Origin of the sequence: Clostridium sp. C2-6-12, assembly GCF_009928485.1 — a bacterium.
Classification (GTDB): domain Bacteria; phylum Bacillota; class Clostridia; order Clostridiales; family Clostridiaceae; genus Clostridium.
Genome location: NZ_JAABNP010000015.1, coordinates 16316 through 73404 on the forward strand (window position 1 = coordinate 16316; position 57089 = coordinate 73404).

The window sequence follows — 57089 nt, forward strand, 5'->3', positions numbered from 1 at the left end:
GTTCCTCCTCCAGTTGTTCCTGTTCCAAAACCTCCGCTTGTTCCTCCGGTTCCTCCTCCAGTTGTTCCTGTTCCAAAACCTCCACTTGTTCCTCCGGTTCCTCCTCCAGTTGTTCCTGTTCCAAAACCTCCGCTTGTTCCTCCGGTTCCTCCCGCAGTTGTACCTGTTCCTCCTGATGTTGTTCCTGTAGTTGTACCTCCAGCTGGGGTAGTAATTCCGCCGCCTTGCAGTAACTTAGCTGTTCCGGTGTTTTGCCACTCTTGAACTTGATTAATAGCCTGCTGAGGAGTCCTTCCTAAACCAACCAAAACTCCCATTAAAATAACTTTTTGATAAGTTCTTTGTATGTTCATCCCCTCATTAGGTTCTCTTAGTGCATATACTACTAAGGGTACTGTATACCTAATCCAGTCATCAGGGGTAAATTTAGAAGTATCCTGTTGCCTTTTGATTCTGTTCATCATTCCAGAATTTGAATTATTATTCATATTATTAGTATAATTCATATAATCATTATCCATAAGAACTCCAACTTTAGGTGCATTAGTAAGAACATCAATAGCACCATGACAGCTTTCAAACTGCTCAGATAGATCCTGACCTGCAGTAAGTCCAAAATGCTTTCCTTTTTCCCATGCAGGTATTTTACTTACATCATAAACTACTCCTTCAATAGCTACATATGCTGGATTTCCATTCTCTCCATTGTATTTTTCTAATTCTTCTATAGTAAATTCATTTTCTACCCTATCGTAACTGTAATTACTATTTGTTAGTTCATTGATAGTCTTAAAATCAAAATAAATTCCCATAAATTCCTCTTAAACATTTTTATCTATAAAGTTTATGCCTATAGAGATTTAAAAATGCATCAATATAAATTATACCTACGACAAAAATGCCTATAACAATTATTAGAATTATTCTAAACATTTCCTGAAGTAAGCTTTAAAATTTGATTATTTTAATTGTGCAAGATCTATAATAAATGGTTCTCCGACTTGTTTATACTCTTCATCCATTTTACCACTTTCCTCTGGATACTTTGCTGCATAAGGTGTTAATGTTAATATCTTAGCATTTTCATTTAAATTCCCGTAAATATTTTCTATCTTAAATAATGCATTGTCTTTGCTACTATGAGAAGCATAAAATTCAACTTTATTCCCTAAATTATCTGTTCCCTTTAAACTAATATCATATGTTGGTTTCATTTTAAAATTAGATACTGATGCATAAATTTTTTGCCCTACAGCGTTACTTGTATATTTTTGAAGCGTATATTCTGTACCATTCTCCATTATGAATTTGTTGTTAAGAGATAATTCCTTGGTATCTATTTTTAACAAGTCTCCATTTGTCCTAAATTCAAATCCCCATTTATTACTCTTATTATTAATGTCTCTATTCACTTCCACTGGCGAACATGAAAGTTTTATATCTAAATCTCCACTTAAGTCTAACTCTCCTATATCATAAGTTAATACGGATTGAATTGTATATTCATCAATACTCCTAGAACCTCCACCGCCTCCAGTGTTTAGTTCTTTACCATTTATGGAAATGCCATTAAATCCATGCCACGCCTGATTATCTTCACTTTGGTTTTCTCCATAAATTTCGCTTAATTTCTTATCATAAATTACATTATATGAGACAGTTAATTCATCTCCATCTAATATAACCTCATTCAATTGAACTGTTACTCCATTATTACTTATAACTTTATTTATTACAGTCTTATAATCATCTAAATTCTTTTGTATACCTAAAAATCTACCAATGTCCTCTACGCCTGCTATTTGCAATGTTTTTGTTAATGCTTGTACTCCAACATTTGTCCCAAATAATGTTACCATTAATGCTACAGCTAGGCCTGCTGCTACAATATTTCTTTTACAAGATTTCTTTTTTGAAATTGATTTTCTAAAATTATTCATAATATTTTTCTTTTCAATATCATTAAAATCTTTTCTTTCATATTCTTCTAAATTTATATTTCCTTCATTTAACATGCTATATATATTATTGTTCATATTATAAACCTCTGCTTTCTGCTAAGTTAAATAATTTTTGTATTTTCTTCTTTCCTCTAGATAATCTATTGTATATAACATCTCTTTTAAGTCCAATTTCTTCGCTTACATCATTAATTTCCTTTTCCTCCACATATAACTTATAAAATAAAGCTCTATCCTTTTCATTTAAACAATTCAATATTTCATTTATCTCATCATTCAATTCGTTTTTAATAAGAACTTCATCAGTTGTATCTTTAACACTTATTTCTAAATTCTCTATGTTTTCATATTCTATACCTTTTAGGTATTTTCTTTTATAATCTATACACTTAAATTTAGCTATTCCTGCTAACCAGTTTTTGAATTCACTTTTATTTTCATCATAGCTATCAATGTTATTCCAAATTCCAAGAAATATATCATTAATACATTCATCTTGAACATTTTTCAAATTATAGAGATGTTTGTGTACAATTGATTTTACTACCCATCCATAATTATCTATAAGATATTCTAAAGCCTTTTCATTCCTTTTACTCAATTGAGTAATAAAATTTTCTTCTTTTATTTTCATTATTAACCTTCTTCCTAAAACAAGCTTGCATATAATTATTTATCTCCTACATTTAATACTTCGATTAATAACTTATCATATCTATCAATATTTTGAAATTTCACTAAAAATTCTTTGATACTAGTTTAATTTCTTTTTATTACATAAAATATAGCAAATATATAACTTACTAAGTTTATTAAAACTTGACTAAAATTTTCAATAATTATATATTTATATATATGCTGAAGATTTGATTACACTTATCATTAAATTGAATACACAATTTAAATTTTAATCATAGCATTTCGCTATATCATTTGAAGAATAGTATATACTGTTTTAAAATTTTCACGTATAAGTATTATAAAACATATTTAAGGGGGCTTTATAAATGAGTTTTTTAAACGTTAGAAAAATTCCATCTCCAGAGGAAATTAAAGCTATTACTCCTCTATCAGATAATCTAAAAAAGATTAAAGCTGAAAGAGATGAAGAAATCAAAGAAATCTTTGCAGGCAATAAGGATAAGTTTGTGGTTATTATAGGACCTTGCTCAGCTGATGATGAGACTTCAGTTTGTGACTATATAAGCAGACTTGCAAAAGTAAATGAAAAAGTTAAAGATAAGTTATTTATTGTTCCTAGAATCTATACAAATAAACCTAGAACTACAGGTGAGGGTTATAAAGGAATGTTCCATCAGCCAGATCCTGAAAAATCTCCTAATATCCATGAAGGCTTAATTTCAATTAGAAAAATGTTCATTCGTGCAATAGAAGAATCAGGACTTACACCTGCTGACGAAATGCTTTATCCTTCAAATTATATGTATTGTGATGACTTATTAAGTTACGTAGCTGTTGGGGCTAGAAGTGTTGAAAATCAACAACATAGACTTACTGCTAGTGGAATTGATGTTCCTGTGGGTATGAAAAATCCAACAAGTGGAGATATATCTGTCATGTTTAATTCTATTCAAGCAGCGCATGCAAAACATAACTTCTTATATAGACATAATGAAGTAAATACAACTGGTAATCCATATGCTCATGCAATTATGCGTGGTGCTGTAGATCAATTTGGAAATAACATTCCAAATTATCATTATGAAGATTTAATGAAGGTTGCTGAAACATATGGTGAGTATAACTTCCCATATCCAGCAGTAATTGTTGATACAAATCATGCTAATTCAATGAAGAAGTTTGCAGAGCAACCTCGTATAGTAAGAGAAATTTTACACAGTAGAGCTTATAATAACGATATTAAGAAATTAGTAAAAGGTGTTATGATAGAAAGCTATATAGACGAAGGCTGCCAAAAAGTTGGAGATAATGTTTATGGTAAATCAATCACTGACCCATGCCTTGGCTGGGAAGCTACTGAAAAATTACTGTATTATATCGCAGATCAAGCTTAAGGCTGTTAACATCTATCAGTTAACAATTTATAGTTATAGATGATGTTTTTACTTTTAAAAGGGGCGATATTATATATCGCCCCTTAAATTTATCATAATGATTTTCAGACTCTGATTTCTTTTATACAAAAATAAACTAAAAAATATTTTATTCGATTTTTAAATTATTATAACTAAGTTAAATCCATAGTAAATGGATCTCCTATTATTTTATATTCACCATTATCTTATATAGATGTTTTCTCACAATATATTTAATAATCCATTCGTAATTATCTATAACATAATCTAAAGCTTTTTCGTTCTTTTTTCTTAATTGCTGAATAAAATTTTCTTCATTTATTTTCATTTCTATCCTTCTCCCTAAAGTAAGCTTAAACCATCTACTTTGTTACTATACTTATCATTTCGTTTGTAAATTTGTATATCTATCAAAAATTATAATCTTTTCCATAATTTTTTCTAACTTGACTAGATTTAATAAGAACTATATAGTTATGTAGTCAATTTAATTTTAACATTTATGTATAAAATCGAATAAAATACTGGAGATGATAAATAATAATGAGATATTTAAGTGATTACCACCTACATTCTAAATATTCTTTTGATGGAAATCAAACTATTGAACAAATTATACTTAAAGCTATTTCCCTGGAAATAAGTGAAATATGTTTAACTGAACATATTAGCTTTGACCCTAAGGACAAAAGTTATAATTTCTTTGATTTTAAAGATTATAAAAATGAAATAAAAAAACTTTCAAAAAAATATACTGGGAAAATAAATATAAAAACTGGTTTAGAAATTGGAGAATATCCTCTTTATAAAGAAGAATTTGATAAGTATTTTAAAGAACATAATTTAGACTTTATAATAGGTTCAATACATAATCTTAATGGACTTGGTCTTAGAACCAATATTTTGGAAAATGGAGTAAAATATACTTATGAAACCTATTTTAAAGAAGTCTTAAGCTTTGTACAAATTGGAGATTTTGATGTACTTGGTCATCTTGATATTGTTCAAAGATATGCTTATGAGACTGGTAAAGTATATAACTTGGAAGATTATAAAGATTACATTTATAATATATTAAAAACAATAATTTCTCGCGGAAAAGGTATCGAAGTAAATACCTCAGGTTTATCAAATAATTTACTTTTTCCCAAAAGGGAAATTTTACAGATGTATAAGGATTTGAAAGGTGAAATAATAACCGTAGGTTCTGATGCCCACAGTCGCAATAGAGTTGGTGAAAACATAAGTTTAGTTTATGATTTATTAAAGCATATAGGATTTAAATATGTATCAACATATAATAGTAGAGAAATTAATGCAATAACATTGTAATAGAAGAAAGCTAGAATTGTAGGAATACAAATAAACCCACCAGTTTCGAGGAAAACTGGTGGGTTTATTTATTAATTATATTTATACCTTACATTCAATTATGGTTTTAAATCAATATGAAAAATATTATGAGAGGTATTCTTCATATCTATTATTATGAGTATCGTTTACTTATTAACAAGTTTTAAATTTCCAATATTAGCTGTACTTGACCAAGTTTGTCCTGTTGGATCGCACCAACTGTTTACACCTGTTCTCTTTCCATCAGTAGCATCATTTACTTGTGCATCAAATCCTATAATCTTATTAGCTTGAGCACTATTCTTTAATGGAATAGCTACTTCAATTAAGTATCCATTTTCAGTAGTTTTAGCAAATGATTTAAACTTTTTAAGGTCTATGTTACCTCCACCGCTTTGCTCATTTACATAATTCACTCTATATTGAGCATCATCACTATCATATGCTGCGCTTCTTCCATTATTCTCGTCAATAAATGCTTCTATTGAATCTTGTTCATGGGCAGCTTTGCTAGTCTTATCTAATTTACTATCTGTAACTTCAAAAAGTGCATAAAGATAATTTTCATCCCATAAAGTTCTTATTTTAGCTTTAGCTGCATTTGTTCCTTGAACTGCAACATCTGTATTTATAACATTAGCACTATTCCAAATCTCATCTATGTTTCCATCAATGCTTGGAGTTCCATATTTAGCCTCTGAAATTTTAGGTGCTTTGCTAAATTCTAAATATCCATAATTTGATACATCTTTAGCTTGAGTGTCGCTATAATCATTCCAAACTGAAGAAGAACTTATGCTTCCATTACCGTTATCATCATTAACTTTAACATCAAAGCCTATTTTATTTCCTTCTGCCGGAGTAATTCCATCAATTGGTAATTTAGCTTGTATTTGATATCCATCAGCTTTAGTTGTTACCTTAATTGTATCTATATTAGTATTTCTTTTTATTGTATATATATCTTTTAATTTACCATTTTTATTTATAAATATATCTACACTATCATTATTTCCAACTGTACTATCCTTTACATCAGCTAATACATATAAATTATTCTTGTCCCAGCAAGTTTTTACTTGAGCTGTTGCTCCATTTGAACCCTTTACAAATGTGTTAGCCTCAAAAGGTTTAACCATCATCCATTGCGAATCTTGGTTTTCTCCTATTACTGGTGTTAAATTAGGTGCTTTGACTGTTTGTCTAAACACACTAACTTTTGAAGGATCTACTATTGACCAATATGCAGGTTTAGCTTGTAAATTTCTATCAAAAAGCATTGGAGCATTTAATCTTCCTTTTGTTGGGAAATTATCTAACCATGTATCATCATCTGCTCCACCCCATAACATTACCATGCTCAAATTCTTTTTAACTGCTTCTTCTTTGAAAACATCGAAAATTTTCTTATATTGACTTGCTTGTTGAACTAAAACATCGTTAGTTACTTGTTTCATAGGTTCACTATCGCTATTATAAATAGATAAATCCATTTCTGTAACTTGAACAGTAAAGCTTGGCTTAATACTTTTTAAGCTTGCAAATTTTTCGATACATTCTTTAATTTGACTAGCTGATGGACCATACATAGAATTATGCATTTGTAAACCAACACCATCTATTGGAACTCCTTTTAAAAGAAGTCTCTTAACCAATTCATACATGTCATCTCTTTTTCTTGTGCTGCCTTCCATTCCATAATCATTTATTATTAATTTTGCATTTGGATCAGCCTCTTTTGCATATTTAAAAGCCAATTCAATGTAATCGCTATCAAAGCCATCTCCATCTACATCCCCTATTATAGATTTCCACTTTGATTTTTCACTATCTCCTCTAAGTCCGCTTTTATCAGAAATAACTTCGTTTACAACATCCCAAGAATCTATTTTTCCTGCATATCTGCCCGCTACATTTTTTATATGATTTTGCATTCTGCTTAGTAATAATTCTCGTGATGCTGGCTTAGTTTTGTCATTTTTATCTTGGAAAAACCAAGCAGGTACTTGACTATGCCATACCAAAGTATGTCCTCTTAATTTCATATCATTTGCTTGTGCAAATGCAATAAGTTTATCTGCATCATCAAATTTAAAATTATTTTCTGTTGGCTCAGTTGCATCAATTTTCAAAAAATTTCCTGGTACTAATACATTGTATTGGTACTTAAAAAATCCTGAATGTACATCATTGGCATCAAGCTGCCCCGGATTAACTTCAGTTCCTATTGGGAAATAATCCTTAAAAACATCTTTTAACTTTGGAATATCCTTTTGATAATCCTTAACTTGTGCGTTAGCAGCCTTTCCACTTGCAGAAGTATTTTCTACAGCCTTGCATTGGCTAGTTGTATAAATTCCTGAAGACATAAAAAAGACAATTGCTAGACCCATTAATTTAAAAAATTTTCTCCTAGTACACAATTTTTAATCTCCCCCTTATTAATACGTTTACATATGAAATTGTATACTCTTTTTATATTTCAGAAAACCTAACAAATTATTGAATTTATACTAATTTTTATAGATGTTTTGAAATATTTTCTTTTATTCTTTACATAATTATATAACTTTTATATTAATTATTTCAGCATCTGTATTAGATTCTACAAAAGAAATTATATGTTCCATTGTAGAATCTGCTTGCCCTGAACTTCCACATATTGCTGCAATTCCTATAACTATAGTCTTATGAATATCTTGTTCATCTATTTCAGCTACTGATATATTAAACTTATTTTTCAGTTTTATGATTTTTATATTTTATCGTTTACATTTTATTGATATCTCAATAAAAATATTTATTTTTATGATTTTTTTATCATTTTATCAATTTACTCGTTCCTTTCTTACTATATATTTAATCCTTCAAGGTTTAAAATCAACTTATTCAATTTTCACCCTATATTTTTAACAAACTTCAATATTTGGTAAGATGAAAAAATTTTTCTAATGTATTATATTATAAATATAGAAATTAATTAAATAAACGTTTATGAAATACGTTTATAATTTGGAGGGATTATTATGAACTATAGAGCTGTTAAAACACACAAATCTAATTTAATTCATTTTCAATTCAATAAAAATACTACTCATAATAAAGCTTCAATAATTTTCAAAAACATTATTAATGATGTTAAATCTTTTGTGAATTATTTGTTTACATCATCAAGTTATGCACATGATGAATATTATACTAATCAAAATTTTTATCATGAAACTGCTACTGATTTACGATTAAAAGCTTCTCAAAGAACTTTTTTATAATATATCACATTTCACTAGTTTTTTATTAAGCTTAATATAAGGTTATGAAGTAATATTCGCTTCATAACTTTTTTGTTTATTCCAAATTATAAGTATCTTATAATTTGGAATAAAATGAATAAAGCAGAAGTTACTGCACTATAACTTCTGCTTAAAATTTATATTATTTATTTAACAAACTCTGAATTATTCTAGTTGCATCCATATATTTAGCTATTGATCTGCCATGATTTAATCTGTTTATAATTCTAGATAAAAGTTCTGACAAGTCAACTCCCTTAAACCATTCATGACTTTGAAGATGTTCTGGAATATATGTTAAATTAGTTGAATATATTCTTGATAATAATCCTTCTTCATAAGCCTTTGCAAATTTTTCAGTTCCTTCTGTAAAGAATGCAAAAGTAGCTGCAACATAAACATTTCTTGCTTCTCTCTTCTTTAATTCTTTAGCTATATCTAAAACAGACTCACCGGATGCAATCATATCATCAACAATTAAAACATCTTTCCCTGAAACGTTTCTTCCAACATATTCATGTTGAACAATTGGATTCTTACCATTAACTATTGTTGAATGGTCTCTTCTCTTATAGAATAAACCAACATCAACGCCTAATACACTTGAATAATAAATTGCTCTATCCATTGCTCCCGTATCAGGACTTATTACAAGTAATTTTTCCTTATCTAATTCTAATGTTTTTTCATTAGAAATAATACCTTTTACAATATCATAAGTTGGATAAATATTTTCAAACGATAATAAAGGAATAGCATTTTGAATATTAGGATCGTGAACATCAAATGTGATAATTTCATCAACACCTAATCTTTCTAATTCTTGAAGTGCTAAAGCACAGTCTAAGGATTCTCTTCCTTTACGTCTGTGTTGTCTAGATTCATATAAAAGAGGCATAATTACAGTAATTCTTGCCGCCTTACCTCTTATTGCTGCAACAGTTCTTTTTATATCTTGAAAATGTTCATCAGGTCCTTTGTGATTTTCAAGTCCAAACATTTTGTAAGTACAGCTATAATTACCAACATCACATAAAATATAAATATCTCTTCCTCTAACTGATTCAGAAATTTTCACCTTTCCTTCACCATTAGAAAATCTTATTTCCTCTGTTGGTATTAAGAAGGATTCTGTGCATTTTCGGTTGTTTTGGATATACTTGTCAATAGCATTACCTAACTCAGCACAACTTTCTAATGCTATTATTCCTAGTTCATGATTTAATTCACTCATTTGTTTTCCCCTTTTTACAATTATTTAATCTATTATCTATAGTCCAACATGTTTTTTTAGTTAATAGTGTCAAAACTATAGATTTTAGATAAGATACCTTAGAAGGTATTTTATAATCCTTGAGATACAAGTTAAACTAAATTCAACTAGAGTATAAAACTCCAACTGAAAAGTTTCAAAAAAACTCAAACAATTAGATTATACATTAAAATTCGTGATTTATAAATATTTTCTTGCAAATTTATAGAAATTTTAATAATCTTCTTATACATATATATAATTTTTGTTCTAAATTACAATTTATTCAAAGCCCTTGTAGAGTGAGTTTCGTTTACACAAAAACTTTACATATTACACTTCTAAAATAAAATTAACATTAATTTCGACATATTTTACATAATAAATTTAAATCTATTGTTCGTAATTCTAAATACTTAATTTACTTTCCATTATATTAATATCCAAAAATTAAATAAATAATCATGTGGTGAAAATTGTACAAAAAATAAAGTAGAACGCAATAAATGAATTTTTATAATTATTCATTCATACTATGTTCTACTTTAATATTACTTTTTTTATAATACTTTATTAATAACTCTTATTATACTAGAGTCCCTATATTCTTAGAGATATTACTTTTATCTCCAATTATTTCTCCATCTTTCAATGTTATTATTCTTTGAGTTTCACTTGCAAGCTTCATTTCATGAGTTATTAATACAATTGTCCTTCCTTGGGTTTCATGAATTTTATGAAATATATTCATAATCAATCTTCCAGTTTCAGAATCCAGTGCACCTGTAGGTTCATCTGCCAGTATAATATCTGGATCATTTGCAAGTGCTCTAGCAATTGCAACTCTTTGCTTTTGTCCACCTGACAATTCATTAGGAAGATGATTCATTCTGTCCTCCATACCGACAAGCTCTAAAAGTTCTTTAGCCCTGCTTATTCTCGTCTTTCTATCTTTTCCATAATAAAGCATTGGCAATTCAACATTTTGCAATGAATTTGTTCTTGCTATCAAATTTGAACTTTGAAAAACAAAACCTATTTTTTTATTTCTAATTTCAGATAAATCATTATCATTAATCTTGCTAATATCAATTCCATCAAGAAAATACTCTCCTGAAGTCTGTCTATCTAAAGCTCCTATAATATTCATTAAAGTACTTTTCCCTGAACCCGAAGCACCAATAATAGCTACAAATTCACCATTCTTAACAGTTAGATTTATGTTCTTTAAGATATCTAACTGATTTGGTCTTCCTATAAAAAAGCTTTTAGTAATATTGGTCATTTTAATAATATTATTATCCATTAACTTCCCTCCTTACTTCTTTCATATAAAGTTGATTTTATATTTAGTAATAAGTACAATATAAAAAGTTTCTGAGCAACATATTTCGGTAATATTTTGAAATAATTGTGAAACAATATTTAGGTCGTTAATTTATAAGCCTTTTCTTTTAATACTAACATCTTCCATACAACAATTCAATGTAAACTTTTTTAACAACTGCAAAAGCAAATCTTATTTTGTTTTGATTTGCTTTTTATAAACATAACTAATTAATAGCCTTGCAAAATTATTAATTTTGTAATTCTTATTAAATTTTAAGAAGAATTTCATTTATTTCTTCACTTATTCTCATTCTTTCATCATAAACCCATTTCACGTCCATTTTTAAATTGAATATTTTTGAAAACGAGTAATACATATTTATCTTTTGATAGTATATTTCCAAGTCATCTAAATTGCCATTATAACATTGAGGAATAAATAATTCCTTTTGCTTATTAATAAATAATTCATCCACGTAATCTAAGAATGTATTCATTAATTCGTCTCTTGTAACATCAAATGGAACCTTTAGTAAATCCCACTGTATTTCTTCATTTAACTTATACTTTTTTATCCTATCTAAAATTAAAATGTATTCACTAACATCCATCTTTCTATAATAATCTAACTTTTCTGTGCGAGTACTCCAAAGAGCAAGTTTTTCATTTAAAGGTAGACTTCTAATATTTAATATTGCTTCTGATGGTCCAATAACTGCTTCTCGGATAACTTCATCCTCTTCTTCAATTTTAGATTTAATCAATTCAGCATTTCCGCCAACACTTGCAATATATCCAACGTCATAAATTCCAATTCTTCCTGCTCTTCCGCCAACCTGTTTAATCTCTTGTGAAGTTAATTCTCTAACTTCTTCTCCATCAAATTTTTTTACACTTACAAAAATAATTCTTCTAATAGGTAAATTAACCCCCATACCTATGGCATCTGTAGTAACTAATACTTTTGTTTCTTTATTTATAAATTGTTCATATTGCATTTTTCTAACTTCTGGAGGTAGATCTCCATATATTATACTTGTTTTAATTCCTCTGCCAGAATACTCCTGAGCTATTTCCAATACTCTTTTTTTTGAAAATACTACTATAGCATCGCCTTCCTGAACATCATTATAACTGAAATTTTTATACTCAATTTCTAGTGGAATGTTTCTTTTATATTCTTTTATTTCATATTCATCTTTGCAGTCATTTAAAATTGTTTCTAGTATATACCTAGCATTAGCTGCTCCGCATATATGTATTTCATCACATTGAAGCCCAAGTACTGATTTGCTCCAAGCCATTCCTCTAAAAGAATCACTGATCATTTGAATTTCATCAATAACAGCTATATCATACTGCTCTTTTAAATTAACTTTTTCTATTGTGCAAGAAGTATGTGTTGCGCCTACATTTATTATTTCCTCTTCACCTGTTAAAAGATCACAGATTACTCCTTCTTTATTAAGCTTTTCAAAATTTTCTAAAGCCAATATTCTAAGTGGAGACAAATATACTCCTTTTTTAGCAGTTTTAAGACGTTCTAACGCATTATAAGTTTTTCCTGTATTTGTATCTCCTAAATGTATATAAAATTTCCTTTTCATATGTCTTGCCCTTGGATATTCATCCTTAGGATTAGCCGGAAAGTTTTCTTCAAATTCTTTAGCAATTAATTTAGGTATATGCTCTTTAGTAAGAATAGTCATTATACCTTGATTTAAGAAGCTATTATAATTTCCACGAACTACTTCATAAAAATCAAAATCTGTATTGTTCCTTTTATTGTATGCTTCTAAAAGTCTAATTGAAACATTTTCTAATAATTCTTCATATCTTTCACATACTTGTTTAAAATCCTTTAATTGTTGATTCTCTAATTCATTAAGCTTTATGAGCTTCTTTCTTATTGAACTTTCATGTTCTATTAAAGCTCCAGGTTTTGAATGTTCTACTATTTCTTCTATTTGATTTATTTGACTTTTGTACTTTTTAAATTCTCTTTGCGCTGCATTACTCTTCATTTATTCCACTCCATATATTTCAACTTTTTTAATTATATATTTTTAATAATAACTCTATTATTTCATTCCTAGCTCTCTTTCATATTCACTATTACTTCTTACTTATTTAATAATTCCAATTTGATAAACAACACTTCTTAGATCATATTTATTATATCTTCTAATTTATTTTATATAATTATATGAAAATTATACCATAGACCTAGTATTACAGTATAAGAATACTTCTAATTATTATGTATATTTCAAAAATAATACGTATGTTATGAAATGTTATTAAAATAAAAATGGTATATCAACCAACTATCTTTTAATCCAGTTCATTGATATCCCATATAAATTTTTATTTATATATAATCCTTCAATCCATCTTTATCTAAAATCACAATATTCTTTACACCTATTATTTTAATTAATTTTTCATCTTCAAATTTCTTTAACTTTCTACTTATAGTTTCTCTTGTTACTCCAATATAATTAGCCATTTCTTCTCTTGATAAAGGCAGCTTTATTGATATATTTTTTTCTTCAGCTTGCCCATACTTCTCCATTAAATCTATTAATAAATAAGCCATTCTTGAATCAACGTCATTTGTTGCAAGGTTCTGAACAAGATTTTCTACCTTAGATAATCTTTCCCCTATTGTCTCCAATACTTTTATTCCAATCTCTGGATTCTTCATCATTATATTTCTCATTTCATCTTTAGAAAGAGTGCATATCTTAGAATTTACTATTGAACTAGCATTAAATCCATACTTGGAAGGTTTTATTAAATCTAATTCTCCAAAGAAATCACCTTCTGAAAGCACATGTAATATTTGTTCTTTTCCATCTTTAGTATACTTATATAATTTAATTTTTCCTTCATTTATAAAATAAAGTGTTTTTGCTTCGTTCCCCTCTGTAAAAATAATATCTCCCTTTGTATATTCTTTATGATTAATAGTATTTACTATTTCTAATAATTCCTCATTATTTAAATTTTCAAATATTGGTACCTTGCTTGCACAAAGCTCACCTCTGCAATTATTACAACAATTGCCACAATGCTTATTCATATATATCACGCTCCTTTATTTAATTTTAATCACTCACACACAAAATAAATCCTAGCTAATTAAATTATGTAGCTAGGATTCAATATTGTAAATAGGTTTTAAATTAATATTATGTATCCTAAATTATTCTTTAGGAGTAAAGCTGCAATAACCTATTTCATCGCACCTTTTTTTCATTTCGTTCCATATATCTTTTTCTTTTATTGATTCTATTGCTGTTGGATATAAAATATAATTTTCTTTAAATATATGATCTCTTAAATTAAATATTATATATTTAGCAGTTTCATCAACTTTTTGTTTAAATTCTTTAAAATCCGATTTAGAAACTTCTTGAGCTGCTTCTTTCAAAAACTTTTTCTTAGCTCTTAAATCATCGTGCTCCATTCTCATAATTCTTGTTGGCCCAGTAATTTTTCTATCTTCCATTTCAGAAAATAAAACATCTTCTTCTCTCTTATGATGACTTTCTGCATCTAATATATTATCAACAACCTTTTCCAACTTTTCAAATTCCTCTATACTACTATCATAACTTTCTAAACTTTGAATCTTGAAATTGATTTCTTCAAGTTCTGTTAAAAATCCAAGTATTCTATCATGTTCACTGATAAGTGTATGAATAACGTGCCCTGGTTCAATTTGGGTTTTTATTTTGTCCAATTCGCCTTTTAAAACTTCCATATGAATATCACATAGATGTCTTAAATCCTCTGGGTTCATTCCTTTTTCTATTAAGTTTTGTTCAGCTATTGAAAGTTCCACTGGATTTATATTGGATACAATATCTAGAGCTTCTTTTCTTAAATCTTTTGTGACTCCATTCTTATTTAATTTTTCTAAAACCTCAGTTAATTTATTTATTTTTATATTATCCATTCTTATTCCTCCCATATATTATCAACTCATTCATTATTTCTATATGTTAATTTTATTCAAATTTCATTTCTATTAATGTGATTTAAATCAAAATTTCAAAATTTTCTTCATTATTTAGTTTGCAATTAATTAAGAAAATAATGCGAAGTATTATTTTAATAAAATAAATAAAAGGATGTCTTAAAATTTCAAGACATCCTTTTACCTATTTTAGATTAATACATGCTCCATGACCAGTTGCTATAAAACTAGGATTAAATTGTAACAAATTATGTTTCAACTCTTCTAGCCTTCTAGGGTCAGGAACTTGCTCTAAACTAATATTATTTATTTCTATATTCCAATTTGATTCTTTTACTGTACCTATTTCTTTTCCTAATGCCAACATTAAATCACTACTAAAGAATATTTTACGTTTGTTTTCCATAATTAATAATCCATCCCAAAGATGCATTTCTGAAGGATAACTTATGAATTCCAATTCATAGCTGCCAGCACTTAAAATCTCTCCAGCTTTTTTAACAATAGTTTCTGTCTTAATCCCAAAACCATTTAATTGGCGTGCTGTAACTTCTGAGCAAATTGTTTTAGCCTCTGGATATTGTTCTAATATTACTCCCAATCCCCCACACTCATCAGCTTCAAAATGAGATATAAAAATATATTTTAATTCTTTGTCCTTAAGCACGTCTTTAAGCTGTGGCAACAAGGCTTCAGCTTGAATCCTATTGCCTGTATGAACTAATAACGGTTCATCACCAAGCAGCAAATATTGATGGAAAGTAAGATTAATTGGCTCAATATAAGTACTAAATTGTTGCAATTCATCATTTAACAATGTCATACAAATCCCTCATTTCTTTCAGAATAATTTAAAACTAAAAATATTTATTAATAATCTTTAAACTTATTTTTTACTAATTGCAATTCTCCATATTTCAGGCCCTTGCTCAAGGTATTCCCATATAAACTTTTCTGGATAATTCAGCATAAATTGTTGATATAATGGCTTAGGGTCATGGTCATTTACTAGTTCCATTGTTTCACCTACTGATAATTCTTCAAAGGCTTTAAAAATTATATCTTTTTTATATCCTTTTTCTAATGTTCTAACATCTATTGTTACAGCAAAACTTCCCATATCTAATTCCTCCTATATTTTCATCTTGTATGTTAATTTTGTTTGTCTAACCTCTTAAGTAATATTATAACCATTGTCTCTACTTTTTAGTGTGATTTATATCACAGCATCAATATAATTTTCGTATTGAAAATAAAAATAAAGAGTGCAACTGCTGATTAAAAGCAATCATTAGTCGCACTCTTCTCCTTCTATAAATCTCTCTTAAAGAATGATTTCTAAGCGTAATGCTACTCCATAAAGAACCAAAAATCCAAGCGTCATAGCAATACAAATATGGATTAACGTGAATATCTTTTTAAAATCTCAACAATAATATTTGTGCAGATATCCATGCCTTCTACAGTAATATGTTCAAATTCTCCATGATATGCAAATCCACCTGTGCCTAGATTTGGACAAGGTAATCCCATATAGCTTAAAGTTGCACCATCTGTTCCTCCACGGATTGGGTCTATGATTGGTGTAACATTTAAAGACTTCATTGCTTCTAATGCATTATCTATAATGTGATAGCAAGGCTTAATTAGCTCTACCATGTTTTTATATTGATCTTTTAATATAACTTTTACTGTACCTTCACCATATTTTTCATTTATAAGCTTTTCAGCAAGCTTCATCATAGATTTTTTAGCTTCAAACTTTCCTGCATCATGATCACGTAGAATATATTCCATAACTGCATTATCTGTGTTTCCATTAAGCCTTTCTAAATAATAGAAACCTTCATATTCTTCTGTATTTTCTGGTCTTTCTGCGGCTGGTAACATGGAGTTAAATTCAATTGCTACATTTAAAGCATTTATCATAGTATTTTTTGCTGAACCTGGATGAACTGATACACCACTGATTTCTACTTTTGCTGAAGCTGCATTGAAGTTTTCAAATCCAATTTCTCCTTCAACTCCACCATCAATTGTATATGCAAAATCTGCTCCAAAGTTTTTTACATCAAAAAGATGTGCTCCAAGGCCTACTTCTTCATCAGGTGTAAACCCTATACAAATCTTTCCATGAGGAATATTTTCCTTCATAATAACTTCACAAGCTGTAAGTATTTCAGCAATACCAGCCTTATCATCAGCTCCAAGAAGCGATGTTCCATCAGTTGTAATGATTGTTCTTCCTTTTAATGTCTTTAAATGAGGAAATTTTTCTGGTGATAAAATGCTATTATTCCCTTTTAAAATAATGTCGTTACCATCATAATTTTCAATAATTTGAGGCTTTACATTATTTCCATTTGCAGCAGGTGCAGTATCTAAATGAGCAATAAGCCCTATACTTGGCTTATCTTCATAACCTTCTGTTGCTGGAATATGACCATACACGTAGCAATTATCATCCATTCTAACCTCAGAAATTCCAAGCGCCTTCATTTCTTCTACTAGTATTTTAGCTAAATCAAATTGTCTTAATGTAGTTGGATGTGTATCAGAATTTTCATCTGAAGTAGTATATACTTTAACATATTTTAATAAACGTTCATAAGCTTTCATTATTTTTGTCTCCTTTTTTGTCAAACATATTTTCATTAAAATAAATTCTTGTTTCGTTTAAATTTCTTTATTATATTTTACCATATTATATAAAATATAACCTATTTTTTTAACTATTTCAAATTCAACCTCCTTAAAGTATTATATTTATTCTTAAAAATTAAATTTCAAATAAAAAAGCCTGTAAAATTTATTTCTCTTTTTTACAGATCTTTTTATAATGCATCCTTTAATTTTAAATAAGTACTATTTTTTCAACTTGACTCTTAGCTGTGAATTGTTAACTTCTAATTGTTAATTCCTCTTTTCCTACTTTGGATCATAATAACCTGAAAATAATAATAACCCAAAACATGCTATATGGAAGGTTACTATTATCTGAACATATTGAAACCACTTCTCTTTTTTATGTTTTTTATAAAATTTTGATTTTCTTTGGAATATATCTGTTCCAACTAAAGCTAATCCTTGATAAATACCATATAAAATATAATACCACTTTAATCCATGCCAAACTCCCATAACAAACATTGTAATCATCTGAGCTACATGAGATGCTATAAATCTATTTTTAAATATTTTATTTCTCATTCCATTTAGCACAATTCTTGAATAAATATAATCTCCAAACCATTTAGATAATGATATATGCCATCTTGTCCAAAATTCCTTCATATCTTTACTTAAAAATGGCTTATTGAAGTTTTCAGGCATTCTAATACCCAAAATATAACTTGTTCCAACTGCCAAAGCCGTATAGCCTGCAAAATCAAAAAACAAATACATACTATATGCATACATATAATTCCACGAATTAATAAGAAGATTCAACTTTCTATGTATCATATCTATACTGAGAATCTTGCTCATCCATAGTGAGCTTATCAAATTAGCTATAACAAACTTATATATTAGACCTTGTAGTATTCGTTTTACACCAAAAATCAAGTAATCACTTATATATTCATCTCTACTTATTTTCTTATTCAAATCACTTTCAAATCTTCTTGATCTATCAACTGGTCCAGAACTCAAAGTCGTAAAAAATATAAAGAAATATATAGTATCTAATATGCTTACGTCTTTTATAGTTTCATCATATATTTCAATAATCATTTGTATAGCTTTAAAATTCATATAAGAAATTCCAACAAAACCAAATATATTTATGTGTTCTAAAGAAGTCAGCTTAAATAGAATCAGCGGAAGCATTGAACAAAATAAAGCCAAATAGTATAAATATTTATTATCCGTCTTCTTTCTTATAATAGAATATATTTTAATTAATGCAATTTCTCCGATTAAAAATACTAAAAATGCTTTTTCTATTCCAATTATGATAATTACCATTAATACAGATATAAATACACCATAATATTTAATATTTTTCTCTAGTATTCCTAAAATAATTGCTGGTAATAGTGCTATTGAAAGTATATATAAATAAAAGTAATCACCATATTGAATTAACGTCATTTCAACTCCTCCTTAATTCAGTCAACAGTTAGCAAGTAGCCGTCACTGATAAACCCTGCTATTAAAATTGACTATAAACAAATGGTAAATCTGATGCTGACTGAAAAACAAATACACCTAATAACAAAAGTAATACCATTGTTAAAATAGATATTGTTTTTACGCTCTTATTATTTATTAAAATATTTATAAATGCCTTCATCAACCTTAAGCCACCCTTCTTTTCCTAAATGTTGTCTATCTATTAAAAAATATTTTTTATAGTCATACCCATGCAAGTCTAAAACTTCAAAATTATTATCTTTTGCAATCTTTGTAACAGTATTACTCCATTCATCTCTTTGGTCCTTATCAAGTCCAGCAAAGTCATAGAACCATCCATTAACTGGTTGTACCACTATATATGGTTTAATACCTAAATCCTTGCATACACTTAATAAAAACTTATAATCATCCATTTCTTTAGATTTCATAATACTTATATCCTTATATTCATCTTTATGTTTATCTATTTTATCTTTTAGATTTATGTTATATGATTTATCTTCTAAATTAAATTGATTTGTAGATACAATATTTTCATTTTCTTTTTCAATTTTTGTATATTCTTCATTCCAATTTATTTCTCTTAATTTTTGTTCATTTTTCTTATTTGGTAATTCCTTAAGTTTATTATAAATTAATGCTTTATCCTGAGTATCTAATATATATTTTTTAATTTCATAATATGGGTTTAATACAATTTTCTGTACATTTGAATAAGTACTAGCGTCCAAATAAAGTTTTGCATAATAAGCCTCTCCTTGATACTTTTTAGCAGTACTTAAAAAATCATATACTCTTTCAGCATAATATTTTTTATTTTCTTCACTTATTTTAGGATTTTCCATAAACTTATAAAATTGTACTTCTGAAAAATTGTTAGCAAAATAATCTGATTTTACAGCATTAATTTTCTCAAACCATTGAATCGAAAGCATAAAAACTACCTTTTGATTAGGCTTTAAATCTCCTCCGCCTAAATAAGTTGTATGTTGTAAACTTTGCACAAATGGTCTTCCAAAGGAAGTTAGATTATAATCACCATCTTTAAAAGGATAAAAATCCATAGGATTTTGAGGAACACTTATTCCCAATTCAGATGAGCCAAGCATAAATAGATAATCTTTATCTGAAAATATTTTTTTATCTAATGAGCTTTTATCCTTTATCACATCAAAACACTGTTTTCCAAGCACTCTAATGTCTTTTTCTTCTGTTAAGACTTTTATTTTTTTATCTAAAAATAAATTAAGTCCAATTGTTGTAATTACAACTATAATAACTGATATTGTTACCAACACCAACCAATTCATTAACGTTTTCATTTCTATGTAACCTCTTTATATGTTTTTAATATTTTTATTTGATTACTATCCAGGGATCAGAATATATAACTGAAAAGTACCTATATATACGTTTCATTTTTATATTATATTATCTTAATCTTAATTATTTACCTCTATAAATGTTTTAAAAATCTAATATTTAAGCGTACGTCTTGATTATAGTATCATCCTATATTATATTCAACCTTTTTGGGAATTTTAACCTATTAAATTTAAATTTCTATATAATCCTCCAAAACATTCATATTTTTAAGGTTAATTCGTTTATCTTTAATTATAAAAATACTCCCAAATTTAAAGATAAAAAAAATCGTGACATTAAATCACGATTTTTCATAAAACTAATTATTTAACAAATTCAATTTCACCAGCAGATAATTTGGCTATTCTAGCTAGAGAATAAACATCATATCCCTTATCTTTTAACATTTGAGGTCCCTTTTGAAAAGACTTTTCTATGACAATTCCTATACCTGCAACCTTCGCCCCAGCTTCTTCTACTAAACGAGCTGCTCCAAGGGCTGCTTCTCCATTAGCTAAAAAGTCATCTATTATTAATATATTATCATCTTCGCTTATGAATTTTTTAGATAATGTCAATTCATAGTCTGCTCCTTTTGTAAACGAATGAACTGTTGTTTGATAAACATCACCATTCAAGATCTTTGATCCCTGCTTCTTTAAAGTAACCATAGGCAGTTTCATTTGCATTGCTGTCATAACACTTGGCGCAATCCCTGAACTTTCTATAGTAAATATTTTTGTAACCTTATGGTTTTCGAAATAATTTTTAAAATATGTTCCCATTTCATACATTAATTGTGAATCAACCTGATGATTTAAAAATGAGTCAACTTTTAAAACAGTATCTGATAAAGCTTGACCTTCTTCTAATATTCTCTTAAGTAAATTTTCCATTGCTTTTCTACTCCATTCTTTTTTTTATTAAATTTAGCATTAGTAAATTACAATTATTTAACCAAACTGTATTTATATATAATTTTCTCTACCTTTTAATAAAATCAATTTTATAAGCATCAGTAAAATGATTATTTTTTGTAGCAAATTTTCCAAAAAGAAAAACACCTCAAAATAAACGAGGTGTTGTAGTCATAGATAAATATATTTAAAATAATATTTAAAACCAAAACAATACCTCGTAGTCTGCTAATTTACGGATAGCAGGTAGAAGCTTACAATATCAATCCGATATCACAAACTAGCTTTTTTATATTAATTTGTATTATACATTACATTTCTTTCTTATGGAAGATTTTTTATCATAAATGTAAAGCCCACATAACATCATGGGCTTTATTTTTGTATTTTTAAATAGCTTCATCATTTTTTTTATTCAAAGCAATTTTTATATTAATTTTTTCTATTGAATTTCTTATTGCTATAAATTTACACATCTTACTCAATATCTTTTCATCATTTATTCCTTTAAATATTTCATCTGTAAGTTTATCTTCTACTTCTTCTAATGCTTCTAACACATATTCTTCATCAGTTTCGTATTCTTTTAGCATATTTCTCCTCCCCTTTTTTATTTTTTATTGTAATTATACAGGTTATTCCTCTTTACACAAACATATGTTTACAATAGATTTAAATTTATATAACATTTGCAACTCTCCAATTTGTAACAATACATATAACTAAATATAATCATTGTTAGAATTTTGTTATATGTATTGGAGTGGTTATATGTTATCTGCCATTTTAACTTTACTTAGAAAAGAACGTGGTCTAACTCAAGAAGAGTTAGCAGACAAATTACACATAAGTCGTTCTGGATATGCTCACTATGAAGCAGGAAATCGCAAGCCATCTGTTGAGGTATTAATAATAATCGCTGACTTTTATGGTACAAGCATCGATTATCTACTTGGTAGAACATATACTAGAAAGCCTTATCCTAAAGATAAATAAACAAAAGACCTAAATGATTAAAATGTGGGTCTTTTTTTATTTTCAATTATAAGAATAACTTTCTATGTTATTTCTTCTTTTCTTTAACTATATACAAATTTAATTTCTTGCTAATCTCTAAAACCAATTCGGATTCTCTCCTATTAGTTTCTATTTATTTACACATTTTTTCTTTTTTATTTATTGAATGTGTACCTCATATAAAGAGGTTGATGCATCAACTTAAGCCAATTATATAGATATATCTTGCATTTGACAAGTTTATAAAGTTAACCAATTCGACTCAATTTTGCTTAACTTTTGCTTAATTATGTAAAAGAATTTTAAATTTCATGCTCTATTTCTTACTAATAAAGTACTTTTCACTTTGTAGTATACAATTATCAGTTATAATATTATAAATAAAATTTCAGTATAACGACAATTTATTACTTACATTTGTAGTAATTTGCGATTAAAAATTTTTATTCTGATTTTTTTTAAATATATTTAATTTTCTATATATATTATTTTAATAAATATATATAGAAAAGATACTTTTCGCCATTATTATATAAAAAAAAGAACTAGCAATAATGAGCATTGCTAGTTCTTTTTATTTACCAACCCTTAGGATCTTGAGTTTGTATTGTAATTATATTATCACCAGGTGCAACTTTTTGATTGTTATCTTTGTTTGCAGTTGTTGCTGCAAAAGCACCATTTGATAAAACAATTGCTGCGGCAAGCACAGATAATACGATTTTTTTCATATTAAATACCTCCTTAAAAATACTTTCATATTTATTTTATCACAATATTAAAATTATCTATCATTTTAAGTATTTATTTTTCTCTTTATGATGATTTATTAACTTGTCTGACAAATATGTGTCCATTTCTTTATTTTTATATCTATAATATTTTGATAATTCTGTTAAAATCAAAGTACTGCTTAATTGTAATTCTTCGATTTTATTTAACATCAACTCTAAATTAACATTATCATCCCTTTTAATATATACTAAAACTAATTCATAAATTATAGCTTCAATTAAAGTTACATTTTCAAGATCATCCTTTTCACACAATTCTAAAGAACGCAATAAATACATTTCAGTATCTTCATTTGTATGTTTAAGAACCTTTGCTGTAAAATATAATGTTTCATTTAAGCAATAATTATGAGGATGTTCTTTTAATGCTTCTTTAATATATTCAGCAGCAACTTCATAATCTTCTTTATTATAATACACTTCAGACAAATTTCTATATGCTTGAGAAATAAAATTTTGATCATTTAATCCTGAAGCTATCTTGAGTATTTCTTTATATTGTATCTCAGCTTTGTCAAATTGCTTATTATCATTCAAGCAATTTGCGATTAGCATAAGTACTGTTAAAAGTTTTGATTTGTTTCCTAACTTAAATTTATCTTTTAATTCATTTAGAGAAATTAATGCATCTGTATATCGTTCCATATTCTTATATGTTTGAGCTCTATTAAACAATATTCTTTCCCAAAGATCTTCATTGCATATTTTATTATTTATTAACTCGGCTTCAATCAACTGAATTAAAGATTGATCATGATAATTTTCACTTGTACTATTTCTGGATTTATTTACATAGAAATGAGCTTCTTCTAATCTATTCTCGGAACTAAGACATGCCATTAATCCCTTGCTGCACATCTCATTACTTTTATGATAACTATTTTTATTATAATAAAAATTTGATGCTAATTTGTAAAGTTGTATTTTTATTTCATCTCTAATAATATAATTTCCTATTATCATTTCTGCTTCCATTAATTTTCTTTCAAATAACTCTACAGATTTAACTTCGTGTAAATGGTTTATGATATTTTTTGTTAATATATTATTAGATTGATCATCCTCATCCATCATTAACTCTTCCACTGTAATTACCATGTCTATTTTTTTTAATTGTGCAATTCTATTTAAATTTTCAGTAATTCCAATGGCTAAATTTAAATTTATTTTTTTTTCATGCTTTTCAATTTGACTAATTCTATTTTTTGTACAAATTCCATCCGCAACCTCTTTTTGAGTAGCTTTAAGAAACAATCTAATTTCTTTAATTTTTTTGCCTGGTGGCATAATTTTATCAAACATTTAGTTTTTCCCCGCTCCTTTTTTTAAGATGCCAAAAACCAAATGAAAAAATTACATATTATGCAATTTTTATGTATATTATAGACATTATTCCATAAATGTACTATAATTACATAGTTGACATTAAGTTGTTAGCACTTTTGTATCCCTGCAATGTTGTTTTGGATTAGTGGCATTGTAGGGTTTATTTTTTTGACTACTACAAAACAAATATAAATTCAATTATATCTATAATAAATATATAACGTAAACATTAAAATCGTGAAACGTATCTTTTTAATCGTGAAATACATATAATTATAGCTAGGACAAAGTTAAATCCTAGCTTTTTATTATCATGAAAATTGTCCTTTAAGAAAATTTAATGCATTGTTATCAGCTTTCTTTACTTCCTCTTCTTGATTCCTATCTAATATAAATTGTTAATCCAATTAATATAGTTATAATTAAGTACACTGCTATACCTATTCCCCATTTAAATAATTCCTCTCCAGCTGCTATTAATTCGTTAAGTGTTGGCATTCTCATAAATTCCTCCTTGATATCGGAGCAACTTTAAGCTATACTATATTTGCGAGATATGGTGGTAGCTTAAAGTTGCTGCCTTTTTATTTTTTTAATGTATTATATTTTCTCTTTTTATATCCTCTAATGTTATCTTCTTTCCACTTCTCAACTTCATCAATTTTAGTATTGAAATAATCTTCAGCTTTGTAATAAGATACATTAGCATATGTTCCAGTAAACACTTTCTCATAAACTGAATATACTTCATGAAGTAAATACCCTTTTTCAATCATCTTTTTCATTTGTGATGAACTTAATTTAAATTTGCATTTCCAATGATACGGTTTTATCCCAAAGTCAAATTCTTTTCTTTCCTCATAGATCTCCTTGAGGCTTTTCTTTTTCAATATTTCATCTATCATAAAATCTTTTGTTGTGCTATTTTTGACAACTGAATTTGGGTACAGCTCTTTATACATGCTAATAATAACATCTCTAGTAATCTGTGTTTTACTACCCTTATTTACTCTCATTTCCCATTCAACAAATTCATCTAGTGTATTAAACCATTTATAATTCATCTACAGATATTCCTTTCATATTTTTAAAATCAGCAAGCCATTCCCTACACAATTCAATTTCTTTTTCCATATCAATATCCTTATGATTATCAATAAATTCATCTATATACTCATGATATTCTTCTTCAAAATCTAGCATTTCTTCACCATTTTCTTTTGCTTCTTCCAATTCATCAACATATTCTTCAGGGTTAGCTTTATAATATTCAACTTCATCGTAAGAGCTTAAAAAATCTTCTACATTAATCCCGTATTCTAAAAGATATTTTAATAAAGTTTCTTCTGGAAACATTCCAAACCAGCATCTATTAAACCATTGTTCTGCCATGTAACGTTCATCTGAACCGTTTGAATATGTTCCGCTAACTAAATCACCAACGAAATTCTCGAAAAGTTGTGAAACTGTAATTCCATGCTTTCCTACATAATTTGATATTCTTTCACAATCAGCATCTGAAAGTTTGAGCTTGATTGTACGCTCCTTAATAGTTTCTATTTCTTTTGCTTGATCTTTATCATAGTTCATAAAAACCTTCCTTTCTTTACTTACCATCCTAATAATCTTTTTTCTAAATCGTCCCAGTCATATTCTCTAGGCTTAAAATTATCAAACTTAGTCTTTGGACTCCATCCTCCGTCATCTTCTGCAGGTTTAAAAGTATTCTTAACTTTACTTATGTTATTAATTGCCCATAGAGTATAACTGTACAAATTATCAGCCTTTTTTTCTCTTGCATAATTAAAAGCCTTAACTATTTTATCTACTTTATCCTTTGCTACTTGCAAAAGACTTTTCGCTTGCTTATGTGTGAATCCAAGTTCTATTATTTTATTTTCCTCTTCTGTAATTTCTGCAAAATGAATTTGACCATCTACAGGTTTATTCAAAAATAAATATTTCAGTAATTTATAAGTGTTTTTCTTCCCAACCTTAGTAATCAAGATGTAACCTTTCTTGACTAAAGCTCTTAACAGTTTAGAAACTTTTGCTTTTCTTTTAGTTTTTAGATCTGCCATTAATATTTCATAAGATGGGTAAGCATATCCACAAGATATGTTGTAATAATCATAGATAAGTTCAAGCATATAGCTTTCTTCTAAAGATAAGTTTTCATCTTTTTTAATTGCATTTCTAAACTTTAAATAATCTTTAGTCATTTTTCGTTCACCTCTTTCTGATATTATATTAATCCCTTTCAAGACGATTGTCAATACTTTTAAAATGCTTTTTTCGTTTTAAAAGAACTTTTAATATAAATACCATTGTTTCACAACTTTTTAAGTGATATAATATCATCAATGAGGTGATTTTATGATTAATATGAAATTACATATTAAACTTGCCGAAAATAGAATGACACAAAAAAAATTATACGAACTAACCGGAATACCTAAGAACACAATAACTGGATATGTAAATGAGACTTTTCTTTATATAAACAGAGAACATCTTGATAAAATGTGTGAAGTGTTTAAATGTTCTGTATCGGATTTAGTTGAATATGTAGATGAGAAAAAATAAGGTATTAGATTTTTCTAATACCTTATTTTTTTACTTAAAATACTAAGTAGTATAGACAGGTAATTAATATAAGCTTAAGTAATATATGAAGTTCCAAAATCGACACCTAAATGAATTTCTATTTTTGAAACTAATATTTCAGAAACGAGTTATATTATTAGAACTTATTATAAGTTCCAAATTTAGAACATATTAATATTTCTATACTATTTTCCCTGAAACATCAGCTGTATAAGTTTTCCCATCAATAGCTTCAAATGTACAATCTTCTTTCATTGCTCCATCATTACCAACATAATAACTTACACCCTCTTGAGCTTTAGATTTAATAAATGCATTAGTTAACATAGCCCCATCACCATACATGTAATACCATTTGCCTTTTGTTTGTATCCAATCAGAGTCAACCATCTTACCATCTTTATCAAAGTAATACCATCTTGATACTCCATCCCATTCTAAGAATCTCCATGTATTTGTTGCAGTATATCCTCCATCATCAAAGTAGTACCAATTATCATTTATTTTTTTCCATTCATTTTGGCAGTATGTTTTTTGATCTATTGCATACCACCATCTTCCGTCTGGTTCCTGATTCCAACCAACTTTATAATTTCCTGAAATAGTTGAAGCCGCTCCACCATCTACTAGTACTGGATTTTCTAACATTCCTTTTAATATTGCATTAGCAATCACTTTAGGATCATACTTTGCCATATCATTAGGATTATCTATAAACATACATTCTATAAGCATAGCAGGCACAGTAGGTCTTTTAACCATAGCTAAATTACTTCCATCTTTAATACCTCTATTTCTTAATCCTAAGTCATTGCATAAATTATCTAAAATTTTACTAGCATTAAGTACATCTCTTGCTGCATAAGTAAATATTTCTACTCCAGTACCTCCACCACTATTTAAATGTATAGAATAGCTTTCTGATGCACCTGATTCATTTACTCTACTATATCTAATATATAAACTTTGATTTACACTATCTGCAGTATCTGGTGCAACCTCTTCTACAGCATAATTATTGTTTTCTAATCCTTCTTTTAAATAATGCCCTATTTCTCTAGTGCAATTTTGTTCTTTATACCCACATCCTTCTGCTCCTGTATCAGCTCCACTTAAACAATGACCATAATCTAATGATTTTATATCCATAATATATCCTCCATATTTCTTTATTAAAATATAAAGAGTGGCATATAATCCACTCTAAGAATCCAATTAATTTTGAGTATCTATAAGAGTTGCTACATTATCAGCAACATAGGCTTGAATGTTATTTATTTTAGATTTAAGTTCTTCATTTTCTTTTTGTAAATCAGTATTAACTTGCTTCAATTCTTCTAGTTGTTGTGTTTTTGAATCTTCTGTTAAAGCTTGTCTGCCTTCATTAACTATTCCAGATACCGTGTCTCTTATATCATCTATATTTTTTTGTGTTAATCCTGGAATACGTTCTATTAATATTTGTTCAAATAAATTTTCTTTTGATCCAAACACCTCTTTGGCATTTTGAGTTAATCTAAATTTATCATCAACTATTCTCCAAACCTCAAGGGCTTTATCTAATGTTGATTTATATCCATTGTTCTCAATTCTTTGCTCTACTTCTTTCTTCTTAGCTGCAAATAATTCTATTCCTGCCTTACCTATATTTTTAATAACTACACATAATATAGCAGTAATAGCTGTTGCCGCTATAGGAGCAATTTGACTAATTAATACTTCTTTCATCTTACATTTCTCCTTTTTCTATATCATCAATTCTTTTATGAGCTGATTTTGTACTTTCCTCAACTCGTGTAATTCTTTCATTCATAGTTCCCATTTTTCCCTCTTGTGCTTCCATCTTAACTTGTATATTATTTACCCCTTGTGAAATAAAATCTAATTTAGCAGCCATTATAGCTCCCTCTTTTGTTTCCGTTTGTGCATCCTTAGTTCTATTTCGAGTAAATGTCGCTATTGTAATACATACTCCAATTACAGAACATAAAAGAGCAATGCTAATTGTCTCCATAAAACACCTACTTTCTTAATCAAATCTCCAATCGCTTGGATTTTATAAGCAATAAAAAAACACCTTCACGGTGCCGATTTATTACTTAATATTTTTAACCCAAATATTTATCTGTCATTACGTCTAAATTTTTAATAAAATCCTCCTCTTTTTCTGTTAAGTTTTCTTTATCTATTATCTCCTTACCAAGCTGTACGCAACTAATTATAAATTTCTGAAAATCTTCATTCATTATTATCCTCCTTGTTATTTATACATTTATATCTAAGAAAATAGTATTTTTTTGCATTGTTAATTTATAGATAAGCAAAATAAAAAACTTTATTGATATGCAGCATATGTAAATGTAACATGACTGTCAAATCCTGAATTCATAGCTACTGTAAAACTATTTCCTGAAACAATAATTGATCTTCCACCAACGCTATTACTTCCATTAAGTTTTGACCAAGTCAAGTTTCCAAAAGTGGCACTAACACTAATAGAAGAAGGGTTAAATGGTAATGCTATTTTATTGTTATAATAATCTCCTTCACCAGATGCTGATGTTGGAGTCGGTGGAGCTCCTGCATAATTGCCGGTAAGATTAAACATAGTTATACCAGCTCTTATATTATTAGCTATAAAGTTAGAATCACCTTTTATAATCAAATCACCTTTTAGGTATGTCCCAGCTGGTATTAAAATATCGGTTGTTCCTGGTGTAATAATAGTACCTTCCTTAGTAGATATATTTTGAGTTATTTTCCCACCATCTATATATCCTTTAGGAAGATCAAAAGTCTCGTTAATTCCTAATTGTTTATTTATAAATCCATTGTTTGGCATAGTTCCTATAGTTTCTCCATCGTCTGTAGTACAAGTTGCATCTTTTAAAAGTTGACTTGGTAATGCATTTCCACCACCCCCTTTACCCTGTACAATAAAATTTGTACCATTATACCGCATAGTATAAGGTATATCTTTTTTTAAGGTACCAGCCTTTATTTTATTACCTAAACTATCAAGTATTTCTTTCGCTCCTAATCCATTTACATTTATTGTACTTGCACTAGTGCTTGTAATATTAATTTTTATGCATAATCCCATGCCATCTTCATATTTGATTGGTTTCGGATTTACAGAAACCTCATATTTATTAGCCTCTCCTGTTGCTACTCCATAATATATATGACTTCTATTGTCTGCTAAATGTGAATTAAATTTACCCGACAAATCAAGCATTTTAGACTCTAGCAATGTAAAATCCTTTTTAGTAGCAACTACTACTGTTGGATCTATTTTTAATGTGACATTTTCCGAATTACTTATTTCCAATATTATCTTAATTATAAGATCTTTTGAACTGCCTTCGCTTGCAATTGGTTTATAAGTTTCAGGATATTTTCCAATTGCAATTAAGTTGTTTTTATCATCAAATATTCCTGCTTCTCTTATGAAAAATCCACCAACATCGCCTGGAATTATTGTCTCAATCACTATCCAATTTAAATTTTTTTCATCTATATAAATTGAATTTATATTGCCTTCCCATGTTGTGTTTATAACGTCTGTTTGACCTTCTGTCGGATTATAATAACCTCCACCTCCATCTCCTACTTTAAGTTTTACAAAATTTATTTTATTTCCAAGCACATTAGCGTTTGCTATTTGAGCTTTGCCTATTGCAGTTAGTATTGTATAAAATTGCTCTGCCATTAGAATATCCCCTTTCATTTAAATTTACAAAAATAGACAATAAAAAAAAGACTTTAAAAGTCTTGTTACTACTGCCTATTTATTAAGATATTATACTGATTCTGTTATGTCTTCCATTACACCCATTTCTACTAAAACCAATTTAACTTGCTCTTTTAAATTTAATAATTTAGGTACTTGTTCATAAGTATAAGTACCTCCTACTATTAGTGTTACCCACACTTTTACACATCCGCTTTCTTTGTTAAATTTCATTTTAAAACACATCCTTTTAATAAATTTTGATATTAACATCTAATCACCTAAAGCGTTTAAGATGAAGTTGTTACAGTAGCTAATAAATTCATAACTTCTGCACTTGTTTGTTCTAGCATTTGTATTTTTTCTTGTGCTATTTGTAATTCTGTCTTTGGTATATCCTCAAATATAGGAATATTAGGTGTTACTGTTGTATCCATCTTGGAAAGTATCTTACCTTCTGGCACTCCAGCTTCTATAAACTGTATACCACCTTGGGGCACAGGATAACTTCCAGCCATTTGCATGAATATACGTCCTGTGTTGTCATATATAACTAAATTTTTTGTATCCATAATTTATAACCTCCTATTTTTCATGACAGATTTATATCAATTCTACTCGAATGCTACAAAATTTAGGTCAGCAATAACTAGTGTGTTGTTTTCTATTAAATTTATGTTTACTCTGACGCTGGTGCCTGTTACAACTATATCTGTACTTGTTATAGACGCATAACAGGAATTACTAGGGTAGTAATAAGACTGTCTATTAGGTGCCACCCACACCCATACATAAGTTCCCTTAGAAGTAGTAACCGTTACAGTAACTACCCTAGGAGTAAATGGTAAATTATTATTGTAGTACCAAGAACCAAAATGAAAATCTTTGAATACATCTGTTACAACTCTATTAGCATTACCAGACATACCAAACATGGTTTTACCTTTTACTATATTTTCAGGCACAAAATTTGCATCATCATAATACACTCCCGACCCACCTGCTGGGTCATAATATCCTTTTGGTGGGTACATGTGAAGCCTTCCATTTGCAGGAGTTACTCCTGAAGAATACTGCCAATTACTATAAAAATTTGGTATATTCCCTGTGAGTCCTATTCCATTCCCACTAGCAAATGTATAACCACTTAAAACATGACCTGTATTTGCTGTTCCTGTAACGGGATTTATTGTTTGTGCTCCAGTTAGATATTGCCCTGCTTCTACGGTCTGTGGTGCTGTACTTGGATTATATGAGGCTGCTGATTTTGTGGCTACAGCCTGTGTAACTTTACCAGTACCATCATGGTAACCTTTGGATATTGTGTATGATTCGTTTATAGCCAATGATTTGTTCACTGAACCTATATTAGACATTGTGCCCACTATATCTGTATCATTGTCATTAGAAATGGTTTTGCCTGCTAGTACGTCAGAAGCAGTCGCTGTTCCAGATGCACTAGCTTTGATAAAAAAACAACCATTACCATTATCACCAGAAGAATTATACCAAATCGTATATGCCCTTCCTGCTTTAAAAGTTGGAGCTACGGTTGTTACAGGTTTAAACACTTTCTTTCCATTTATAGTTGTAGCACCTCCATTATTGTCAGAAGAAGCTATAAATGTTTTTGAATATCCATTCACTAATTCTCCAAGTGTTAATATTATTGCTGTTCCTGTTCCTGCTGCTGTTTCAAACAGTGTACTATCACTTGCAGTACTTGAAGCTAAAGAATTAATTGTGATATTATTCCCATCTGGAACAATTGATATATTATCTCCAGCTTTAATATTTGTGACTTCTAATTTTTTCGTAACAGTGTTCCATAATGTTCTTTCATCACTTGTAATATGCTTAATAGCGTCCGATATATGAGAATAAGCAGCGTTCCACATATCTAATAATTTTTGAGTAATTACGTCTAAAATGCCTTGATTTTCATGAATATGCTTTTTATTATTCATATCATCATGGTCTATTTTATCTTGCTTACTCATTTTCCCATCAACTTCTGAAGTTGCTAATGGAATCGAATTTGCAGAAATCGGAACCCACTTAAGACCATTATATTTATAAGTAATATCATTATCATCAACACTTACTGTCCATCCATCTTCTGCATTTGGATAAGTTTTACTTAAATCATCAAAAGTTGCAACATGCTCTTTGTAATCTAAACTAGTTACTAAAGCACTTAATTTATTATCAGTTTCATTCTTAGTATACTTATCATTCCAATTGTCTTTATTTTCATTAATTATATTTAACATATCTCTAGCAATAAATTCTTTGAATTCCTCTACTGGAGCTTTTTTTGTTTTATCATCTTGGTCGCTAAATGGTAAAAATTTAATACTATCTGGTGATCCATATGGAAATTCGTTAATTGAAGCCATTATCATCTCCTCCTTAATCTATTATTACATTGTCCATATTTCGCCAGTATCAGTTGTTATATAATTTCCTCTATCATCTGTAACTGGCTCTTTCAATGGATATAATGTTACATTTTCTATACCAACATTTTGTCCTATCGCTATATTAACTTTTCCTTTACTTTCTATATCCTTAGGTGTATATGGATATACGGTTATTTTTTCGCCCGCTAAAAGTACAGTATTATATATTGTTTTGGCTTTAGTTGTTAAAAATATGTTAATATACTCAATCCATGATCTCTTATTTTTATAGGCATTTATAAGTGCATCTAATTTTTCAATGCTTTCCTTTGAAGCTCCAGTCTCTGTTACATCAATGTCAAGTCCAAAAAAATAAGGCTTACCGCCATATTCAAACCACTCTTTTAATACTGTTCTTCCAAATATCGCTGAAACTGCATCGCTTACCGCCTGTGGTGTACCCTTGATTTTATGAAGTTTAGGTGATAATTTAATTAATGCTCTCTTCTTATCTAATGGTAAAGTATAATCATAAAAATCAACATGAAATTGCCAAGCTAATTCGTCGATAAGTTCTTCACTTAATTCATCTATTCTTCCATATATAAAAACCTCTTCAACAAGTTTATTTATTTCTTCTAAATGTGGAGTAAGTGCTTCGCAAAGAGCTTGTATCATTGGATCTTGCTGTAAATATGCTGTTTGTAGTTCCAATAAATTAAAATTACTGAGATCCATTATTCCAATCCTCCATATTTAATTTTTATGCTAGATACTTTCGCAACCTGATTTTCTTCTATAGCTTGATGAATTGGAGATACTAATTCAATTCTTCTAACACCTGAAATATTAGTTCCTTCTAAATCAATAGCTGCTGCATTTTGTATAAAATATTTTAATTCATCAGGACTTATTGCTTTTCCAATATCTCTTTGCTGCCATTTTATAAACTCCCTTATAGCTCCATCAGAACAATCAAAATTAGTTCCTTCAATTGCTTTTCGCCATTCCCCTTCCTTAACAAAAAAGTTCTTATCTAAATAATAAGTTAATTCAATGCTATAATTTATTACATCTGGAACAGCGGTTTCTACTTTATCTGTCAATGGGCGTTTATCTTTTGCTGCACATGCATCATAAATTTTATCTAATATTTCTTTACTGGGTAGTTCCCCACCATCTACAAGTGCATATATTCTTACTACTCCGGGTGAAGGTGATGTTATTTTTACGCTGGTGATAGAATTGTCAGCTGATAATGCATGATATTGATATGCCCCTTCTGGACCAGCCGTACTAAGACTTTCCATATATAATCGTGCTCTTTGTCTGTATCTTTCATCACTTTCAACATCTGAACCACTTGCTGAAATTTCAGTATTATATATCTCTGATACGTAAGGTATAGGATCTACTATATAATTTATTTTCTTGGGAAGAAAGCCATTATATTTTGCTCCTGTTTCTGCTGCAATAAGCGTAATTTCTGTTTGTGTTTCTCCTGCTTTTATTACCACATTATCTCTAATTAAAAAATTTAAATTTCCATCTGGAGTCACTTTTGTTCCTGATTTAATTGGTACATCTTGATTTTGAATCTTTGATAGCTTAGCTATCCCTTTACAAAACGCTTTTGTATCATTTAATCTTTTTGTACTATAAACATCTTCTGCTAACCCATTTAATTTATCATCTCTTGCATTCCTTAACAGATTTTGGTTGCCTGTGTCATTAATAGAATTATACAATCCTATTATTATGGGAGATAATGAATGTAGAAAGATATTTCTTTCATCACCATCACTCAACTTTATTCCAAGGTAACTCTCAACCGTGTTTAACATATCATCTAATATTTTTTGAGGTATAATTTCAACAAATTTAATCATTTATACTAACCACCACCTTTATCTCTAGATTTTCTGATTCAATTATATCAACTTTTTTTACTGTAACTTTTGGCTCATATATCTGTATCAAATCGTATGTTTCTTCAATTAAAGCATTCCTATTTTTATTAGTCTTATCTATATTTTTAGGATTTCTTCCCATAAGTCTGTTATATGGAACTTCATTTTTAATTGTATTTATTATGTTATTTACGTTTTGAAGAATTCTCTTATCCCCTTTAACGTTCCAATCAATTGAATCAGAACTTTTTATTACATAATCCATACTATCCTCCAAAAACGTCATTTTCTAGTGCTGCAACTTTTGCTGCATCTTCAGCTGACATTGTATTTTCGCCATTTGATTTTGCTTTCTTTTTTGCTTTAGAAGATTTACCTTCTTTAGATTTATCTTCTTTCTTAACACCTGCTCTAACATATTCTTCAAAACTTAGTTTCAATGTTGCTTTTATCATTTTCTCACCAAAGAACTCTGAATCTGAAATATCTACCTTTTTAAGTAAATATTTATTTGTACTTACAGGATTATCTCCTATAAATAGCATATATGGTTCACCTGCTTCGCAAATTGCTCCCCATGCTTCAACTTCTGTATTAACATCAATTGTAGGGCTTTGCATTAATTTTATAGCAAAGCTAGGATCTTGAAGTCCTTTTCCTTTAATATAACTTGATGGTTTATCTCCATCCACCTCCTGGCTTTCTACATTTAATGTGAAAGATTTACTGTATCCATCAAATGTGTAGATTTTATTAGAGCTTACTTCAAATAATTTACCTGCAAAGCCTCCTAATTGCATCTAATCACCCCACTTTTGCAACAATTACACCATCTTTTAAATTATTATTATAGAAACATACTAGAACTGTATCTCCAAGAGAAATATCCGTTTTGGTTGTACATGTAGCCCCTAATGAACAATTAATGCATTTCATTGAATTAATGGGAAGCCAGTCGCTAACAGCATTATCCATATCCTTAAATGTTACTTTTGCTGTATCTTCTTTTAGATCTGTTATCTCTCCAATCTTATTCATTTATATTTCCTCCAAAACTTTTCTAACTTTAACCTTTGTTTTACCTTGTACTAATTCTTGATAAACCCTATCTATTATATAATCTCCATTAAAATAATCTAATCTTTCAATTTTGACTTTTACACCTGCAGCAATATTAGTATTCTTATTTAAATAAAAGTTCCCTATTGTTTCATACTTGTTGTAAGAGTTTAGAATATTTTTAGCAAATCTTTCTCCTTCATAGCTATCATTCACTAATAAATTATTTATTTTTAGTACCTCTCCATAATTGTCTCTTATAAATTTACTTTTAATTATTTTTGAGGAACTATAACTTAATTCACATCCACCATATATATTTTTAGATGTACTATTAAAAGAATATTTCCCTAAAAATTCTGTTGGATTTAGCGTTAATGCTTCTTTTTGAGTATTCAAAAATTCTTCAGACACAATAATGGCTTTCCCATCACAAATTTTTAAATTATATCCCTCTAATTGGCATCTTTCATTTAAAAATTCAATATTATTTTTCTCTATTTGATCAACTCTTGAATATTCAAAATCTTTAACTGCTCCATAAGTTTCTATTTGTAAATCTATTTCTTTTGCAAGATCATTAATAAGAGTTGAAAATTTTACATTTTCCCATGTTCTAGTACGTTTAGTTTTAGCTTTTTTCTTAATAGATAGAGCTTTAATTGTATATATACCTCCACCACAGCCAAATTCATCAACGTACATTTTTCCTGTCGAGAATGGCTCTTCAATTACTTCAACAATGTGGTTTTTCTTAAACTCCCATTTTCTACATTCATTTTTTATATCCGCAAAAGTAATAGCAAGGCTATCCGCCTTGCCTCCCATATTATCGATAACTTCGCAACCAGAAACATTAATATCAATTTTAGTATTCTCATAAATTATTTTTATAAAAATCACCTACTTTTCCAAGGTGGCAGCGATGATGTATTTCTATCTTCTAATATTGGTATCATAAGCTCTATTCCATATTCAAACTGAATAACTCCTATATAATTAGGATTCATTTGAATTATAAAAATTGAATATGTCTCATCTCCATAGAAATCTAATGCAAGCTTGTCAAAAGTATCATTTTCATTTGTTATATGTGTATAATACTTTCTAGCTGCCATAACATTCCCTCTTTTCTTCTTCTAAAGAATTTAGAACCATTTCTCTAAAGTCCTCAAAGCTTTGCTTTAATTTTTCAAAAGTTTCAGTGTCTACATTACCACTTATTTGAGGAGCAAAAACAAATTTATGTCCTCCTCCATTACCTTGATTTCCTGAATACCCAATTGCTGATGCAGTCTTTTCTAATAGAGATATACTTCTTGGATTGTTACGCTTAAGTGGAATTGCTGCTTCTGGTCCTGCATCTCCAAAAATAGAAGGTACATCAGTAAATCCACCATTCGCAAACATAGGTAAAGTTGGAATATTAACTCCAAAGTGTTGCCCACCTACTGCTGGAACCCATTCAGGAATATCAACTTGAATAGTTGAATTAATTCCACCTATAGCAGCATTTATTAATCCTATGACTGCATTAAGTGGAGCTTTCATTACTGATCCTATACCATTCATTATTCCTGAGAATATCTGAACTATTCCATTCCATGCTAATGACCAATCACCAGCAAATACTCCGCTTACAAAATCGATAACACCACTAAACACCATTTTTATAGCATCCCATATTCCACCTACTATATAGAAAAACGTATTAAGTATCTGACCTAAAGCTCCAAAAGAAGCTGACCAATCAGTCTGCATTGCACTTGTAAGCCATGAATCAAACGCTTGGATTCCTACCTGTATACTCTGCCACATTCCAATAAAGAAATTTCTAAACCCTTCTGAATTATTCCATAACCAAATAAATGCGGCTACTAAGGCTGCAATTCCTATTATAACTAAAGCTATAGGATTTGCACTCATAGCTGCATTTAATGCCCATTGTGCAGCAGTTTGTGCTCCTGTTGCTACTGTGCAAACACCTCTTACTACTGCATCCTTTGCATATATTGCAGCTGATTTTAACGACTCTATTCTTTCTGTTACTTTTAATGCATTTAAAATCCTATGCGCTCCACTCTGAACACCTGTCGCTACAGCCGAACCCTTTCTCAATATTGCATCTTTTGCATACAATCCATTAAGATATATTGTTTCAGCTCTATCTTTCATTTTTGCATAGCTCAATACTGAAAGTCCTGATTTTAGTATTACAACTGAATCATATACGCCTTTAATAGCTTGAACTCCTGAAGATACTGCACTTATTGCCTTCCATCCTAAAAAAGCCTTACCTACATATTCTGCTATTTGTATTATCTGTGGTCCATTATTCGAAACATAATTATATACTTCTCCTATTTTAGGAATTATATAATCTACTCCATTAGAAACATTTTGTGCAATTCCAGTGAATTTTTGTGCCCAAGCATCAAAAGTACCATCTGATTGCATTTGTGTTAATTTATCTGCCAGACCTGATACTTTTTGTTTAGCTATATCAAAAGCTGAACCAGCAATTATATTACCTTTTTGATCTATTCCTGCAATTTGAGCAAGTCCATTTTTAGCAACACCAGTTATTGTAGACATTAATCCATTAAATGACTTTGATTGAATCTCCATAGATCCAGCATATCGTTCTTTCATCAACGAAAACAGAGCAGCATTAAAAGCTTTTTGATTAGTAATCTGACCTTTATTATTAACAATTTCTATCCCAGCTAAAGTTTTTGCTCCTTGAGCAACTATCATATTTTTAGTAATACCAAACTCTTTCATTCTCTCCAATTCACCAGTTTGTGCATCTGCAATAGCTTCTGTAGCTTGGTCAATAGATTTCCCCATAGCTGCTGCCATATCACCAGTAAGTGGTAATACTTTTTTTGCTTCAAGTCCATAACTTGTAAGTTTTACTGTTGCATCTACTATTTCTCCAGTTTCAAACGGAGTTTTATTTGCATAATCATTTGCCCATGCAAATGTTTCAGCTGCTTTTGTATTATCTTTCATAACAACATTTAATGTATTTCTATATTGCTCTAAACTTGCTGCTTGACTCAACATAGATTTACCAACCATAGTTCCAGCTGTTGCAACAGTACCAGTTACTAATGCTGCTTTTATTTTTCCCGAAACACCTTGAACTTGGCTTCCTGCATTTTGAGCAAGAGCTATGCTTCTAGAGTTTATTCTAGCTATAGAATTTGAAGTTTTACTAGCATACTGTGCTAATCCGGCAAATGCTTTTTGAAGGCTTGGATTTAATATACCCCCTATTGCAATATTAGTCTGTAATGTTTTTGCCAAAACTTCACCTCTTCTCTTTATTCATCATTTTCTTATATTCAGAATTTCTTTTATCGGCTTCATCAGCTAAAGCTTCATAATACTCGAACAAATCAATTAATGTCATTTCATAACAGTCTTTTCTAGAGTTTGAGGTCTCTAAAGTTATTTGTGCGACTATCTCTTTTAATTGTTTTCTTCTTGGTCTCCACCCAAGCCTAACATAAAAAAATTCCTTGCACATGCAGCCGCCTTAACATAATCATATAATTCAAATTCTTTTACATGCTCATATTTAATATTTGCTGCTTCCGCAAACATTCTAGCAGCTATAATTGGATCTAGCTCATAACTTGAAGTAACAAAATACTTATCCTGCATTGCCTCTTTAAATACTTTTTCTATAGCGTTTCCACTTAATTTGTCAAAGTCATATTGAACTTCTGTAATTTCTACTCCCTCTATATTTATCGCCTTGCCTAATTTAATAACATTCTCTTTTTCTTCTCTTTGATTATCATTAAACAAATATGCTCTAACTAATGAAGTTGCCTTACTATAGTCAAGTGCATAAAATCTTTGTATATCCATATATGCTCTATTACTTGCCTCTGCAAATATTTTAGCTTCTATTACGGGGTCAAGCTCATAATTAACAGTAATTATATACCCTTCTTTAACTAAATCTTTAATTATCTCCTCAAGGTGATTTCCTGTTAAATTGGTAATATTATAATTAATTTCTTTTGTTTCTTCTCCATCAATCATTATTGGTTTCTTTAAAATCAGTACATTTTCCTTATTTTCCATTGTATTTTCCTCCTAAATAAATTAAACAGCCAGAACGTTTTTCTAGCTGTTTACTAATAATTTTTATAAATATTGATTTATGTCACTAAACATATCTTTACCATTAACAATATAAACTCCATTAAGCTTATCAATATTAAGAATTTCTTTGCCATTTATTATTCTTCTATATGCTAAAACTTCATATGAATACTTTCCATCTTGTGCAGCCCCTGGTTCTAATTTCCCCTCTTCACCTTTTTTATTTATTACTTTTAAAAAAGCTTTATGTGCAATTGGAGAAATTCTTCCTGTTGATGGATCTAAACTATCAGTAACCCATCTATATTCAATTTCACTTGCTGTTAGTAGTAATCCCATTTTTTCATTAGCTGTTCTCGTTTCAATTTCTGTTTCCATAGAGCCTATTTGACCATAAGTTGGAACATCAATTTCACCTATTATTCCAGATCCTTTGATTTTGTCTGTTAATTTTTCTATAGATGGCAACGTTACTGTTGTTGTATCAGGTATTTTAGTTGCATTACCATTTTCTCTTACATAGGCAGTATAATCTATTGTTTTATTGCTTATTACATCAGCCATTAATTTTCCTCCTCTCCATACAATGAATCAATTCCTTTTGAAGTATATTGAACCTTTTGTGTAATAGATTTAGCAGGTGGTGTATTTGTAACAAGTGTATTAAATGTAAAATCACCTTGTATTAAATCAGAACGCGAATTTTCATCTTTATCGAACTTAATTTCTCCGTATAATAGTTCTCCGGCACTTTTATATGCATTTAATATCATTTGTTCTGAATTAAGCAATGCATCAATATCATGTCTATTCATATGAGAATCAATTAAATCTATATTTCTAAGGTGAAAATCATTTAAAAGGTACTTATTCATCATTATATTTACATCAAATATTTCCTCTGGAGCTGTTGTTTCTATATAATCATAGTTCGCCATATGTGGTCCCCATAGAACGTACTTACCAGCTGAATATATTGCTGTAGTTATGCCTTTTTCATTTAATCCATTGGCTTTTTCTTGGCTAAACTTAATTTTTTCTTTATTAACACTTAATCCATTTATATCTATGGCTTTATTTGAAGCACTTTCATATGGAACATCCTTGTTTTTTGCATCTGTTTGAAGTTTTCTTACTATTGCTACTATAGACATCCACAATTCTTTATCTCCAACTTTTACTTTTGGCCAACAAACTTTTTCGGAGTTTGAATTGTATGCATTTTCAATTTTCCACTTAATTGCTGCCTCTCTTGAAGTTGCTGCCTTAGAGTCTATATCTGTATAGCAAACAGCCTCCCATCTATCTGTTATTTTCTTAGTTGACGATACTAAAGCTTGTTCTACCATTTTCATTTGTGAAAATCCTGGCGCAGCAATAATTGCTGGTACTAAATTTAACTCTTCATATACATCCGCTATAGCTTTTATACCAGTTCTTTTTTCCTTTGCTTCATCGTAACTTCCAATTACGTTTTCAGGTGTAATTGCTGATGGATCTACTTTTTTATAAACCACCTCGGCTGTTGAATTTAATTTTAAAGAAGTGATTTGTAATTTTCCTGAATCGTTATATTTAATATTGTAATCTTCCCCTAATACCGCAGCAGTAATTTCAATACTATCTATTAATGCATGATCTTCTATATAACCTATTCCATTTATAATAGGTATCTCTTTAGTTTCTTGACTTCCATTCGTTGTATCTAATACTATTACTACAATAGGTCCTATTTGCTGTATTTTATTTTCAAAATGAGCAAATACAACTCCTGATAATGTGAAAAGGTCAAAATCATCGTTTGGTCTGTATCCTAATTTGGTTTGTGCCTCTTCTAAATTTCTTATCAATAACGGAGTATTTATTACTCTTGTTTTTACTCTATGGATTGGAGCAGTTCCAACATATACTACAACGGTTTTAGTGGTTGTAATGGATTCTCCACTTGCAACCAACGTTCCGTATATACCATGTTTATATCCCATGTTTTTAACACCACCTTATAAATAATTTGAATATTGCTCTATATTAAATACTAATGGAGCAATAGATACACTAAAGCTAACATTGGCTGTCCAATATGGGTAGCTTTGTTGTGTGTCCATGCTCCATTCAATTGGTTTATTAACGCTTATTTTTTCTAATATTATTGGATTTTGTGATAACTCTAATCTTATTTTAGTTATTACATTTAATAAATCCATATATCCTCTACCATTTAAATCAACAATTCCATCTTCTTGTGTTTGCCCAGGATCATAAGTAATAATTTTGAGTCGTATCTTAATATTTGAATCATCATTATCATCAATTCCTTCATCAATCATTGTAACAATAGATGGAACAGAGTATTCAAACTCAGTTAAATTCTCTAGTGGTACCCATCCTTTATATACTGATGGATTAACCAATTTATAACTACCTTTTTGATTTATAATTCCTTTTTCAGGTGGCTTTTCTAATTCTATTTTATTGGCTACATTATTTTTTAGAAAATCAGTTAATCCATTTAGGACTTCAATATCTGTCATATATTCCTCCTATTTTGATAATTTATTTAATCTATACTCTACTTCATGTTCAACTCTCTTTTGTAACTGCTCAGCTGCTTCTTTTTTAACAGTTTCATTTATTTTTATATTACTTACCATTTGCGGTATTGATAATGTCTTCAAAACTTCTACTGGATAGCGTTTTGATGTTTTTCTCCTTACTATTTGCAAACTACCTCCAACTGAAGCAACAAAAGCACTTGGTGAACTATTAATTTGCTTATATCCTGATTTCTTAACCTTAACTTTAACTGATGATCCTTTAGTCCATGCAGCTTTTAAATTTGCCGGGAAGTGACTTAATGTTAATACTCTCCCTTTGGAATTAATTGAAGCAGATAAACTGCTACTACTTGCTTTTCTTATCTTAAATGTTGCACCAACTTCACCAGATTTAATCGAATATTCCTTAGTAACCTCTTTTTTTACTGTTTTAGTAACAAAAGAAATTGTTCTATTTAATGCAGCTGATGTAGCCTTAGGAATTTCTTTAGGAAAACCGCCCAATTTAGCAACGGTTTTCTTTAATTCCCTATCATCAATCTTAATATTTATAGACATTAATTTGTATTTGCTTGAAGTATTACTTCATATACTCCATCATCAAGTTTTGCATCAAATATCTCATAAAGAACTCCATCAAATAATTGAATGCTTTTAGGTCTTGGTGCTTTCATTAATTCTTCTTCTTTAGCAAAATATAATACATCAGCTTGGACAATTCCATCGTATTCTTTTTTATTTCTGTCTTTTAAAGTTTCTTCATCAACTATAATATTAACGACTTTCCCATCAATAACATGAGGTTCACCAAATTCATCTGGATTAATAAATACATTCAAATCATCCTTAAGTAATTCCTTAAAATCCATACCTCTTCTCCAAATCTAATTATTTTTTCTTTGACTTTGTTTCTTGAGAATTTTCTTTCTCTAACATTTCTTTATCAATTTGCAATTTATTATCTTCTTCTGTATTTAAATTTTCGATTTCTCCAAGCGATTGGCTTTTTATCTCATGATTTTCATCTTCTAATTTTTGATTTATTTCATTTTCTTGAGATGTATCTATTTCAGAATCACTTTCATTTACTTCTTTCCATTCTGCTGTGTTAGAATCTAACCAAATCTTTATCATTTCATGATTATTAGCTGGCAACGATTCTCCTTCTTTATACATCTTAGATTCATGAAGAATTGGGTAGGTTGCTATTAATTTTTTAGCCATAAAACCACCTTCTAGCCTTGTAATTTGACATAAACTTCAGTATCTTCAGCACTAGCTGCTTTTACAGTATATCCAGCTAATGTATTTCCTGTTGCCGTTGCTGTTATTGCTTCTCCAGTGAAATATACGGTAGTTCCGACTTCTATTGCTTCTGTTTCAACTTTTTTCATTTTAAAAACACCTACCATATGAATTGCACCAAGTGCCTTAGGTAAAATTGGAGCACTTGTCACCCCAATTTTTTTACCAACAACAACCACTGTATTTGTTTCAATAGCAGTTTCTGTTGTATTTACATAGTCAATTGTATCTCCACTTTGTATATATGTTGCTTTCATGGTTTAACCTCCTATAATGTTAATTTTATTCCTGGGTTTTTAACGATGCCTCTATAATCCATTACGCTAATACCCCAGTCTAAATATATATCCCAAACAAATCCTAATTGCCCTGCCGTCTCCATTCTTCTAATAGTAGGTATGTCTTGACCATTTAAATAATCAACTTGAAGTGAATCAGTATCAGCTCCATCACCTACTACAAACCAAGGCATTTCCCCAGCACCGCATAGAACATTTAGAGTTGGATCTTCTACTATTTGAAGTGAATCTTTATAAATATATAACGGATTAGCAGCTTGAGTGTTACCAGCTGTATTAATTGTTGGGCTTTGAAGCATTGTATACATTGCAAATGCATATCCAATAGGCACTATTATTGTTGCTGGTCTTATTATAATTGCCTCCCCAAATTGGTCAGTTTGCAATTGAAGTGCCATAAACATTTTTTGTACTGCTTCAGCTGTAATGCCTGCACCTGTAGCCATTAAATTTTTATGTTCTTGACTAAACAAAGCTTTTCCATCATAAATAGCTGGATTTTTAACAAGAATTTCATAAACTTGCTTGTTTTGAGTTTTTCTAGCTGACGCTGCATATTTAGCTGGTATTTTTGATAAGAAATCAATATCATCATTAATAAATGCTTGTCTGCTCATTGTAAATTGACGTCCATATGTCTTTAATTTTCTAGTTGGTAGCTTTTCATCTGAAGGTGTGTCATGTTTCAATTCCGCTCCTTCTGGAACTTCTAAAAACTCTCCAGCTGGTCCTGCTAAATATCTATTTTCTACAGTTTTAAAATCTTTAAGCGTACCTTTTTTTACCCATTTATCAAAAGTTACTGGCGCTTTATTATGTCCCTCTACATATGATTTATTTATCGCTTGGTCAAGTATACTAGGGAATGCAGCTGTTGGATTATAGAATTGTCTACTTAACATATTAAAAAGTTCTTCATTACTCTTCCTATTTAAATTAGAAAGCCCTTCACCTTGTAATGTTTCAATAGCAAAATCTCTAAGACTCATTCCCATAAGATCTCTTGCTCCATCTGCAGGTTTTGCAATAGCAATTCCGCCTCTCATTACTAAAGCATCTGATGCAGCAGCTCTAAATTTATCTTCAGCATCTGCAATTACACTAACCTCTCCACTTCCTCTTGTGCTTATAGGTGACCCATTTGCTCTCATATTATCTAGTATTGCAGCTCTAACACCTTCAACCGATGTTCCATTTTTAATATATTCTTGTGGATCCATATCAAATTCTCTACATAAAGTAGTTATCTCAGAAGCTCTTTGTCTTTCAGCTTGGATTCCCTCTTCTCCTGTTCCTTGATTTTGATTGTTTTGAGATTGCTGTCTTTCTTCAGCTCCAATTTGAAGTGTTAACTCATCAATTTCCCTTTGCAATGTTTCAAACTCTGTATTTTCTTCGGTATTTAGACCTCTATTGCCTTGTTTAGCCGCATTAATTAATTGTTGTTGTCTTTGTATTTTTTGTTGTCTTAATTCTTTCTTACCCATTTATTATGCCTCCTCAATTTAAAATATTTTTATTTATTTGAAGTTGTTTTTCAAAATAATCTAATGATTTAGTTTCTTCTTGAAGATTTCTCATTTCTCTACCAACTCCAACCGTAGGATCAGCTGGAATTGAAACAATTGAAATTTCAAAAGGAGTCCATTTTCTAACTATTGTCGCTGGACCTTGAAATCTTCCATCTGCAGACGTTTTATTAACTGTTACCTCTTCAACAGAATCAACCATATACCCAACAGACACACCTTTTAATGTGCCGTTCTTTACTTTTTGATATATCTTTTCTGATTCTTCATCAGAATCAAATTCTACCTCAGCATAACCTCTATTGTTTTCTAACCATACTTTATTTATTTTACCTATAACTGCATCTCTATTATGATTAAATAACATACAGCCAATATCACTTAGCCTATTTAAGTCTACAGCTCCTTCATTATGATCTAATATTTCAACTCCAAACCAGCGTTCATATGGCTCTTCACTAGAAAAAGAGAGAATGAATTTTCTTTCATTTCCTTCTCCATCGATGGCTCTAATAGATACGTTTAATAGTTCTCTAGTATAGTTATGATTTTGAGGTTTGTCCCTCTTCTGCATCAAAGTACAGTTCACTTTCTTCCTTATCAAAAATCACACCTCCCAACTCTATTCCTTTATTTTTAGCATATTCAAGCACTTCACACATTTCGTCAATTTGTTCTTTCCAATCCTTACCGTTTTCTGCTGCTATTTGTTTAAATGTCTTTTGACCTGTTTGTAAAGATATTTTATTTGCATTAGCTTCTTTTTGTGGATCAATCCATTTACGTGGCTTTTGTATCCACTCATGCCAAAAATATTCTTGTTTTTTATCCCAAAAATCTGGCATATCTATCAAACCACTTAAATATACAGAAATAATGAAACTTTCATATATTTCGTCAAGTACATTTTCTTTAAGCAATTCAATTTCCTCTGCATAGGTAAGTTCATCTTCTATCAAGCCCTGTCTTGCTGAAGAATAATTAGTTTCAGACATATCTCTTGAAGTTGCCTCATAACTTATTCCTTGGCCTGCTCCTATTAATCTTTGTTGAAGCTTTATGTAGCTTGTAGCATCATTACCTTGACCAGCTGGATTTACTACTTGAATTTCATCACCTGGATTAAGTTCTTTTATCATTCCTGGAGTTATAGTTTTTCCTTTGTAATTTTCTCTGCCAGTTTCTTGTTGAGTGTTTCTACCATAACTGCCTCCTCCTCCTGGAACAGCTTTTTTTATGAAAACAGATAGACATGCTGCAATTCTTTCTTTAACTGAAACTGCAACCATATATTCATTAGCATCTCTTATTCTTGTGACTGTTGGTGAAAGATCTGTCATTTCCCTAACTTGTGATGGTCTTGTTTTTGAAAAATAAAAAATAACATCTTTGGCTTCAATATAAATAGGATTTTCTATTGAGTAACCATCAATGCTATATTGTTTAATCCAGTATCCAACTGCTTTATTGTAGCTATTATATTCAATTCCTCCTATGACCTTATTTTCTTTATTTTTAGGTGCCATTTGAGTTATGTCCAATTCATCAACTTCTATCAATTGCAATTTGAATGGAATTATTCCATCTTTTGTGTATCTTTTTAAAAACAATATTCCACCATCTACTTTTTTTCTCAGTACTGCCATTCTGATAATTTGATTAAAGCTTTGGGTTCCTGTTACATCACAGTTATTTTTTTTGCACCAAACTTCCCATAATGTTTCTATTCTATCGTTGAAATTATCATTATCCGTTTTTGCTTGAAGCTTATATCCTCCACCATATACATTTCTTTTAAAAGCTTTAATAACAGAATTCATGATGTCAGAATTTCTTTCTAAATCTCTTGTTCTAGCTCTCACATTATCTCGATTAAATCTATCTGTCATTTCAGCGGATTGGTTTATTGCTCTCCAATTAGCATTTCCTCTATCATAACTTCCAGCATCATAATTCTTTAATGATTCCCAGCTTTGCTTCCATGCTTCTCTTCGATATCCTAACTCTGGAGATATATAGCCTATTACGTTATCTAACCAGCTCAACTTTATCACCTCCCATCAAATACAGCCACATAAGTATCATCTAATAATGAATCACCTCCTCCGCTTGATACCTGTCTATTTAAATCATTTCTCATATCATAAAGCAACTTTGCATCAGCTCTAGTAAGCTGCCTTGAACCAATTCTATATGATTGACCTCCAACTAATACTTTTAATATAGCGTTATCTACTTCTTTTAACATTTCTTCTGGAGTTATTGACATTTTATCCACCTACCTTCTTATCCAATCTTCATTATTTTTAATCCAATTTTCTTCTGGTGTATATTTTTCTTCATCCATCTTTGGCTGTTGTTGCTGATTATTACTTTCTTCAATATTATTAAGATGTAAACTTCTAACGCCTAATATATCAGCTGCTGCTAAACAATAAACTTCACAATCTAAATAGTGATTATCAGCATGTGATGTTTTTAATTTCCATACTTGTGTTGTCTTATTACCATTTTTAACATTAACTTTATGTTCTGCTGTCACCTGTTTAGCGTATTCTCTATCACAATTTTTATAAACCATCCATGAACCTTTACCATTTTCTTTTCTCATCCTTCCTGCAATCATATCTTTATATTTTCCACCATCTACTAATACTAAACTCATTCCATAAGCTTTTGATTCTGCTTTATTAACTTTACTTAGTTTATAATGACTTAACATAGGATTAGATGAACCTTTAACTGGCAAAGCCCACTCTGAATTGTTTGCACAAAAATCATATACTTCATCTGCATTGTTACCAGAGTCAATTAATGATAAATTTACAACCATCTTAGTATCATCTTCTTTTAGATATTCTAAATTCATTATCTTTTCAACCTCTGCAAACGAATATGCCTGGCCATGCGTTATATTTTGACTTGTTATGAAATCTCCCCATGCTCTTATAGTCCAGTAAAGACAATTTTCCTGAACATCCACTCCACCAGTAAGTATTTTGGCCCAAGGAGGAACTACAAATTCTTTATTCTTTGTTTGTCTCTCCATTACTAAATCTTCATTAGTTTTTAATTTGGTATCTTCCCAAGGTTCAGCAAGCCATGAATTAATAAAATTTTGTAGCTGCTCCGGATCATCTTTTGATTCTAAAAATTTTTTAACCATGTCTTCCCATGTAACAAAGATACTATATAAAGAATTAATCCAGAATGAAACGCTTTTAGGCCTTACAGTATATTTTTTCTCTACACTCTGCCATTTACCTTCTCTAAGCATTTTAGGTTTATCTTTATTATCAATAAAGCATCCGCATTCTTGGCACACATATGCTGCTGTAGCAGCACGTTCTGATATTGACATTTCTTTTTCTTCATCTTTATCAAATATTACTTGCTTCCATTTAAATTCAATCATTTCTTTGCAATGAGGACATGGCATAAAATAATGTCTTTTATCTTCAGCTGCTTCATGTAATCTCCACACATAGTTACTTTTCAGAGTAGGTGTTGAACATGTATATATTTTCTTAGAATGTTTAAATGTTTTTGTACGTTCCACTGCTAGATCATAAGGTGATGCTTCTTTTTTAGATGCACCACCCATTTTATCAATTTCATCAAAGAGTAAAAATTTTATTGCCTTTGATGCCAGCTTTGAAGGTGAATTTGCACCTCTAAGATATAAATTCATTCCTTTAAATTTAAGTGCTAATTCTTTTGAATTATTTTCTAAAAAACGCTCCCTAAGGGAAGGACTCTTTCTAAATGCTGGTTTAAGCTTATCATTTGAAATATCTTTAGCTAAATCATCTGTTGGATAAACAATCATAGTTGGACTTGGATTTTGTGTTATTATCCATCCAATATCATTTATAAGTGCTTCAGTACCTCCTACTTGTGTAGGCTTGCAGAAATTTATATGTTCTATATATGGATCATTAAAACTATCCATAATTTCAATTAAATAAGGAGTAACATCGTTACTCCATTTTCCTGGCAAACTTGATGATTCATCAAGCACTCTATATTTTTCTGACCATTGACTTACAGTTAATTCCTCAGGTTTAGCTAAAGCTTTTTTTAAAACCCTTTTGAATAAATTGCTTGTTTTCTTTCTTGAACGTATTTTTTCATTACTCACCCTCTCACCTTCTTAAGGACAATTATATTTCTTCATCATCCCCCTCTTCATCAAATTCTTCTTCGTCAACTTCTTCATCGTCATCGTAACTTTGTATTTTTTCTCTATTAACTTTATCAGGATCATACTCTGATAACTCTTCTAATGTTTCTGTCATTTCCTTTTGTAGTAATGAAATAATTCTATTTATATCACTTTCTCCAAGAACTTGAACTGCTACTTTTGCTGGAATTGATATTAATCTATTCCTAAAATTAATTAGCATTTCATTTAGAAAAAGTTCTACATCTGAAGCTTCGTGAAGTTCCTTTTTTAACTTTCTTAATTTTAAACTTGATATATTTTTCTTAATCTGTTCATGCTCTGCTCTTTCCTTTTCAACATCGATAGATGTACCCTTATTCGTTTCCGTTTTTATCTTATAATCGATATACTCCTGAACGCATTTTTCAAGGTTATATTTTTTACCATTTTCAGCAAAAGAAAAGAACCCTTCTTCTCTTAATTGTCTAACCCTTCTGTCTGTTATTCCTAGTATGTTTGCAAGTTGTTTTTGATTTACATTCATACATAAAATTCCTCATTTCAAATATCAAATCCAAGTACCAAATATTGGTCAAGAATTAATTTATTATTCAACCTCAAAAGAGGAAGGAAGTACCCCCAAAAAAATTTTTATAAAGAGATAAAAACCGGGGTTCGCTAGCCCCGCATGACGTCTCCCCCCTGGGAAGTACCTAGTGCTTTCTTTTCGACATTATTCAACATTTTCAAAACATTTCACAACCCATATTACTTCCTCTTTTCACTGTTCCTAAAGCATTCCATTATACCTTCGTACTTATTTATCTTAGCTTTTTCTATATGGCAAGTTTTATATCTATCACAGCCAGGATTGTCAATCTTGCAGAAACATATTAACTCACCTTTATTCCATCGTGTATAACATTTATAAGTTGACAACCTCTTCACCTTCCTTACCTTAATAGTTGGTTATTATTAATTCAGCATACTTGCCTCTAGCTTCGCTTTGTCTAGATATAGAATAATTAACTTCAACTTTACTCGGTTCTTTTCCAAAGTAAACCCATCCTGCTCCAAAAAATAACTCCACATAGCATGTATGCTTTGGAATCATTTCTATTACTGTATTTCTTAGTTTACTTTTTCCTCCCATCCGTGTGATTGGTGGTTTTAACATGCTGTCACATCCTCTTTATATTAATATTAGGTTATTCTGTACACACTTATTAGTCGTAACATCAATATAAAAAGACACCTATAAAATAATAGGTGTCAATAAAAGGTGTAATTTTGAAGCATTTTTAGCTATAAACAATTTTCACAATACAAGCTTATCATATAATATACATATGTTCAACGGCACGAAATGGGCACAAAATGGGCATTATATTATTTCTCTCAAACTCTCTGGGAATAAAATAGTTATTAAATCATTCATTAACCTTGCTCTATTACGTCCAATAGTTCTTCTATCCTTTTTTAGTTTTTCTGCAACCTCTTCATCCGATGCAATTCTATCTTCTTCTTTATTCAAATATCTATATTGAATAATAGAAAAATATTTGTCCTTCTCTATTTTGCTTATTGCATTTTCTATCCTCTTCATATCTCTTTCAGTTTCCATTTTCTCCATTAGATACTTTTCTTTCAATTGTAAATATCTATCTTCTGCACTAATGCTGCCTCTTCCTGTTTGATATACTACAATTGATTTACTTGCTTGAGGTAATCCATGTTTCTCTATGTATTCAATATCCTCTTCTTTTTGCTTTATAGCATCTTTTAATATTTCATATCTATATAATAATAATTCTACTTTTTTGTAATAACTTAATTCACCCTTAATCAAATTGTTTCCCTTTAACTCCATAACAGTATTTTTTGCAGTTTCTTTGGCTGTTTTCTCTATTATTTCACTTTGATTTTTTTCTTTCTTTTTATCATATTTTTCTATAGCTTTTTCAATTATTTCATTCACTTCCATTTATCATTCACCTCTTCAAACTATTCTTTAACATCTATTTCTATACCAGTTTCATAGTTCCAGCCTCTATCAGAAAGTTTGTCCTTATGTTCTATATTAATATCCTCTATAAGTTTCTCCTCTCCAAATTCTTTAGATATCTTATGCGACTTAAACAATACTAATATGCACACTTGAATTAAATCAAACGTTTCTCTTAGAACTTCTTTCAAATTATCTGATGTTTTATCATATCCATAATTAACTATTGCTTTAGTTAATTCAATATATTCTTCTGTAAGTTTGTCTTTTATTTCTCTAAATGATATAGTTTCATTATTTATTTTTTCCTTTGGATTATTCTTCAGTACATGCATTATTAGTTTCATCTTTACGCTTACCTTCTTTATTTAAAATTTTAATTACCTCTATCATTGCTTTATCTCCAATCATTTTAAGCTTCACCTATTAATAGTATGACGAACTAAACTGTTGTTAACTCTCCTATGCTAAATATAACTTCCATGCCTTTATACTTTCCACTAACAACTGTTGCTTTAACTCCACCATTTTCATCTACATGGTTGTTTTTATCTACTACTTCTGTACCCTTTGGAATTAATGTTTCACTATTTTTATTACTTATTGTACAATCTTCGTTTAATATATATTTTTTCATATTTGAACTCTCCTTTGATATTGATGTAATTTTAAAACTTTTTACGTGATTGGCTTGTCTTGAACTCAGAAAACCTATTTTTTCTGCTTCTTTATTTAATTCCCTAATACTCATTGATAGCACCTTCCACTTGTAGTATTGCGAATTAAATCAATCCTCCATCTATAAGTAACAATACATATTTATTATCATCAACACTAATGCTTAACTTATTTTCTAAATCAATTTGTTTATAAAATTCTGCAAGCTTGTCCTCTTCTGTTAAGCACCCTTCTATATTGGCTTTTTTATATCTTTCAAGTGCTTCTTGCTCTGTCATTTCTTCAGGTGTTGAATCCTCATAACTTTCATTATATTCTTCTATACCACCTTCAATTTCTTCGGCATAAGCTTTTATAGCAATATCCATTGGATATTCTTCATTTTCAACCACTGCAATTAAAGCATAATATTCATATTCTTTATTAAATTCATAAAATTTCATAGCTCTACCTCACTTCAATTACTTCATCATTAAGAATCCTATAGCAGTTTGGAAATAGTTTATGTTTCTTATGCCAATCATGAAATACATTATTTAATGCTTCTTCTAACTCCTTCTGTTGCTCGTCAGTAACATCTTCCAAATATGTTTCAGATACTTCGCCTACTTCATCATATAGTTGCTCTTGAGCATTTTCTATAACTGTGCCTGCATCTATATGAGCCATTGAACAATACTCTTGTCTACCAATTCTAAAAGATTCTAACCCATCTTCTTTAGCGGCTTTCATGCCTTCTTCTATCGCTTCTTCTCTGCTATTACAATCTATATCGGAACTCCATATTTCACTATTACTTTCAGTTAATTCAACTATCCAATCTTCTTTTTCTGCATCATCTTTGATTAAAGTGAAAACCTCTTTTGCATCAAAGTATACTGTATGTTTTTCATTACTTTTTAACTTGTGAATATCTTCCTTAACTTCTTCAATATCTTCAATTTTTGCCCCTCTGCTTCTTAGAGCTTCAACTAAATAATCTTTAAATTCCTCATTATCTAAACTTACTTTATCTCCATTAACTTCTATAATTTTATACATTTAAAAACCCTCCAATTATTTTTATTTGTTACACACTTTCTACATATTACAAACCAAAACTTACCGTTATATTCTCTAAATTTAAAATCTGCTCTAATGTTAAATTCTTATTTAATGCAATGCTTGAAAGATATATTTCCCTTTTTCCTTTTTCCTCAATTGTTTCTTTAGCACACTTAATAGCTGCTTTTAAATCCTTACAACTTCCCCAAATCATCCAAAGTCCTTGTGTATCATCTTTCATTAACCAACCAACTTTATAATCATCCGGACATATTTTCGCCCCTTCTTTTTTAGCTATTAATATTGGTAAGTGCTTTTCTCCCATAACTCTTTCCTCCACTCTATTTATCACGAACAATCGTAATATTATTTTTTAATGGACATTCACTGTTGTATCCATCTACTCTTTCATTATTGAAAATCTGCTTCTCTCTCAAAATACAATAAGAGTCTTTCCTATGAATAACACATGTTCCACTAAGCTTATCAACGCTTTCTACATTTTCAAAATGTATTTGCTCCTTTCTGAAAGGACAATTCAAACAACTTTCAACCTTAAATGGCAATGTAAATTTATACTCAAATTTTTCATTCATTTTAATCACTCCTCTACATTACTAAAGCCTTTAATTCTTGATTTTGATATATATTTCCTATTATTGTATCTCTAGCAGTTTCTGAATATAATGGAGCAGCTCTTTGTTCTTTATGATTAACTATCCACCAACCACATTTTAAAGGTTCTACAACTCCTATTATTTCTTCTCCTGGTACTTCAGATTTTCTGTCTATTATAAATCCCTGATATATTTCTCTTTTCTCGACATCATCTTTATTTGTATATTGAATAGGTATTAAATGTGTATTAGCTGCAGTACCTTCTAAATTTCCCTGCCTATCAAAGGATTGAATCGTTCCATCTGCCACAGCAATACTACGATTAATATCATCAACAATTTGATTTGTTTTTTTATTATACATTTTAAACTTCAGCTTATAGCCCATGTTCCACTCCTTTAATCAATCCATCTTGTCAAAGGCTAATGTTTTATATCCTTTTTCATCTAAAATTTTTATAAATTCATTTCTTGCTACTGTTCTTATATTGCCTTGGCCAAGATTAATCGAAATAAAATATCCTGATCCTATCCATGTTCTTTTACCACTACAAAACAAACCAGCTGCAGCTATAGCTTCTAAAACCTTTTGTTCATTCCAGTTCTTTAATATTAAGAATGTTGAATCTAAATTAGCAGTTCCACCATCATCTACACCTTCGGAAAGCTTTATAGCTTTTTCTTTAGCTTCTTTAAGATCATCTGTAAGAATTTCATATTTGTTTAAACTTTTCTTAATTTCTGTTTTTACACATTTAGAACTACTTCTCTGCTGTAAATAATTGCACTCAAAAACTCCATCTTTACCTTTACACCATGGACAATCACCATATCCACAAAGCTCAGTTTTAATTAATTTACATTTCAAGCAAATACAATCTTTTCTGCATTTAATCATCTGGACTCTCCTCTCCTTCTAACATTTAAATAAACTAGTATCATCAAATATAAATTTTTGCCTTAATCTATTCTTAAAATATATCTCTTTATTTTCTTGTGTTTTAACCTCTATATCAGCTTCATTTGCTTCATAGATACTTTTATATTCATATACATAACGTTTATAAGTTGATTGCTTTATACCTAGTAATTTATAGTTATCATTTTCACTTTTATCATATAAAAAATGGGGATTATTTTTAAAAAACTCAAATGCTAATTCTTTTTTACACAACATCTATGCATCTCCATTATTCTTTAAATCTTCTTTTCCAAATCGCCAAACCATTCTAGAGTTTGTATGTACTTCTTTTAAGTACCGGCACATATCCTCTAGCCTGTCCTTTTCTTCTGTTTTTTCACCACGTTTAAGTAATTTTCTATACTCCATTCTTATATAGCTCCATCTGTTATAAGCTTGTAAGCTATCTTTCATTAATTTAAATGCACTTTTAATATCATTTTCCTGAATTATGGAGTACCTTTTTTCTATGTCATTATATATTTCTGCATCTTCCATATATTTATCTTCATAACTCATATGTTTTACCTTTTAATCTATATTTTGAAGAGAGCTTAAAGCCCTCTTCTATTTCTGCAGTAACCTTAACATTAAATTGTGTAATCCCTTAATGCTCCGTCTAGTCCTGCAGGTCTTATAATCTTTCTGTCATCATATTAATTAATGATTTACATGCATCAGCATATTTTTGAGCCTCTTGTGGATCAACTTCTTTAATATTACTCACATCCTCTAAAAGAGATTTAAACCCAGCTACCAAACTATCAAAATGAACTCTATATTTAACTATATTTTCATTATGTTTAGCACTATTCTTTTCTAAATCTTTCACCCTATTTTCTGCCTCTTCTTTTTGGCTTATTAAGGCTTCAATTTCTTTTTTATGTGCTTCTTCAAGCTCTTTTATTTTCTCTTCATCAACTTCAATTCCAGCTGTAATAACATCAATGGGCTTTTCTTCAAGCTCTTTAATTTTTACCTGGTATTCCTCAACTTCTCTTCTTGCTGCAGCTGTTTCCTCTTCTTTTTTATTTAAATTTTCTAGAAGTTTATTAGCCTCTTCTTTCAATTCCTTTGCTACTTTTTCATTCTTTTTAGCAGCTTCTTTTAACTTATCCTGTTCAGCCTTAGACTTACCTTTAAAGTCCTCCAGTTCCTTTCGTAAAGCTTCTTTTTCACTCTTAGCCTTATTTAATTCATCAATAGCCTTTTTAAGTTCCCTGGTACTCATATCCTCAACTTTATTTTCTTCAATGAATTTTTCTCGTTCTTTATCATCATGTATTCCTAGCAAAGTAAGTGCTTGCGTATA

At 29.4% G+C, this 57089-nt stretch carries 72 protein-coding genes, 2 pseudogenes and 1 riboswitch (1 of these 75 cut by a window edge); of the genes and pseudogenes, 5 read left to right on the forward strand and 69 right to left on the reverse strand.

The features are described 5' to 3' along the window. The 3 genes from GXK56_RS13670 to GXK56_RS13680 form a co-directional block, all read right to left on the reverse strand. The coding region (locus tag GXK56_RS13670; protein ID WP_160688487.1) for a cytochrome b5 domain-containing protein at positions 1–812 on the reverse strand (812 nt) is incomplete at its 3' end. A 147-nt stretch (positions 813–959) separates the two neighbouring features. Beyond that, entirely contained in the window at positions 960–2036 is a 1077-nt protein-coding gene (locus GXK56_RS13675) for a DUF4179 domain-containing protein (RefSeq protein ID WP_160688244.1), read from the reverse strand. Position 2037: 1 nt separating this feature from the next. Next, positions 2038–2595, reverse strand: coding sequence for a sigma-70 family RNA polymerase sigma factor (locus GXK56_RS13680; RefSeq protein ID WP_160688246.1), 558 nt, complete (start codon positions 2593–2595; stop codon positions 2038–2040). Between the two features lie 373 nt (positions 2596–2968). Between GXK56_RS13680 and GXK56_RS13685 the strand changes: the two genes are divergently transcribed. Next, entirely contained in the window at positions 2969–3997 is a 1029-nt protein-coding gene (locus GXK56_RS13685; RefSeq protein WP_160688248.1) for a 3-deoxy-7-phosphoheptulonate synthase, read from the forward strand. A 223-nt stretch (positions 3998–4220) separates the two neighbouring features. Here GXK56_RS13685 and GXK56_RS13690 read toward each other — a convergent pair. Beyond that, positions 4221–4346 (reverse strand): annotated as a pseudogene (locus GXK56_RS13690) (RNA polymerase subunit sigma-70); the annotation flags it as partial. Between the two features lie 215 nt (positions 4347–4561). On the opposite strand from GXK56_RS13690, the gene GXK56_RS13695 reads away from it, so the two are divergent. Continuing rightward, complete coding sequence (locus GXK56_RS13695) at positions 4562–5350, forward strand: histidinol-phosphatase HisJ family protein (protein WP_160688252.1); 789 nt, start codon at positions 4562–4564, stop codon at positions 5348–5350. 167 nt (positions 5351–5517) lie between these two features. Here GXK56_RS13695 and GXK56_RS13700 read toward each other — a convergent pair whose 3' ends face one another. After that, on the reverse strand, positions 5518–7740 hold the full coding sequence (locus GXK56_RS13700) for an endo-1,4-beta-xylanase (RefSeq protein WP_207710269.1): 2223 nt from the start codon (positions 7738–7740) through the stop codon (positions 5518–5520). A 192-nt stretch (positions 7741–7932) separates the two neighbouring features. Next, a complete protein-coding gene (locus tag GXK56_RS13705; RefSeq protein WP_243156131.1) occupies positions 7933–8130 on the reverse strand; it encodes a DUF503 domain-containing protein in 198 nt (65 codons plus the stop codon). 267 nt (positions 8131–8397) lie between these two features. On the opposite strand from GXK56_RS13705, the gene GXK56_RS13710 reads away from it, so the two are divergent. Then, on the forward strand, positions 8398–8640 hold the full coding sequence (locus tag GXK56_RS13710; RefSeq protein WP_160688256.1) for a hypothetical protein: 243 nt from the start codon (positions 8398–8400) through the stop codon (positions 8638–8640). Between the two features lie 163 nt (positions 8641–8803). On the opposite strand, the gene GXK56_RS13715 is transcribed toward GXK56_RS13710, so the two are convergent. The 12 genes from GXK56_RS13715 to GXK56_RS13770 all read right to left on the reverse strand — a co-directional run bounded on the left by GXK56_RS13715 (position 8804) and on the right by GXK56_RS13770 (position 22242). Continuing rightward, a complete protein-coding gene (locus tag GXK56_RS13715) occupies positions 8804–9895 on the reverse strand; it encodes a ribose-phosphate pyrophosphokinase (protein ID WP_160688258.1) in 1092 nt (363 codons plus the stop codon). Positions 9896–10499: 604 nt separating this feature from the next. Further along, complete coding sequence (locus GXK56_RS13720; RefSeq protein WP_160688260.1) at positions 10500–11219, reverse strand: ABC transporter ATP-binding protein; 720 nt, start codon at positions 11217–11219, stop codon at positions 10500–10502. A 289-nt stretch (positions 11220–11508) separates the two neighbouring features. Next, positions 11509–13266, reverse strand: a complete 1758-nt coding sequence (locus tag GXK56_RS13725) for a helicase-related protein (RefSeq protein ID WP_160688262.1) — start codon at positions 13264–13266, stop codon at positions 11509–11511. A 347-nt stretch (positions 13267–13613) separates the two neighbouring features. Beyond that, a complete protein-coding gene (locus GXK56_RS13730; protein WP_160688264.1) occupies positions 13614–14327 on the reverse strand; it encodes a Crp/Fnr family transcriptional regulator in 714 nt (237 codons plus the stop codon). A 123-nt stretch (positions 14328–14450) separates the two neighbouring features. After that, positions 14451–15206: a DUF438 domain-containing protein gene (locus GXK56_RS13735; protein WP_160688266.1), complete on the reverse strand. Its 756-nt coding sequence runs from the start codon at positions 15204–15206 to the stop codon at positions 14451–14453. 205 nt (positions 15207–15411) lie between these two features. Continuing rightward, positions 15412–16050, reverse strand: coding sequence for an MBL fold metallo-hydrolase (locus tag GXK56_RS13740; RefSeq protein WP_160688268.1), 639 nt, complete (start codon positions 16048–16050; stop codon positions 15412–15414). Positions 16051–16113: 63 nt separating this feature from the next. Then, positions 16114–16347, reverse strand: a complete 234-nt coding sequence (locus tag GXK56_RS13745; protein ID WP_160688270.1) for a DUF2249 domain-containing protein — start codon at positions 16345–16347, stop codon at positions 16114–16116. Positions 16348–16628: 281 nt separating this feature from the next. Next, positions 16629–17846, reverse strand: coding sequence for a peptidase T (pepT, locus tag GXK56_RS13750; RefSeq protein ID WP_160688272.1), 1218 nt, complete (start codon positions 17844–17846; stop codon positions 16629–16631). 309 nt (positions 17847–18155) lie between these two features. After that, positions 18156–19322: a D-alanyl-lipoteichoic acid biosynthesis protein DltB gene (gene dltB / locus GXK56_RS13755; RefSeq protein ID WP_160688274.1), complete on the reverse strand. Its 1167-nt coding sequence runs from the start codon at positions 19320–19322 to the stop codon at positions 18156–18158. A 170-nt stretch (positions 19323–19492) separates the two neighbouring features. Then, on the reverse strand, positions 19493–20689 hold the full coding sequence (dltD, locus tag GXK56_RS13760; protein WP_243156122.1) for a D-alanyl-lipoteichoic acid biosynthesis protein DltD: 1197 nt from the start codon (positions 20687–20689) through the stop codon (positions 19493–19495). 366 nt (positions 20690–21055) lie between these two features. Further along, positions 21056–21628, reverse strand: a complete 573-nt coding sequence (locus GXK56_RS13765) for a xanthine phosphoribosyltransferase (protein ID WP_160688276.1) — start codon at positions 21626–21628, stop codon at positions 21056–21058. Between the two features lie 222 nt (positions 21629–21850). Beyond that, positions 21851–21948: riboswitch (purine riboswitch) on the reverse strand. 90 nt (positions 21949–22038) lie between these two features. Continuing rightward, positions 22039–22242, reverse strand: coding sequence for a hypothetical protein (locus GXK56_RS13770; RefSeq protein ID WP_160688278.1), 204 nt, complete (start codon positions 22240–22242; stop codon positions 22039–22041). A 178-nt stretch (positions 22243–22420) separates the two neighbouring features. On the opposite strand from GXK56_RS13770, the gene GXK56_RS13775 reads away from it, so the two are divergent. After that, on the forward strand, positions 22421–22645 hold the full coding sequence (locus tag GXK56_RS13775) for a helix-turn-helix transcriptional regulator (protein ID WP_160688280.1): 225 nt from the start codon (positions 22421–22423) through the stop codon (positions 22643–22645). A 599-nt stretch (positions 22646–23244) separates the two neighbouring features. On the opposite strand, the gene GXK56_RS13780 is transcribed toward GXK56_RS13775, so the two are convergent. The 6 genes from GXK56_RS13780 to GXK56_RS13800 form a co-directional block, all read right to left on the reverse strand. Beyond that, complete coding sequence (locus GXK56_RS13780) at positions 23245–23397, reverse strand: hypothetical protein (RefSeq protein ID WP_160688282.1); 153 nt, start codon at positions 23395–23397, stop codon at positions 23245–23247. 60 nt (positions 23398–23457) lie between these two features. Then, positions 23458–24762, reverse strand: coding sequence for a helix-turn-helix transcriptional regulator (locus GXK56_RS13785; RefSeq protein WP_160688284.1), 1305 nt, complete (start codon positions 24760–24762; stop codon positions 23458–23460). Between the two features lie 405 nt (positions 24763–25167). After that, positions 25168–25290 carry a hypothetical protein gene (locus GXK56_RS28555; protein ID WP_279283107.1) on the reverse strand — a complete coding sequence of 41 codons (123 nt, stop codon included), beginning with the start codon at positions 25288–25290 and terminating at the stop codon, positions 25168–25170. A gap of 80 nt (positions 25291–25370) precedes the next feature. Beyond that, complete coding sequence (locus GXK56_RS13790; RefSeq protein WP_160688286.1) at positions 25371–25850, reverse strand: hypothetical protein; 480 nt, start codon at positions 25848–25850, stop codon at positions 25371–25373. Beyond that, complete coding sequence (locus GXK56_RS13795) at positions 25840–26376, reverse strand: molecular chaperone GrpE (RefSeq protein ID WP_160688288.1); 537 nt, start codon at positions 26374–26376, stop codon at positions 25840–25842. Before GXK56_RS13795 ends, GXK56_RS13790 begins: the two co-directional genes overlap by 11 nt. A 20-nt stretch (positions 26377–26396) precedes the next feature. Continuing rightward, complete coding sequence (locus tag GXK56_RS13800) at positions 26397–27008, reverse strand: helix-turn-helix domain-containing protein (RefSeq protein ID WP_160688290.1); 612 nt, start codon at positions 27006–27008, stop codon at positions 26397–26399. Positions 27009–27162: 154 nt separating this feature from the next. Between GXK56_RS13800 and GXK56_RS13805 the strand changes: the two genes are divergently transcribed. Continuing rightward, a complete protein-coding gene (locus GXK56_RS13805; RefSeq protein ID WP_160688292.1) occupies positions 27163–27372 on the forward strand; it encodes a helix-turn-helix transcriptional regulator in 210 nt (69 codons plus the stop codon). A gap of 201 nt (positions 27373–27573) precedes the next feature. On the opposite strand, the gene GXK56_RS13810 is transcribed toward GXK56_RS13805, so the two are convergent. The 45 genes and pseudogenes from GXK56_RS13810 to GXK56_RS14025 form a co-directional block, all read right to left on the reverse strand. Further along, complete coding sequence (locus GXK56_RS13810; RefSeq protein WP_160688294.1) at positions 27574–28542, reverse strand: N-acetylmuramoyl-L-alanine amidase; 969 nt, start codon at positions 28540–28542, stop codon at positions 27574–27576. Between the two features lie 66 nt (positions 28543–28608). Then, positions 28609–29121, reverse strand: coding sequence for a cobalt ABC transporter permease (locus GXK56_RS13815; protein ID WP_160688296.1), 513 nt, complete (start codon positions 29119–29121; stop codon positions 28609–28611). A gap of 1 nt (position 29122) precedes the next feature. After that, the gene (locus tag GXK56_RS13820; RefSeq protein ID WP_160688298.1) at positions 29123–29407 is read right to left on the reverse strand and encodes a hypothetical protein; all 285 of its coding nucleotides are present in this window, start codon (positions 29405–29407) and stop codon (positions 29123–29125) included. 94 nt (positions 29408–29501) lie between these two features. Continuing rightward, positions 29502–29639 (reverse strand): hypothetical protein, encoded by a 138-nt coding sequence (locus GXK56_RS13825; RefSeq protein WP_160688300.1) that lies wholly within the window; start codon positions 29637–29639, stop codon positions 29502–29504. Between the two features lie 89 nt (positions 29640–29728). Next, positions 29729–31105: a phage tail protein gene (locus tag GXK56_RS13830; protein WP_160688302.1), complete on the reverse strand. Its 1377-nt coding sequence runs from the start codon at positions 31103–31105 to the stop codon at positions 29729–29731. A 90-nt stretch (positions 31106–31195) separates the two neighbouring features. Continuing rightward, positions 31196–31360: a hypothetical protein gene (locus GXK56_RS27805; RefSeq protein ID WP_202127887.1), complete on the reverse strand. Its 165-nt coding sequence runs from the start codon at positions 31358–31360 to the stop codon at positions 31196–31198. 56 nt (positions 31361–31416) lie between these two features. Next, positions 31417–31698, reverse strand: a complete 282-nt coding sequence (locus tag GXK56_RS13835; RefSeq protein ID WP_160688304.1) for a hypothetical protein — start codon at positions 31696–31698, stop codon at positions 31417–31419. A gap of 42 nt (positions 31699–31740) precedes the next feature. After that, positions 31741–33525: a hypothetical protein gene (locus tag GXK56_RS28195; RefSeq protein ID WP_243156123.1), complete on the reverse strand. Its 1785-nt coding sequence runs from the start codon at positions 33523–33525 to the stop codon at positions 31741–31743. Between the two features lie 24 nt (positions 33526–33549). Then, entirely contained in the window at positions 33550–34266 is a 717-nt protein-coding gene (locus GXK56_RS13845) for a phage tail protein I (RefSeq protein WP_160688306.1), read from the reverse strand. Next, entirely contained in the window at positions 34266–35417 is a 1152-nt protein-coding gene (locus tag GXK56_RS13850) for a baseplate J/gp47 family protein (RefSeq protein ID WP_160688308.1), read from the reverse strand. The genes GXK56_RS13845 and GXK56_RS13850 overlap by 1 nt, the downstream gene beginning before the upstream one ends. Next, positions 35410–35703 carry a hypothetical protein gene (locus tag GXK56_RS13855; protein ID WP_160688310.1) on the reverse strand — a complete coding sequence of 98 codons (294 nt, stop codon included), beginning with the start codon at positions 35701–35703 and terminating at the stop codon, positions 35410–35412. The genes GXK56_RS13850 and GXK56_RS13855 overlap by 8 nt, the downstream gene beginning before the upstream one ends. Before the next feature lies 1 nt (position 35704). Next, positions 35705–36238 carry a phage tail protein gene (locus tag GXK56_RS13860; protein ID WP_160688312.1) on the reverse strand — a complete coding sequence of 178 codons (534 nt, stop codon included), beginning with the start codon at positions 36236–36238 and terminating at the stop codon, positions 35705–35707. 4 nt (positions 36239–36242) lie between these two features. Beyond that, positions 36243–36476 carry a hypothetical protein gene (locus GXK56_RS13865; RefSeq protein ID WP_160688314.1) on the reverse strand — a complete coding sequence of 78 codons (234 nt, stop codon included), beginning with the start codon at positions 36474–36476 and terminating at the stop codon, positions 36243–36245. Then, positions 36477–37400, reverse strand: a complete 924-nt coding sequence (locus GXK56_RS13870; RefSeq protein WP_243156124.1) for a hypothetical protein — start codon at positions 37398–37400, stop codon at positions 36477–36479. Then, a complete protein-coding gene (locus tag GXK56_RS13875) occupies positions 37397–37615 on the reverse strand; it encodes a LysM domain-containing protein (RefSeq protein ID WP_160688316.1) in 219 nt (72 codons plus the stop codon). The genes GXK56_RS13870 and GXK56_RS13875 overlap by 4 nt, the downstream gene beginning before the upstream one ends. Further along, positions 37605–39809, reverse strand: a complete 2205-nt coding sequence (locus GXK56_RS13880; protein WP_160688318.1) for a tape measure protein — start codon at positions 39807–39809, stop codon at positions 37605–37607. Before GXK56_RS13880 ends, GXK56_RS13875 begins: the two co-directional genes overlap by 11 nt. Before the next feature lie 4 nt (positions 39810–39813). Then, positions 39814–40032 (reverse strand): hypothetical protein, encoded by a 219-nt coding sequence (locus GXK56_RS13885; RefSeq protein WP_160688319.1) that lies wholly within the window; start codon positions 40030–40032, stop codon positions 39814–39816. Continuing rightward, positions 39975–40598 carry a hypothetical protein gene (locus GXK56_RS28200; protein WP_243156125.1) on the reverse strand — a complete coding sequence of 208 codons (624 nt, stop codon included), beginning with the start codon at positions 40596–40598 and terminating at the stop codon, positions 39975–39977. The genes GXK56_RS13885 and GXK56_RS28200 overlap by 58 nt, the downstream gene beginning before the upstream one ends. A 63-nt stretch (positions 40599–40661) precedes the next feature. Next, a complete protein-coding gene (locus tag GXK56_RS13900) occupies positions 40662–41183 on the reverse strand; it encodes a phage major tail tube protein (RefSeq protein ID WP_160688321.1) in 522 nt (173 codons plus the stop codon). After that, complete coding sequence (locus GXK56_RS13905) at positions 41183–42604, reverse strand: hypothetical protein (protein ID WP_160688323.1); 1422 nt, start codon at positions 42602–42604, stop codon at positions 41183–41185. The genes GXK56_RS13900 and GXK56_RS13905 overlap by 1 nt, the downstream gene beginning before the upstream one ends. Positions 42605–42619: 15 nt before the next feature. Continuing rightward, the gene (locus tag GXK56_RS13910) at positions 42620–43150 is read right to left on the reverse strand and encodes a hypothetical protein (RefSeq protein ID WP_160688325.1); all 531 of its coding nucleotides are present in this window, start codon (positions 43148–43150) and stop codon (positions 42620–42622) included. Positions 43151–43159: 9 nt separating this feature from the next. Beyond that, positions 43160–43732 carry a phage tail protein gene (locus GXK56_RS13915; RefSeq protein ID WP_160688327.1) on the reverse strand — a complete coding sequence of 191 codons (573 nt, stop codon included), beginning with the start codon at positions 43730–43732 and terminating at the stop codon, positions 43160–43162. Then, a complete protein-coding gene (locus GXK56_RS13920) occupies positions 43732–44043 on the reverse strand; it encodes a hypothetical protein (RefSeq protein WP_160688329.1) in 312 nt (103 codons plus the stop codon). Before GXK56_RS13920 ends, GXK56_RS13915 begins: the two co-directional genes overlap by 1 nt. 19 nt (positions 44044–44062) lie before the next feature. Then, the gene (locus GXK56_RS13925; protein ID WP_160688331.1) at positions 44063–44398 is read right to left on the reverse strand and encodes a hypothetical protein; all 336 of its coding nucleotides are present in this window, start codon (positions 44396–44398) and stop codon (positions 44063–44065) included. Positions 44399–44409: 11 nt separating this feature from the next. Then, the gene (locus tag GXK56_RS13930; protein WP_160688333.1) at positions 44410–44736 is read right to left on the reverse strand and encodes a DUF2190 family protein; all 327 of its coding nucleotides are present in this window, start codon (positions 44734–44736) and stop codon (positions 44410–44412) included. Positions 44737–44747: 11 nt separating this feature from the next. Next, positions 44748–46265, reverse strand: a complete 1518-nt coding sequence (locus tag GXK56_RS13935) for a hypothetical protein (RefSeq protein WP_160688335.1) — start codon at positions 46263–46265, stop codon at positions 44748–44750. Between the two features lie 13 nt (positions 46266–46278). Continuing rightward, positions 46279–46911: an HK97 family phage prohead protease gene (locus tag GXK56_RS13940; RefSeq protein WP_347707956.1), complete on the reverse strand. Its 633-nt coding sequence runs from the start codon at positions 46909–46911 to the stop codon at positions 46279–46281. Continuing rightward, the gene (locus GXK56_RS13945) at positions 46850–48352 is read right to left on the reverse strand and encodes a phage portal protein (RefSeq protein WP_160688337.1); all 1503 of its coding nucleotides are present in this window, start codon (positions 48350–48352) and stop codon (positions 46850–46852) included. Before GXK56_RS13945 ends, GXK56_RS13940 begins: the two co-directional genes overlap by 62 nt. A gap of 5 nt (positions 48353–48357) precedes the next feature. Next, positions 48358–48576 (reverse strand): peptidylprolyl isomerase, encoded by a 219-nt coding sequence (locus tag GXK56_RS13950; protein WP_160688339.1) that lies wholly within the window; start codon positions 48574–48576, stop codon positions 48358–48360. Between the two features lie 9 nt (positions 48577–48585). Then, positions 48586–50448, reverse strand: coding sequence for a terminase gpA endonuclease subunit (locus GXK56_RS13955; RefSeq protein ID WP_160688341.1), 1863 nt, complete (start codon positions 50446–50448; stop codon positions 48586–48588). Between the two features lie 22 nt (positions 50449–50470). Further along, positions 50471–51016: a DNA-packaging protein gene (locus tag GXK56_RS13960; protein ID WP_160688343.1), complete on the reverse strand. Its 546-nt coding sequence runs from the start codon at positions 51014–51016 to the stop codon at positions 50471–50473. Positions 51017–51240: 224 nt separating this feature from the next. Next, complete coding sequence (locus GXK56_RS27810; RefSeq protein WP_202127888.1) at positions 51241–51411, reverse strand: hypothetical protein; 171 nt, start codon at positions 51409–51411, stop codon at positions 51241–51243. 88 nt (positions 51412–51499) lie between these two features. Beyond that, a pseudogene (locus GXK56_RS13965) lies at positions 51500–51649 on the reverse strand (DNA adenine methylase); the annotation flags it as partial. Positions 51650–51856: 207 nt separating this feature from the next. Continuing rightward, positions 51857–52456 (reverse strand): hypothetical protein, encoded by a 600-nt coding sequence (locus GXK56_RS13970; RefSeq protein ID WP_160688345.1) that lies wholly within the window; start codon positions 52454–52456, stop codon positions 51857–51859. A 20-nt stretch (positions 52457–52476) separates the two neighbouring features. Then, positions 52477–52824, reverse strand: a complete 348-nt coding sequence (locus GXK56_RS13975) for a hypothetical protein (protein WP_160688347.1) — start codon at positions 52822–52824, stop codon at positions 52477–52479. Between the two features lie 95 nt (positions 52825–52919). Beyond that, entirely contained in the window at positions 52920–53228 is a 309-nt protein-coding gene (locus GXK56_RS13980) for a hypothetical protein (RefSeq protein ID WP_160688349.1), read from the reverse strand. 31 nt (positions 53229–53259) lie between these two features. Next, positions 53260–53598 (reverse strand): hypothetical protein, encoded by a 339-nt coding sequence (locus tag GXK56_RS13985; RefSeq protein WP_160688351.1) that lies wholly within the window; start codon positions 53596–53598, stop codon positions 53260–53262. Positions 53599–53602: 4 nt separating this feature from the next. Further along, a complete protein-coding gene (locus tag GXK56_RS13990) occupies positions 53603–54196 on the reverse strand; it encodes a hypothetical protein (RefSeq protein WP_243156126.1) in 594 nt (197 codons plus the stop codon). A 46-nt stretch (positions 54197–54242) separates the two neighbouring features. Then, positions 54243–54524: a hypothetical protein gene (locus tag GXK56_RS13995; RefSeq protein WP_160688353.1), complete on the reverse strand. Its 282-nt coding sequence runs from the start codon at positions 54522–54524 to the stop codon at positions 54243–54245. Between the two features lie 16 nt (positions 54525–54540). Further along, positions 54541–54795, reverse strand: coding sequence for a hypothetical protein (locus GXK56_RS14000; protein ID WP_160688355.1), 255 nt, complete (start codon positions 54793–54795; stop codon positions 54541–54543). Between the two features lie 13 nt (positions 54796–54808). Continuing rightward, positions 54809–55180 carry a YopX family protein gene (locus tag GXK56_RS14005; protein ID WP_243156127.1) on the reverse strand — a complete coding sequence of 124 codons (372 nt, stop codon included), beginning with the start codon at positions 55178–55180 and terminating at the stop codon, positions 54809–54811. A gap of 39 nt (positions 55181–55219) precedes the next feature. After that, the gene (locus GXK56_RS14010) at positions 55220–55714 is read right to left on the reverse strand and encodes a hypothetical protein (protein WP_243156128.1); all 495 of its coding nucleotides are present in this window, start codon (positions 55712–55714) and stop codon (positions 55220–55222) included. Between the two features lie 18 nt (positions 55715–55732). After that, positions 55733–55993 (reverse strand): hypothetical protein, encoded by a 261-nt coding sequence (locus GXK56_RS14015; RefSeq protein WP_160688359.1) that lies wholly within the window; start codon positions 55991–55993, stop codon positions 55733–55735. Beyond that, the gene (locus GXK56_RS14020; protein WP_160688361.1) at positions 55994–56296 is read right to left on the reverse strand and encodes a hypothetical protein; all 303 of its coding nucleotides are present in this window, start codon (positions 56294–56296) and stop codon (positions 55994–55996) included. It lies immediately after the preceding gene. Between the two features lie 115 nt (positions 56297–56411). Beyond that, on the reverse strand, positions 56412–57089 hold the 3' portion of the coding sequence (locus GXK56_RS14025; RefSeq protein WP_160688363.1) for a DUF3102 domain-containing protein. It continues 288 nt past the right edge of the window; the window shows 678 of its 966 coding nt (coding positions 289–966); its start codon lies beyond the right edge, outside the window; it ends in the stop codon at positions 56412–56414.

Coding starts and splice junctions, on each gene's coding strand:
- GXK56_RS13675 (WP_160688244.1), bottom strand. CDS start 2,036: ATGAACAATAATATATATAGCATGTTAAATGAAGGAAATATAAATTTA.
- GXK56_RS13680 (WP_160688246.1), bottom strand. CDS start 2,595: ATGAAAATAAAAGAAGAAAATTTTATTACTCAATTGAGTAAAAGGAAT.
- GXK56_RS13685 (WP_160688248.1), top strand. CDS start 2,969: ATGAGTTTTTTAAACGTTAGAAAAATTCCATCTCCAGAGGAAATTAAA.
- GXK56_RS13695 (WP_160688252.1), top strand. CDS start 4,562: ATGAGATATTTAAGTGATTACCACCTACATTCTAAATATTCTTTTGAT.
- GXK56_RS13700 (WP_207710269.1), bottom strand. CDS start 7,740: ATGTCTTCAGGAATTTATACAACTAGCCAATGCAAGGCTGTAGAAAAT.
- GXK56_RS13710 (WP_160688256.1), top strand. CDS start 8,398: ATGAACTATAGAGCTGTTAAAACACACAAATCTAATTTAATTCATTTT.
- GXK56_RS13715 (WP_160688258.1), bottom strand. CDS start 9,895: ATGAGTGAATTAAATCATGAACTAGGAATAATAGCATTAGAAAGTTGT.
- GXK56_RS13720 (WP_160688260.1), bottom strand. CDS start 11,219: ATGGATAATAATATTATTAAAATGACCAATATTACTAAAAGCTTTTTT.
- GXK56_RS13725 (WP_160688262.1), bottom strand. CDS start 13,266: ATGAAGAGTAATGCAGCGCAAAGAGAATTTAAAAAGTACAAAAGTCAA.
- GXK56_RS13730 (WP_160688264.1), bottom strand. CDS start 14,327: ATGAATAAGCATTGTGGCAATTGTTGTAATAATTGCAGAGGTGAGCTT.
- GXK56_RS13735 (WP_160688266.1), bottom strand. CDS start 15,206: ATGGATAATATAAAAATAAATAAATTAACTGAGGTTTTAGAAAAATTA.
- GXK56_RS13740 (WP_160688268.1), bottom strand. CDS start 16,050: ATGACATTGTTAAATGATGAATTGCAACAATTTAGTACTTATATTGAG.
- GXK56_RS13745 (WP_160688270.1), bottom strand. CDS start 16,347: ATGGGAAGTTTTGCTGTAACAATAGATGTTAGAACATTAGAAAAAGGA.
- pepT (WP_160688272.1), bottom strand. CDS start 17,846: ATGAAAGCTTATGAACGTTTATTAAAATATGTTAAAGTATATACTACT.
- dltB (WP_160688274.1), bottom strand. CDS start 19,322: ATGACGTTAATTCAATATGGTGATTACTTTTATTTATATATACTTTCA.
- dltD (WP_243156122.1), bottom strand. CDS start 20,689: ATGAAAACGTTAATGAATTGGTTGGTGTTGGTAACAATATCAGTTATT.
- GXK56_RS13765 (WP_160688276.1), bottom strand. CDS start 21,628: ATGGAAAATTTACTTAAGAGAATATTAGAAGAAGGTCAAGCTTTATCA.
- GXK56_RS13770 (WP_160688278.1), bottom strand. CDS start 22,242: ATGCTAAAAGAATACGAAACTGATGAAGAATATGTGTTAGAAGCATTA.
- GXK56_RS13775 (WP_160688280.1), top strand. CDS start 22,421: ATGTTATCTGCCATTTTAACTTTACTTAGAAAAGAACGTGGTCTAACT.
- GXK56_RS13780 (WP_160688282.1), bottom strand. CDS start 23,397: ATGAAAAAAATCGTATTATCTGTGCTTGCCGCAGCAATTGTTTTATCA.
- GXK56_RS13785 (WP_160688284.1), bottom strand. CDS start 24,762: ATGTTTGATAAAATTATGCCACCAGGCAAAAAAATTAAAGAAATTAGA.
- GXK56_RS28555 (WP_279283107.1), bottom strand. CDS start 25,290: ATGAGAATGCCAACACTTAACGAATTAATAGCAGCTGGAGAGGAATTA.
- GXK56_RS13790 (WP_160688286.1), bottom strand. CDS start 25,850: ATGAATTATAAATGGTTTAATACACTAGATGAATTTGTTGAATGGGAA.
- GXK56_RS13795 (WP_160688288.1), bottom strand. CDS start 26,376: ATGAACTATGATAAAGATCAAGCAAAAGAAATAGAAACTATTAAGGAG.
- GXK56_RS13800 (WP_160688290.1), bottom strand. CDS start 27,008: ATGACTAAAGATTATTTAAAGTTTAGAAATGCAATTAAAAAAGATGAA.
- GXK56_RS13805 (WP_160688292.1), top strand. CDS start 27,163: ATGATTAATATGAAATTACATATTAAACTTGCCGAAAATAGAATGACA.
- GXK56_RS13810 (WP_160688294.1), bottom strand. CDS start 28,542: ATGGATATAAAATCATTAGATTATGGTCATTGTTTAAGTGGAGCTGAT.
- GXK56_RS13815 (WP_160688296.1), bottom strand. CDS start 29,121: ATGAAAGAAGTATTAATTAGTCAAATTGCTCCTATAGCGGCAACAGCT.
- GXK56_RS13820 (WP_160688298.1), bottom strand. CDS start 29,407: ATGGAGACAATTAGCATTGCTCTTTTATGTTCTGTAATTGGAGTATGT.
- GXK56_RS13825 (WP_160688300.1), bottom strand. CDS start 29,639: ATGAATGAAGATTTTCAGAAATTTATAATTAGTTGCGTACAGCTTGGT.
- GXK56_RS13830 (WP_160688302.1), bottom strand. CDS start 31,105: ATGGCAGAGCAATTTTATACAATACTAACTGCAATAGGCAAAGCTCAA.
- GXK56_RS27805 (WP_202127887.1), bottom strand. CDS start 31,360: ATGAAATTTAACAAAGAAAGCGGATGTGTAAAAGTGTGGGTAACACTA.
- GXK56_RS13835 (WP_160688304.1), bottom strand. CDS start 31,698: ATGGATACAAAAAATTTAGTTATATATGACAACACAGGACGTATATTC.
- GXK56_RS28195 (WP_243156123.1), bottom strand. CDS start 33,525: ATGGCTTCAATTAACGAATTTCCATATGGATCACCAGATAGTATTAAA.
- GXK56_RS13845 (WP_160688306.1), bottom strand. CDS start 34,266: ATGGATCTCAGTAATTTTAATTTATTGGAACTACAAACAGCATATTTA.
- GXK56_RS13850 (WP_160688308.1), bottom strand. CDS start 35,417: ATGATTAAATTTGTTGAAATTATACCTCAAAAAATATTAGATGATATG.
- GXK56_RS13855 (WP_160688310.1), bottom strand. CDS start 35,703: ATGGATTATGTAATAAAAAGTTCTGATTCAATTGATTGGAACGTTAAA.
- GXK56_RS13860 (WP_160688312.1), bottom strand. CDS start 36,238: ATGCAATTAGGAGGCTTTGCAGGTAAATTATTTGAAGTAAGCTCTAAT.
- GXK56_RS13865 (WP_160688314.1), bottom strand. CDS start 36,476: ATGAATAAGATTGGAGAGATAACAGATCTAAAAGAAGATACAGCAAAA.
- GXK56_RS13875 (WP_160688316.1), bottom strand. CDS start 37,615: ATGGCAGCTAGAAAGTATTATACACATATAACAAATGAAAATGATACT.
- GXK56_RS13885 (WP_160688319.1), bottom strand. CDS start 40,032: ATGTGCAAGGAATTTTTTTATGTTAGGCTTGGGTGGAGACCAAGAAGA.
- GXK56_RS28200 (WP_243156125.1), bottom strand. CDS start 40,598: ATGGAAAATAAGGAAAATGTACTGATTTTAAAGAAACCAATAATGATT.
- GXK56_RS13900 (WP_160688321.1), bottom strand. CDS start 41,183: ATGGCTGATGTAATAAGCAATAAAACAATAGATTATACTGCCTATGTA.
- GXK56_RS13905 (WP_160688323.1), bottom strand. CDS start 42,604: ATGGGATATAAACATGGTATATACGGAACGTTGGTTGCAAGTGGAGAA.
- GXK56_RS13910 (WP_160688325.1), bottom strand. CDS start 43,150: ATGACAGATATTGAAGTCCTAAATGGATTAACTGATTTTCTAAAAAAT.
- GXK56_RS13915 (WP_160688327.1), bottom strand. CDS start 43,732: ATGTCTATAAATATTAAGATTGATGATAGGGAATTAAAGAAAACCGTT.
- GXK56_RS13920 (WP_160688329.1), bottom strand. CDS start 44,043: ATGGATTTTAAGGAATTACTTAAGGATGATTTGAATGTATTTATTAAT.
- GXK56_RS13925 (WP_160688331.1), bottom strand. CDS start 44,398: ATGGCTAAAAAATTAATAGCAACCTACCCAATTCTTCATGAATCTAAG.
- GXK56_RS13930 (WP_160688333.1), bottom strand. CDS start 44,736: ATGAAAGCAACATATATACAAAGTGGAGATACAATTGACTATGTAAAT.
- GXK56_RS13935 (WP_160688335.1), bottom strand. CDS start 46,265: ATGGGTAAGAAAGAATTAAGACAACAAAAAATACAAAGACAACAACAA.
- GXK56_RS13950 (WP_160688339.1), bottom strand. CDS start 48,576: ATGTCAATAACTCCAGAAGAAATGTTAAAAGAAGTAGATAACGCTATA.
- GXK56_RS13960 (WP_160688343.1), bottom strand. CDS start 51,016: ATGAATGTAAATCAAAAACAACTTGCAAACATACTAGGAATAACAGAC.
- GXK56_RS13970 (WP_160688345.1), bottom strand. CDS start 52,456: ATGGAAGTGAATGAAATAATTGAAAAAGCTATAGAAAAATATGATAAA.
- GXK56_RS13975 (WP_160688347.1), bottom strand. CDS start 52,824: ATGAAACTAATAATGCATGTACTGAAGAATAATCCAAAGGAAAAAATA.
- GXK56_RS13980 (WP_160688349.1), bottom strand. CDS start 53,228: ATGAGTATTAGGGAATTAAATAAAGAAGCAGAAAAAATAGGTTTTCTG.
- GXK56_RS13985 (WP_160688351.1), bottom strand. CDS start 53,598: ATGAAATTTTATGAATTTAATAAAGAATATGAATATTATGCTTTAATT.
- GXK56_RS13990 (WP_243156126.1), bottom strand. CDS start 54,196: ATGTATAAAATTATAGAAGTTAATGGAGATAAAGTAAGTTTAGATAAT.
- GXK56_RS13995 (WP_160688353.1), bottom strand. CDS start 54,524: ATGGGAGAAAAGCACTTACCAATATTAATAGCTAAAAAAGAAGGGGCG.
- GXK56_RS14000 (WP_160688355.1), bottom strand. CDS start 54,795: ATGAATGAAAAATTTGAGTATAAATTTACATTGCCATTTAAGGTTGAA.
- GXK56_RS14005 (WP_243156127.1), bottom strand. CDS start 55,180: ATGTATAATAAAAAAACAAATCAAATTGTTGATGATATTAATCGTAGT.
- GXK56_RS14010 (WP_243156128.1), bottom strand. CDS start 55,714: ATGATTAAATGCAGAAAAGATTGTATTTGCTTGAAATGTAAATTAATT.
- GXK56_RS14015 (WP_160688359.1), bottom strand. CDS start 55,993: ATGTTGTGTAAAAAAGAATTAGCATTTGAGTTTTTTAAAAATAATCCC.
- GXK56_RS14020 (WP_160688361.1), bottom strand. CDS start 56,296: ATGAGTTATGAAGATAAATATATGGAAGATGCAGAAATATATAATGAC.